The 57671-nt window shown below is 70.7% G+C and carries 51 protein-coding genes and 1 pseudogene (2 of these 52 cut by a window edge); 38 read left to right on the top strand and 14 right to left on the bottom strand.

The genetic code is table 11. The annotated features are described in order from the left end of the window. A protein-coding gene (locus EER30_RS28090) for a dipeptidase (RefSeq protein WP_127503627.1) crosses the window boundary here: on the bottom strand, positions 1 to 1056 show its 5' portion. It extends 123 nt beyond the left edge of the window; 1056 of the gene's 1179 nt are visible here — the first part of the coding sequence; its start codon is at positions 1054 to 1056; its stop codon lies off the left edge, out of view. Between the two features lie 161 nt (positions 1057 to 1217). Between EER30_RS28090 and EER30_RS28095 the strand changes: the two genes are divergently transcribed. From EER30_RS28095 to EER30_RS28135, 9 genes are all read left to right on the top strand, one after another. After that, on the top strand, positions 1218 to 2732 hold the full coding sequence (locus EER30_RS28095) for a CBM96 family carbohydrate-binding protein (RefSeq protein WP_240670344.1): 1515 nt from the start codon (positions 1218 to 1220) through the stop codon (positions 2730 to 2732). A gap of 89 nt (positions 2733 to 2821) precedes the next feature. Further along, positions 2822 to 5065, top strand: coding sequence for a putative bifunctional diguanylate cyclase/phosphodiesterase (locus EER30_RS28100; RefSeq protein WP_127503628.1), 2244 nt, complete (start codon positions 2822 to 2824; stop codon positions 5063 to 5065). Positions 5066 to 5316: 251 nt separating this feature from the next. Then, positions 5317 to 6954 carry a glucose-6-phosphate isomerase gene (gene pgi, locus EER30_RS28105; protein WP_127503629.1) on the top strand — a complete coding sequence of 546 codons (1638 nt, stop codon included), beginning with the start codon at positions 5317 to 5319 and terminating at the stop codon, positions 6952 to 6954. A 33-nt stretch (positions 6955 to 6987) separates the two neighbouring features. Then, on the top strand, positions 6988 to 8076 hold the full coding sequence (locus EER30_RS28110; RefSeq protein WP_127503630.1) for a winged helix DNA-binding domain-containing protein: 1089 nt from the start codon (positions 6988 to 6990) through the stop codon (positions 8074 to 8076). Between the two features lie 64 nt (positions 8077 to 8140). Further along, complete coding sequence (locus tag EER30_RS28115; protein ID WP_127503784.1) at positions 8141 to 9469, top strand: carbohydrate-binding protein; 1329 nt, start codon at positions 8141 to 8143, stop codon at positions 9467 to 9469. 487 nt (positions 9470 to 9956) lie between these two features. Further along, complete coding sequence (locus EER30_RS28120) at positions 9957 to 11051, top strand: LLM class flavin-dependent oxidoreductase (RefSeq protein ID WP_127503631.1); 1095 nt, start codon at positions 9957 to 9959, stop codon at positions 11049 to 11051. Next, entirely contained in the window at positions 11048 to 11653 is a 606-nt protein-coding gene (locus tag EER30_RS28125; protein WP_127503632.1) for an FMN reductase, read from the top strand. Before EER30_RS28120 ends, EER30_RS28125 begins: the two co-directional genes overlap by 4 nt. A 123-nt stretch (positions 11654 to 11776) precedes the next feature. Continuing rightward, positions 11777 to 12340, top strand: coding sequence for a histidine phosphatase family protein (locus EER30_RS28130; RefSeq protein WP_127503633.1), 564 nt, complete (start codon positions 11777 to 11779; stop codon positions 12338 to 12340). A 16-nt stretch (positions 12341 to 12356) separates the two neighbouring features. Beyond that, a complete protein-coding gene (locus EER30_RS28135; protein ID WP_205650448.1) occupies positions 12357 to 13739 on the top strand; it encodes an MFS transporter in 1383 nt (460 codons plus the stop codon). Positions 13740 to 13750: 11 nt separating this feature from the next. On the opposite strand, the gene EER30_RS28140 is transcribed toward EER30_RS28135, so the two are convergent. Further along, on the bottom strand, positions 13751 to 14437 hold the full coding sequence (locus EER30_RS28140; RefSeq protein ID WP_127503634.1) for a response regulator: 687 nt from the start codon (positions 14435 to 14437) through the stop codon (positions 13751 to 13753). Positions 14438 to 14565: 128 nt separating this feature from the next. After that, a complete protein-coding gene (locus EER30_RS28145) occupies positions 14566 to 15753 on the bottom strand; it encodes a sensor histidine kinase (RefSeq protein WP_240670368.1) in 1188 nt (395 codons plus the stop codon). Positions 15754 to 15919: 166 nt separating this feature from the next. Between EER30_RS28145 and EER30_RS28150 the strand changes: the two genes are divergently transcribed. Then, positions 15920 to 18073: an MMPL family transporter gene (locus EER30_RS28150; protein WP_127503635.1), complete on the top strand. Its 2154-nt coding sequence runs from the start codon at positions 15920 to 15922 to the stop codon at positions 18071 to 18073. Here the strand turns inward: EER30_RS28150 and EER30_RS28155 are convergent. Continuing rightward, the gene (locus EER30_RS28155; RefSeq protein ID WP_205650450.1) at positions 18024 to 18722 is read right to left on the bottom strand and encodes an FHA domain-containing protein; all 699 of its coding nucleotides are present in this window, start codon (positions 18720 to 18722) and stop codon (positions 18024 to 18026) included. The two genes, EER30_RS28150 and EER30_RS28155, sit on opposite strands and share 50 nt — an antisense overlap. 263 nt (positions 18723 to 18985) lie before the next feature. Between EER30_RS28155 and EER30_RS28160 the strand changes: the two genes are divergently transcribed. Together EER30_RS28160 and EER30_RS28165 are read left to right on the top strand one after the other, a co-directional pair. Further along, positions 18986 to 19981 (top strand): LacI family DNA-binding transcriptional regulator, encoded by a 996-nt coding sequence (locus EER30_RS28160; RefSeq protein WP_127503636.1) that lies wholly within the window; start codon positions 18986 to 18988, stop codon positions 19979 to 19981. A 114-nt stretch (positions 19982 to 20095) separates the two neighbouring features. Further along, positions 20096 to 20569, top strand: a complete 474-nt coding sequence (locus EER30_RS28165) for a hypothetical protein (RefSeq protein ID WP_127503637.1) — start codon at positions 20096 to 20098, stop codon at positions 20567 to 20569. 1 nt (position 20570) lies between these two features. On the opposite strand, the gene EER30_RS28170 is transcribed toward EER30_RS28165, so the two are convergent. After that, a complete protein-coding gene (locus tag EER30_RS28170; protein ID WP_240670345.1) occupies positions 20571 to 21227 on the bottom strand; it encodes a hypothetical protein in 657 nt (218 codons plus the stop codon). Positions 21228 to 21388: 161 nt separating this feature from the next. Between EER30_RS28170 and EER30_RS28175 the strand changes: the two genes are divergently transcribed. The 10 genes and pseudogenes from EER30_RS28175 to EER30_RS28220 all read left to right on the top strand — a co-directional run bounded on the left by EER30_RS28175 (position 21389) and on the right by EER30_RS28220 (position 31947). Further along, positions 21389 to 22558, top strand: coding sequence for an efflux RND transporter periplasmic adaptor subunit (locus EER30_RS28175; protein WP_127503638.1), 1170 nt, complete (start codon positions 21389 to 21391; stop codon positions 22556 to 22558). 66 nt (positions 22559 to 22624) lie between these two features. Continuing rightward, entirely contained in the window at positions 22625 to 23356 is a 732-nt protein-coding gene (locus EER30_RS28180) for a response regulator transcription factor (protein ID WP_127503789.1), read from the top strand. Positions 23357 to 23368: 12 nt separating this feature from the next. Next, positions 23369 to 24931: pseudogene (locus EER30_RS28185) on the top strand (sensor histidine kinase); the annotation flags it as partial. Then, positions 24912 to 26096 (top strand): efflux RND transporter periplasmic adaptor subunit, encoded by a 1185-nt coding sequence (locus tag EER30_RS28190; protein WP_127503639.1) that lies wholly within the window; start codon positions 24912 to 24914, stop codon positions 26094 to 26096. The pseudogene EER30_RS28185 and the gene EER30_RS28190, both read left to right, overlap by 20 nt. Beyond that, positions 26093 to 26794 carry an ABC transporter ATP-binding protein gene (locus EER30_RS28195; protein WP_127503640.1) on the top strand — a complete coding sequence of 234 codons (702 nt, stop codon included), beginning with the start codon at positions 26093 to 26095 and terminating at the stop codon, positions 26792 to 26794. The genes EER30_RS28190 and EER30_RS28195 overlap by 4 nt, the downstream gene beginning before the upstream one ends. Further along, complete coding sequence (locus EER30_RS28200; protein WP_127503641.1) at positions 26791 to 27966, top strand: ABC transporter permease; 1176 nt, start codon at positions 26791 to 26793, stop codon at positions 27964 to 27966. The genes EER30_RS28195 and EER30_RS28200 overlap by 4 nt, the downstream gene beginning before the upstream one ends. A gap of 8 nt (positions 27967 to 27974) precedes the next feature. Continuing rightward, positions 27975 to 28505 carry a hypothetical protein gene (locus EER30_RS28205; RefSeq protein ID WP_240670347.1) on the top strand — a complete coding sequence of 177 codons (531 nt, stop codon included), beginning with the start codon at positions 27975 to 27977 and terminating at the stop codon, positions 28503 to 28505. Positions 28506 to 28579: 74 nt separating this feature from the next. Continuing rightward, a complete protein-coding gene (locus EER30_RS28210; RefSeq protein WP_127503643.1) occupies positions 28580 to 28762 on the top strand; it encodes a hypothetical protein in 183 nt (60 codons plus the stop codon). 93 nt (positions 28763 to 28855) lie between these two features. Beyond that, on the top strand, positions 28856 to 31519 hold the full coding sequence (locus EER30_RS28215; protein WP_127503644.1) for a helix-turn-helix transcriptional regulator: 2664 nt from the start codon (positions 28856 to 28858) through the stop codon (positions 31517 to 31519). 170 nt (positions 31520 to 31689) lie between these two features. After that, a complete protein-coding gene (locus EER30_RS28220; protein ID WP_127503645.1) occupies positions 31690 to 31947 on the top strand; it encodes a hypothetical protein in 258 nt (85 codons plus the stop codon). A gap of 83 nt (positions 31948 to 32030) precedes the next feature. Here the strand turns inward: EER30_RS28220 and EER30_RS28225 are convergent, their stop codons facing one another. Next, positions 32031 to 33038 (bottom strand): TerC/Alx family metal homeostasis membrane protein, encoded by a 1008-nt coding sequence (locus EER30_RS28225; protein ID WP_127503646.1) that lies wholly within the window; start codon positions 33036 to 33038, stop codon positions 32031 to 32033. A gap of 538 nt (positions 33039 to 33576) precedes the next feature. Between EER30_RS28225 and EER30_RS28230 the strand changes: the two genes are divergently transcribed. Genes EER30_RS28230 through EER30_RS28240 form a run of 3 tightly spaced genes read left to right on the top strand, consistent with a single transcriptional unit; the run spans position 33577 to position 36393 of the window. Then, a complete protein-coding gene (locus EER30_RS28230; RefSeq protein ID WP_127503647.1) occupies positions 33577 to 34227 on the top strand; it encodes a GOLPH3/VPS74 family protein in 651 nt (216 codons plus the stop codon). A 46-nt stretch (positions 34228 to 34273) separates the two neighbouring features. Beyond that, entirely contained in the window at positions 34274 to 35791 is a 1518-nt protein-coding gene (locus tag EER30_RS28235) for an APC family permease (protein WP_240670348.1), read from the top strand. After that, the gene (locus tag EER30_RS28240; protein WP_127503649.1) at positions 35788 to 36393 is read left to right on the top strand and encodes a GNAT family N-acetyltransferase; all 606 of its coding nucleotides are present in this window, start codon (positions 35788 to 35790) and stop codon (positions 36391 to 36393) included. The genes EER30_RS28235 and EER30_RS28240 overlap by 4 nt, the downstream gene beginning before the upstream one ends. 40 nt (positions 36394 to 36433) lie before the next feature. Here EER30_RS28240 and EER30_RS28245 read toward each other — a convergent pair whose 3' ends face one another. Continuing rightward, positions 36434 to 38188, bottom strand: a complete 1755-nt coding sequence (locus tag EER30_RS28245) for a serine/threonine-protein kinase (RefSeq protein ID WP_240670349.1) — start codon at positions 38186 to 38188, stop codon at positions 36434 to 36436. A gap of 253 nt (positions 38189 to 38441) precedes the next feature. On the opposite strand from EER30_RS28245, the gene EER30_RS28250 reads away from it, so the two are divergent. Beyond that, positions 38442 to 38777 carry a MazG-like family protein gene (locus EER30_RS28250; RefSeq protein ID WP_127503650.1) on the top strand — a complete coding sequence of 112 codons (336 nt, stop codon included), beginning with the start codon at positions 38442 to 38444 and terminating at the stop codon, positions 38775 to 38777. Here the strand turns inward: EER30_RS28250 and EER30_RS28255 are convergent. From EER30_RS28255 to EER30_RS48915, 5 genes are all read right to left on the bottom strand, one after another. After that, the gene (locus tag EER30_RS28255) at positions 38738 to 38977 is read right to left on the bottom strand and encodes a DUF8691 family protein (protein WP_127503651.1); all 240 of its coding nucleotides are present in this window, start codon (positions 38975 to 38977) and stop codon (positions 38738 to 38740) included. The genes EER30_RS28250 and EER30_RS28255 overlap by 40 nt on opposite strands. After that, positions 38974 to 39648 carry a hypothetical protein gene (locus EER30_RS28260; protein ID WP_127503652.1) on the bottom strand — a complete coding sequence of 225 codons (675 nt, stop codon included), beginning with the start codon at positions 39646 to 39648 and terminating at the stop codon, positions 38974 to 38976. Before EER30_RS28260 ends, EER30_RS28255 begins: the two co-directional genes overlap by 4 nt. A gap of 91 nt (positions 39649 to 39739) precedes the next feature. Continuing rightward, a complete protein-coding gene (locus tag EER30_RS28265; protein ID WP_127503653.1) occupies positions 39740 to 42250 on the bottom strand; it encodes a winged helix-turn-helix domain-containing protein in 2511 nt (836 codons plus the stop codon). 7 nt (positions 42251 to 42257) lie between these two features. Further along, complete coding sequence (locus EER30_RS28270) at positions 42258 to 43022, bottom strand: GntR family transcriptional regulator (protein ID WP_127503654.1); 765 nt, start codon at positions 43020 to 43022, stop codon at positions 42258 to 42260. A gap of 111 nt (positions 43023 to 43133) precedes the next feature. Beyond that, positions 43134 to 43400: a hypothetical protein gene (locus EER30_RS48915; protein WP_240670373.1), complete on the bottom strand. Its 267-nt coding sequence runs from the start codon at positions 43398 to 43400 to the stop codon at positions 43134 to 43136. Between EER30_RS48915 and iolC the strand changes: the two genes are divergently transcribed. The 12 genes from iolC to EER30_RS28330 all read left to right on the top strand — a co-directional run bounded on the left by iolC (position 43285) and on the right by EER30_RS28330 (position 56055). Beyond that, the gene (iolC, locus tag EER30_RS28275) at positions 43285 to 44175 is read left to right on the top strand and encodes a 5-dehydro-2-deoxygluconokinase (RefSeq protein ID WP_489884461.1); all 891 of its coding nucleotides are present in this window, start codon (positions 43285 to 43287) and stop codon (positions 44173 to 44175) included. The genes EER30_RS48915 and iolC overlap by 116 nt on opposite strands. Further along, the gene (locus tag EER30_RS28280; RefSeq protein WP_127503656.1) at positions 44168 to 45025 is read left to right on the top strand and encodes a Cgl0159 family (beta/alpha)8-fold protein; all 858 of its coding nucleotides are present in this window, start codon (positions 44168 to 44170) and stop codon (positions 45023 to 45025) included. The genes iolC and EER30_RS28280 overlap by 8 nt, the downstream gene beginning before the upstream one ends. Next, complete coding sequence (iolB, locus tag EER30_RS28285; RefSeq protein WP_127503657.1) at positions 45025 to 45915, top strand: 5-deoxy-glucuronate isomerase; 891 nt, start codon at positions 45025 to 45027, stop codon at positions 45913 to 45915. The genes EER30_RS28280 and iolB overlap by 1 nt, the downstream gene beginning before the upstream one ends. Then, positions 45912 to 47765 (top strand): 3D-(3,5/4)-trihydroxycyclohexane-1,2-dione acylhydrolase (decyclizing), encoded by a 1854-nt coding sequence (gene iolD, locus EER30_RS28290; RefSeq protein ID WP_127503658.1) that lies wholly within the window; start codon positions 45912 to 45914, stop codon positions 47763 to 47765. Before iolB ends, iolD begins: the two co-directional genes overlap by 4 nt. Positions 47766 to 47775: 10 nt before the next feature. Continuing rightward, on the top strand, positions 47776 to 49272 hold the full coding sequence (locus EER30_RS28295; RefSeq protein ID WP_127503659.1) for a CoA-acylating methylmalonate-semialdehyde dehydrogenase: 1497 nt from the start codon (positions 47776 to 47778) through the stop codon (positions 49270 to 49272). Positions 49273 to 49314: 42 nt separating this feature from the next. Continuing rightward, positions 49315 to 50262, top strand: coding sequence for a TIM barrel protein (locus EER30_RS28300; protein WP_205650452.1), 948 nt, complete (start codon positions 49315 to 49317; stop codon positions 50260 to 50262). After that, positions 50259 to 51251 carry a substrate-binding domain-containing protein gene (locus EER30_RS28305; RefSeq protein ID WP_127503661.1) on the top strand — a complete coding sequence of 331 codons (993 nt, stop codon included), beginning with the start codon at positions 50259 to 50261 and terminating at the stop codon, positions 51249 to 51251. Before EER30_RS28300 ends, EER30_RS28305 begins: the two co-directional genes overlap by 4 nt. Positions 51252 to 51264: 13 nt before the next feature. Then, positions 51265 to 52329 (top strand): ABC transporter permease, encoded by a 1065-nt coding sequence (locus tag EER30_RS28310; protein ID WP_127503662.1) that lies wholly within the window; start codon positions 51265 to 51267, stop codon positions 52327 to 52329. Position 52330: 1 nt separating this feature from the next. Further along, entirely contained in the window at positions 52331 to 53146 is an 816-nt protein-coding gene (locus EER30_RS28315; protein WP_127503663.1) for an ATP-binding cassette domain-containing protein, read from the top strand. Next, the gene (locus EER30_RS28320) at positions 53143 to 54168 is read left to right on the top strand and encodes a Gfo/Idh/MocA family protein (RefSeq protein WP_240670350.1); all 1026 of its coding nucleotides are present in this window, start codon (positions 53143 to 53145) and stop codon (positions 54166 to 54168) included. Before EER30_RS28315 ends, EER30_RS28320 begins: the two co-directional genes overlap by 4 nt. Before the next feature lie 53 nt (positions 54169 to 54221). Continuing rightward, complete coding sequence (locus EER30_RS28325) at positions 54222 to 55085, top strand: sugar phosphate isomerase/epimerase family protein (RefSeq protein WP_127503664.1); 864 nt, start codon at positions 54222 to 54224, stop codon at positions 55083 to 55085. Positions 55086 to 55185: 100 nt separating this feature from the next. After that, on the top strand, positions 55186 to 56055 hold the full coding sequence (locus EER30_RS28330) for a hypothetical protein (protein WP_127503665.1): 870 nt from the start codon (positions 55186 to 55188) through the stop codon (positions 56053 to 56055). A gap of 21 nt (positions 56056 to 56076) precedes the next feature. On the opposite strand, the gene EER30_RS28335 is transcribed toward EER30_RS28330, so the two are convergent. Then, positions 56077 to 56583 carry a P-loop nucleotide/nucleoside kinase family protein gene (locus EER30_RS28335; RefSeq protein WP_205650453.1) on the bottom strand — a complete coding sequence of 169 codons (507 nt, stop codon included), beginning with the start codon at positions 56581 to 56583 and terminating at the stop codon, positions 56077 to 56079. Positions 56584 to 57214: 631 nt separating this feature from the next. Beyond that, a protein-coding gene (locus EER30_RS28340; RefSeq protein WP_127503666.1) for an SRPBCC family protein crosses the window boundary here: on the bottom strand, positions 57215 to 57671 show its 3' portion. The gene runs 26 nt beyond the window's last position; only the last 457 of its 483 coding nucleotides appear in the window; the start codon falls outside the window, past its right edge — the gene reads right to left on this strand; the stop codon is at positions 57215 to 57217.

The raw sequence follows: 57671 nt of genomic DNA on the forward strand, positions 1-57671 counted from the left end.
CAGTTCGGTGAGCAGCAGCGGGTAGCTCGCCACGTCGCCCATGCCGTCGGGGAGTTCCGTGGTGCCGTCGTAGTCGCCGCCCAGGCCTACGTGGTCGACGCCGGCCACGTCTCGGGCGTGTTCCACGTGGTCGGCCACCTGGGCCACGGTCACCGGAGGGCGGGGGTTGGCGGCCAGCCACGAGGCGTATTCGGGGACGACCAGGCGGTCGGGGCCGGGCCAGTCCGGCATCGTCGACAGGTCCTCGCCGGGGCGCGGGGCGCGCGGCCAGTCGGCGGGGCTCGGCGGCGGGCCCAGGCGCTGCCACTCGGCCTCGGCGGCCAGCGACCAGGCGCGAGCCTCGGCCGAGACGAACGGGGCCACGAAAGTCAGCATGATCACGCCGCCGTTGTCGCGCAGGCGGGTCAGCACGTCGTCGGGGACGTTGCGCGGGTGGTCGTGCACCGCGCGGGCACCCGAGTGGCTGAAGATGACCGGGGCGAAGGCCGTGTCGAGAGCGGCGTGCATCGTCACCGGGGCCACGTGCGAGAGGTCCACCAGGACGCCGATGCGCTGCATCTCCCGGACGATCGCCCGCCCCTCGTCGTTGAGGCCGTCGACCCGGGACTCGTGTACGGCGGAGTCGGCCCACGAGGTGTTCTCGTTGTGGGTCAGGGTGACGTAGCGCACGCCGAGCCGGGCGAAGGCTCGCAGCACGCCCAGCGAGGTTGCCAGGCTGTGCCCGCCCTCGATCCCGATCAGCGAGGCGATCTTCCCGTCGGCGACGGCCCGCTCGACGTCGTCGGCACCGCAGGCGATCGCGAAGTCGCCGGGATAGGCCGCGGCGAGCCGGTAGACGGCGTCGATCTGCTCCATCGTCGCCACGACCGCCTCGGGCTCGCCCAGGTCACCGGGCACGAAGACGGACCAGAACTGGCCGCCGACCCCGCCCGCGCGCAGCCGCGGGATGTCCGTCTGCAGCTCGGGGCGGGGCTCGTCCAGCCCGTCCACCCGGTATCCGTAGCGCCCGCGCAACTGCATGGGCAGGTCGTTGTGCCCGTCGATGATCGCCTTCATGCCCTCTGGCTACCTGCCCAGCCCCCGTAAGCGCAAGTTGAGGAAAACGACCCCCGCAACCTGACCGCACCGCGCCGGGCACGGAGAGTGCACCGAACTGGCTGGAATCTCTTCTCATGCCCGGCCGACAACGGCCGGACGACAGCGGGGGAGATTCGAAAGTGCGTCGATCGAAGCTGAAGAAGTACTCGGTTGTGACCGCGGTTCTCGCCGGCGCCGCCGGTGCCGCGACGATGGCTCCGGCCCAGGCTGCCCCGGGCGCGACCCTCAAGCTCACGGCCGGTGACGACGCCTACGTCTCGAGCACCCGCACCGCCTCCGTCTTCGGCGCCGAGACCAAGCTGGTCGCCGGCCTCGCGGGCAAGGAGTCGAAGACCTCCTTCCTCAAGTTCGCCGTCCCGGCCGGCACCAAGGTCGCCGGCGCCCGCCTCGTGCTCACCACGCAGGCCCGGACCATCAGCCCCGTCGCCGTGCGCCGCGTGCTGAACACCGCCTGGACCGAGGGCAAGCTGACCGCGGCCACCGCTCCCGCGCTCGGTGCCGTCATCGCGACGGCCGTGCCCGGCGGCAGCCTGACCGTCGACCTCGGCAAGGTCGTGACCGGCCCCGGCACGTACGCCTTCGCGCTGTCCTCGACCGGCGCGGCGGTGCGCTTCAACTCGGCCGAGTCGGGCGGCGGCGCCCCGGTTCTCGAGGTCACCACCGAGGGCGACGTGTCCCCGCCCGTGCCGTCGGCGACCAACTGCGTCACCGGCGCCAAGCTCGTGCCCACCTGTGGCGTGCTCTGGGGCGCGGCGGCCGGCGGCTTCACGACCGTGCCGCGCGACCAGGCCCTGCGCGACTGGGAGAAGCTGAGCGGCCGCACCTCGACGATCTTCCACACCTACCACAGGGGTGACGAGGTCTTCCCGACCAAGTCCGAGATCACGATGACCTCCGAGGCCGCGAACCCGCGCGTGCTGCTGACCAACTGGAAGATCGCGTACGGCTCGACGTGGGCCAAGGTCGCCAAGGGCGAGCAGAACAAGCGCATCGACGTGTTCGCCGCGCGCGCCAAGGCGTACGGCAAGAAGTTCTTCCTGGTTCTCAACCACGAGCCGGAGAACGACGTCGTGGCACGGGCCGGCTCGGGCTTCGAGGCCAAGGACTTCGCTGCCATGTACCGCCACACGATCCTGCGACTGCGCGCTCAGGGTGTCACGAACGTCGTCAACGTGATGGCGTACATGGGCAATGAGAAGTGGATGGCGCAGAGCTGGTGGAAGGACCTCTACCCGGGCGACGACGTTGTCGACTGGATGGGTCTCGACTCCTACGTGAGCGCCGAGCCGGGCTACTACCACTACGGCAAGTTCAACGACCTGCTCGACCGCGCGCCGACCGGCGGCGGCATGAACTTCTACGACTGGTCGACCACCAAGCACGCCGCCAAGCCGATCATGGTGGCCGAGTGGGGCGCCTACCACCGCGTGGGCAGGACCACCGACAAGTCGCCCGTGTTCAACAGCGTGCTGCCCGAGCTGGCCAAGCGTCCCGCGATCAAGGCGATCGTCTACTTCGACACCGCCAAGGACGACGAGGGCGACCGCGACATCAGCATCAACAGCACGCCCACGGCCCTGGCGGCCTTCAAGAAGCTCGCCGCCGCCCCGATCTTCAAGGTCAAGCTCGGCTGAACCGGAGGTCCCCGCGACGAGCCGTCGCGGGGACCTCTCAGGTTCCGGCTTCCGCTTCCGATGCCTGCTGGGCGAGGGGAGGCGATCCGATGTTGCTGTTCACGCTGGCGACCCTCTGCCTTTTTGCCTTTCCCGGCCGTACGGGCACCCGCCTCACCCGGCTGCGCGGTGTGATCGACGCGCTGCTGATGGGCTTCTCGCTCTTCGTTCCCGCGTGGAGTTACGTGATCCTGCCGGATCCGGCCGTGCTCGTTCCGACTCTTGTGAACGTCGTGGTCGCCACGGCCGCGCTGAGCGTGCTGGCCCGCTGGAGTCCCGGCTGCCCGCGTCTGTCGGCGTTCGCGCTCGCCTGCGCGGGACTGCTGGCGATGGCCGTCGCCGACAGCCTCGAGCTGCGACTCGTGTGGTTCGCGGGTCTCGCGCTGATCGTGGGGGCGCTCGTGTGGGCCACCCGGGCCCCGCTGACCACCGAGGACCGGCCGCCCGGCGTCGTCCTGCCGTACGTCGTGGTGCTCCTGACCCTGGTGGCCGGCGGTTTCTGGATGGCCTACGGTGAGCCGACCACGGTCGGGACCTGGTGCCGGTTCGTCACGATTCTGCTGATCGTGCTGCGGGGCGTGCTGCTGTACCGCGACAACCAGGCGCTCGCCCGCCGGCTCGAGGACCGGGTCGCCGCCCGCACCGCCGACCTCGTCAACCGTGAACAGCGCTTCCGGGCCCTGGTCGAGCAGAGCTCCGAGTCGCTCGCGATCCTCGGGCCCGACCTGACCGTGCGCTACCAGAGCGCGTCCGTCGAACGGATCTTCGGTTATCCCGCGTCGGCGGTCGTGGGGTTGCGCCTCGAGGAGATCGTCGGAGAGGACTACGCGCTGGTGATCCAGCGAGCCGTCGGCGACGTCCTCGGCCGTCCCGGCGCGGTGACGACCTTCGAGCTGCGCCTTCCTCACTTCGACGGCAGCGTCCGCCTCTCCGAGATGACCATCACCAATCTGCTCGACGACCCGTACGTCGGTGGTCTGGTCCTCAACACCCGGGATGTGAGCGAGGCCCAGCAGCTCCAGGACCAGTTGCGTCACGAGGCCCATCACGACGCGCTGACCGGGCTGGTCAATCGCGCCCAGTTCCGCGAGCGGCTCGCGGCGGCGGTCGCCCGGGAGGACGTCTCGGTGCTGTTCCTCGACCTCGACGGCTTCAAGGAGGTGAATGACGTCCTCGGTCACGCGGCCGGCGACCAGCTCCTCGTGCAAGTGGCTTCGCGCCTGCTGACCGCTGTTACGCCGCCGCACACGGTCGCCCGGCTGGGTGGCGACGAGTTCGCGGTGATCGTCGCATCGCCGGACGCCCGCTCGGACGCCGAGACGCTCGCCGCGCGGATCCTCGAGCACCTCGACGTGCCGTTCGTCGTCGACGACACGGAACTGCGCGTGGGCGCCGGGGTCGGCATCGCCTCGGCCGCCGACGCGACCGACGTCGAACAGCTGCAGCGCAACGCCGACCTGGCCATGTACAAGGCGAAGGAGGCGGGCGGCGGGGTGTACGCGGCGTACGACCCGTCCATGCACGACTCCCTCGTGCAGCGGCTCTCGCTCGCCGACGACCTGCGCCGGGCCCTCGACCGCGATCAGCTTGTGCTGCACTACCAGCCCACGGTCGACCTGCGTACGGGGGAGATCACCGGCTTCGAGGCGCTGGTGCGGTGGCGGCATCCGACCCGTGGGCTGGTGCCGCCGCTCGACTTCATCGCGATCGCCGAGTCGACCGGGCTGATCGTGCCGCTGGGGCGGTGGGTGCTGACCGAGGCGTGCCGGCGGGCGGTGGCCTGGGACCGGCCGCTGCGGATGGCCGTGAACGTGTCGGCGCGTCAGCTCGAGTCGGAGGACTTCCCGGCGACGGTGGCCTCGGTGCTGGCCTCGACGGGCATGCCGGCCGATCGTCTCTGCCTGGAGATGACCGAGAGCGTCATGCTCACGGACACCGACGAGAATCTCGCGCGGATCATCCGGCTGAAGGGGCTGGGGGTGCGGCTCGCGATGGATGATTTCGGTACGGGGTTTTCGTCGCTGGCCTATCTGCGCCGGTTCCCGATGGACGTGCTGAAGATCGACCGCTCGTTCGTGGACCGCCTGGGCATTTCGGCGCAGGACGAGACGCTGGTACGCACGATCGTGCGGCTCGGGCAGCAGTTCGGCATGGAGACCGTCGCCGAGGGCATCGAGAAGGCCGAACAGCTGGCCGCGTTGCGCGAGATGGGCTGCGACCTGGGGCAGGGTTACCTCCTGTCCCGGCCGGTGCCCGAGGCCGAGGCCGAGGCGTTGCTACCCGTCTCAGCCTAGCCTCCTAGGATGCCCTAGAGGCTGTGCTGGCCGCCGGTCAGCGCGATGCGGCGATTGGCGGTCGGCGGTCGGCGGTTTCCGCGCGATGCGGCGATCGGCGGTTTCCGCGCGATGCGGCGTTCGGCGGGGGAGGATCCGGGGGAAGTGATGCCCATCGCCGGCCTTGTGATCTCCACATCGTCGCCGACGCCTCAGGCCGTTTCGTGCCAGGATGAAGTCGAGAGTCCGGGTTCAAGGAAGAGACTAGGACAATGAGCGAACACGTTTCCGACAGCACCGAGTGGCAGGCGCTGCAGACTCACGCCGAGAAGTTCGCCGGTGTGCATCTGCGCGACCTCTTCGGCAGCGACCCGCGGCGCGGTGAGCGCTTCACCGTGCAGCTGGCCGACCTCACCGTCGACTACAGCAAGAACCTGGTGACCGACGAAGTGCTGAGCGCGCTGCTGGCGCTGGCCGAGCGGGCCCGGTTGCGGGAGCGGACCGCCGCGATGTTCGCCGGCGAGCACATCAACGTCACCGAGGACCGTGCCGTGCTGCACACCGCGCTGCGCCTGCCCCGCGACGCGACCCTGGTGGTCGACGGGCAAGACGTGGTGGCCGAGGTGCACGAGGTGCTCGACCGCATGGGCGCCTTCAGCGACAAGGTGCGCTCCGGCGAGTGGGTCGGCCACACCGGTCAGCGCATCAAGACGGTCGTGAACATCGGCATCGGCGGCTCCGATCTCGGCCCCGTGATGGCGTACGAGGCTCTGAAGGCCTTCAAGACCGACGAGATCGAGTGCCGGTTCATCTCGAACATCGACCCCACCGACCTGTACGAGAAGACGCACGACCTCGACCCGGCGACAACGCTGTTCGTCGTCGTCTCCAAGACGTTCGGCACGCAGGAGACGCTCACCAACGCCACTGAGGCGCGCAACTGGCTGTTGAAGGGTCTCGGCAGCGGGGCCGGCGCCGACGCGGTCGCCAAGCACTTCGTCGCGGTCAGCACGAACGCCAAGCGGGTGGCCGACTTCGGCATCGACACCGCGAACATGTTCGGCTTCTGGGACTGGGTTGGCGGCCGCTACTCGCTGCCCTCCGCGGTCGGCCTCTCCGTCATGATCGCGATCGGCAAGGAGCAGTTCGGCGACATGCTGGCCGGCTACCACACCGTCGATCAGCACTTCCTGAACGAGCCGCTCGAGTCGAACGTGCCGGCGCTGCTGGGCCTGCTCAACGTCTGGTACGACACGTTCCTCGGCGCCCAGTCGCACGCGGTGCTGCCCTACTCGCAATACCTGCACCGGTTCGCGGCCTACCTGCAGCAGCTCACGATGGAGAGCAACGGCAAGTCCGTACGGCTCGACGGTTCGCCGGCCTCCTACCAGACCGGCGAGGTGTTCTGGGGCGAGCCCGGCACCAACGGGCAGCACGCGTTCTACCAGCTCATCCACCAGGGCACCAAGATGATCCCGGCCGACTTCATCGGGTTCAGCACGCCCAACCACGACATCGGCGAGATGCACGACCTGTTCATGTCGAACTTCTTCGCCCAGACCGGCGCGCTCGCGTTCGGTCGCACGCTCGACCAGGTGCTGGCCGAGGGCACGTCGCCCGAGATCGCGCCGCACCGCGTGATGCAGGGCAACCACCCGACGACCACGATCATCGCGCCGTCGCTGACCCCGGGCGTGCTCGGGCAGCTCATCGCCCTCTACGAGCACATCACGTTCACCCAGGGCACGGTCTGGCAGATCAACTCGTTCGACCAGTGGGGTGTCGAGCTCGGCAAGGTCATGGCCAACCAGCTCGCGCCGAAGCTGACCTCGTCGTCGGCCCCGGCCACGGACGACGACTCGTCGACCAACAACCTGATCAAGCTTTACCGTACGCAGCGCGGCCGCTGAGAAACTGTCACACCCTGGCTCTAGGGTCGTCGTATGGAAGCAACGACGGCCCTGGGCCTGCGGATGACGAGCCTGCTGCTGCGCGGGGCCGGTCCCACGTCGGTCGCCGGTGTCGTCGAGTGGTTCGGCGCGATGCAGGCGCAAGACGTGAACAGCGGGTTGTGGTCGCTCGGCGCCCGTCTGCCCGGTGTCTCGCTGGCTTCCGTGAACGCCGCGCTCGAAGACCGGTCGGTGCTGCGCACCTGGCCGATGCGGGGCACTGTCCACTTCGTCCCGGCGGCCGACGCCCACTGGATGCTCGAGCTGATGGGCGTGCGCGCGCTCGGCGGCGCGAACAAACGCCGCGAGACGCTGGGCCTCGACGAGAAGACGGTCGACCGCGCCGTCGAGATCCTCGGTTCCTCGCTGGCCGGCGGGGGTCGCCTCACCCGCTCCGAGTGCCTGACCGCGATGGTCGAGGGCGGCGTCGAGGTCACCGGCCAGCGCGGTTACCACCTTCTCTGGTACGCCTCCCAGCGCGGGGTGACGGCCATCGCACCCCACGTCGGCAAGGAACAGACGTTCGTCCTGCTCGACGAGTGGGTTCCCGAGCCGCGCCGCCCGTCGCGTGAGGAAGCCCTCGGCCTGATCGCCCTGCGCTATTTCCGCGGTCACGGCCCCGCCACCCGCAAAGACTTCGCCGGCTGGACCGGCCTGCCCATGACCGACTGCCGCACCGGCATAGCCGTCACCGGCGACAGCCTGGCAGTGGTCGATGTCGACGGCGTCGAGATGTTCGCCGCGACAGACCTGCTCGACGCGGCCACGCCGTCCGCCCCCGACGAGTGGCTGGCGCTTCCAGGTTTCGACGAATATCTGCTGGGCTTCAAGGACCGGTCGTTGATGGCTTCCCCGGCCGACCTCGCGGCGATCATTCCCGGCGGCAACGGCGTGTTCCGGTCGACTCTTGTTCAGGCGGGCCGGGTGCGGGCGACGTGGACCCGCGCGCTGACCCGTAAAGGCGTCACTGTCACCGTCCAGCCATTGACGAGCTTCACCAAGCGAGATCAGGTCGCCACCACGAAAGCCCTGGAAAAGTATGCCGCCTACCTGGAGTTGCCGCTGACTGTTAACAACCCTTGATATTTACACCTGTGAACTTCATGATGTGCGTATCGCAGGACTCGTACGCATCGAGGGAGTCGCCATGGGTGTCCGTCGTCGATTGTTGGCGCTGGCCGCAGCGCTCGGACTGGCCGCCGGGACCTTCGCCGTCATCGCCACGGGCGGGGGTGTGGCGTCGGCCGCCGTGACCTGCTCGGGCACGGTCTGGTCCGAGGGCCCCACCTACACGGCCGGTCAGCAGGTCACCTACAACGCCCGCCTCTACCAGGCGCTGGTCACCCACACCGCGCACCCCGGCGCGGGCTGGAACCCGGCGTCCACCCCGTCGCTGTGGCGCGACCTCGGCGCCTGCACCGGCGGCCCGACGACCCCGCCGCCCACCACCCCACCGCCGACGACGCCTCCCCCGACGACCCCGCCGGCCACGACCCCGCCTCCGACGACGCCCCCGCCGACCGGTGACTGTGCCGTCAAGTCGCGCCCGGGCGGCAAGGTGCTGCAGGGTTACTGGGAGAACTGGGACGGCGCGTCGAACGGCGTACACCCGGGTCTGGGCTGGATCCCGATCAACGACAGCCGCATCGCGCAGCACGGCTACAACGTGATCAACGCGGCGTTCCCGGTGATCCGCTCCGACGGCACGGTGCTGTGGGAGAACGGCATGGACGCGGGCGTGAAGGTCTCGACCCCGGCCGAGATGTGCGCGGCCAAGGCGGCCGGGGCCACGATCCTGATGTCGATCGGCGGCGCGGCCGCGGGCATCGACCTCAGCTCGGCGACCGTCGCCGACCGGTTCGTGGCCACGATCGTGCCGATCCTGCGGACCTACAAGTTCGACGGCATCGACATCGACATCGAGACCGGCCTCACCGGCAGCGGCAACATCAACACGCTGTCCGCGTCGCAGGCCAACCTGATCCGCATCATCGACGGCGTGCTGGCCGCGATGCCGTCGAACTTCGGCCTGACCATGGCGCCCGAGACCGCGTACGTGACCGGCGGCAGTGTCACGTACGGCTCGATCTGGGGCTCCTACCTGCCGATCATCAAGAAGTACCTGGACAACGGACGCCTGTGGTGGCTGAACATGCAGTACTACAACGGCTCGATGTACGGGTGCTCGGGTGACTCGTACAACGCCGGCACCGTGCAGGGCTTCACCGTGCAGACCCAGTGCCTCAACAACGGGTTGACGATCCAGGGCACCACGATCCGCATCCCGTACGACAAGCAGGTCCCGGGCCTGCCCGCCCAGCAGGGCGCGGGCGGCGGCTACATGACGCCGTCGCTGGTGACCCAGGCCTACAACACCGTGCCCAACATCAAGGGCCTGATGACCTGGTCGATCAACTGGGACGGCTCGCGCGGCTGGACCTTCGGCGACAACGTGAAGGCCCGCCAGGGCCGCTGACCGCGCAGCTCCGAGTCGCCGGCCCGGCTCAGACCCGGGCCGGTGACTCGCGAGCGCGGAACGAACGAGCGCGGAACGAACGAGCGCGGAACGAACGAGCGCGGAACGCACCGGCTCGAGCATCCGGCCCAGCCAGTTGGCGCCGCCCGAGCTCCAGTACCGCGAGCCCCGATCGTCGTCGTAGAGCAGCCGGCCGCCGGATAGTCGATCGGCAGCACGTCGGGACCGCCGGGTCGGGCCCGCCGTTCGGATGGACATGACCGCCCACCCGTACGGGAGCCGCGGTTGCCGGCCCGTCGGCCGCTTTCCGTTCCCGTGACTCGGCGTCAGCGCGCTCGCCCCGTCGGAGCCGTCGGAGCCCCGTACGCCAGAAGTGTGACCCCCGCCGCAGCACAACTTCTTTGATTTTGAAATAGTTCTGCCGTCAGTGAGGTTGTGGGTGTCAGTCAACGGGATCGTGGAAGTCCCGGCGAAGAAGGAGCGGGTCATGCAGTTCGGAATCTTCAGCGTCAGCGACATCACGACCGATCCGACGACCGGGCACACCCCGAGTGAGAACGAGCGCATCAAGAACATCGTCACGATCGCCAAGCACGCCGAGGAGGTCGGTCTCGACGTCTTCGCGCTCGGCGAGCACCACAACGAGCCGTTCTTCTCCTCCTCGCCGACCACCACGCTCGGCTACATCGCCGCGCAGACCGAGACGCTGCAGCTCAGCACGGCCACCACGCTGATCACCACCAACGACCCGGTGAAGATCGCCGAGGACTACGCGATGCTGCAGCACCTCTCCGGCGGCCGCATCGACCTGATGATGGGCCGCGGCAACACCGGGCCGGTCTACCCCTGGTTCGGCAAGGACATCCGCGCCGGCATCCCACTCGCGATCGAGAACTACGCCCTGCTGCACCAGCTATGGCGTGAGCACGTCGTCGACTGGCAGGGCAAGTTCCGTACGCCGTTGCAGTCGTTCACCTCGACGCCGCGCCCGCTAGACGGCGTCCCGCCGTTCGTCTGGCACGGCTCGATCCGCAGCCCCGAGATCGCCGAGCAGGCCGCCTACTACGGTGACGGCTTCTTCGCCAACCACATCTTCTGGCCGAAGGAGCACACCCAGCGCATGATCGGCCTCTACCGCGAGCGCTTCGCCCACTACGGCCACGGCGACCCCGACCAGGCCATCGTCGGCCTCGGCGGCCAGGTGTTCATGCGCAAGAACAGCCAGGACGCGGTCAAGGAGTTCCGGCCCTACTTCGACAACGCCCCGGTCTACGGCCACGGCCCGACGATGGAGGACTTCACCCGCGAGACGCCGCTGACCGTCGGCAGCCCGCAGCAGGTCATCGACCGTACGCTCGGCTTCCGTGACTACGTCGGCGACTACCAGCGCCAGCTCTTCCTGATGGACCACGCCGGCCTGCCGCTCAAGACCGTCCTCGAGCAGCTCGACCTGCTCGGCGAGGAGGTCGTGCCGGTGCTGCGCAAGGAGTTCGCCGCCCTCAAGCCGGCCCACGTGCCGGACGCCCCCACCCACGCTTCCCTGCTGGCCGCCAAGACGGCCAAGGAGGAGGTCTCCGCATGAAGCAGCGCACCCTGGTCGTGGTCTCGTCCGGCCTGAGCCAGCCGTCGTCGACCCGTCTGCTCGCCGACCAGCTCGCCGCGGCGACGGTCGCTGACGCGGCGGAACGCGACATCGAGCTGCGCGTCGAGGTCATCGAACTGCGTGACCTCGCCCACGACATCATGAACAACCTGCTCACCGGTTTCCCGCCGGCGAACCTGCGGAAGGCCCTCGACGCGGTCATCGGCGCGGACGCCCTGATCGCCGTGTCGCCGATCTTCTCGGCCAGCTACGCCGGACTGTTCAAGTCCTTCTTCGACGTGGTCGACAAGGACGCGCTGGTCGACAAGCCGGTGCTGATCGCGGCGACGGCCGGCACCGCCCGGCATTCGCTGGCGCTCGAGCACTCGCTGCGGCCGTTGTTCGCCTACCTGCGGGCCGTGACCGTACCGACCTCGGTCTTCGCCGCCACCGACGACTGGGGTTCCGACTCGGCCGACGGCTTCCTGCAGTCGCGCGTCAGCCGCGCCGCCCAGGAACTGGTCACCGAGATCGACCGCCGCGAGCCGGTCGAGATCGTCGACCCGTTCGCGCTCAACCACAGCTTCCGCGACATGCTCTGACAATCGCTTTCACAAGGCGGCCTCCCGGGACGGGAGGTCGCCTTGTTGATCATGTGTCTGAAGGCACGCGCCGATCCTCGCTGGGCGGGGTAGAAAGAAGCCACCCGACAAAGGAGTCACATCATGGGCGAGATCGTGCTGATCCGGCACGGGCAGACCGAGTGGAGTGCGAACGGCAGACACACGTCGTACACCGATCTCGAACTGACCCCGGACGGTGAACGTCAGGCCCGAGCCGTGGCCGAACGCCTCAAGGACCGCAACTTCGTCGCCGTCATCTCCAGCCCTCGCCGTCGCGCGCTGCACACCGCCGAACTGGCCGGACTCAAGATCACCGAGACCACCGAAGACCTGGCCGAGTGGAACTACGGCGAATACGAAGGCATCACCACGGCCACGATCCACCAGACCGACCCGAACTGGTGGCTGTTCCGCGACGGCGCCCCCGGCGGCGAGTCGCCCGACCAGATCTCCGCCCGCGTCGACCGGGTGCTCGCCCACGCCCGCACCTTCCTCGACCGCGGTGACGTGGCCCTCATCGGTCACGGCCATGCCCTGCGCGTCGTCGGCGCCCGCTGGATCGAGCTTCCCGCCGAATACGCCGGCCGCCTCAGACTGGGCACGGCCACCCTGTCGCTGCTCGCCTACGAACACGGGCGCCCCGCCATCGACTCCTGGAACGCCTGACCCCCGCCGTCCTCGTATGGACAAAACCGCCCGCGGCCTGGCGCTGCTGGTCGCCGGCGCGTACTTCATGGAGATCCTCGACGCGACGGTGATCGCGCCGGCCGCGCCGCACATCGCCGCCGACCTCGGGGTGCAGCCGGTCACGGTCAACGTGGCGATCACCGCCTACCTGCTCACCCTGGCCGTCCTCATCCCGATCAGCGGCTGGCTGACCGAACGCTATGGCGCCCGCCGCGTCTTCGCCGTCGCGATCATCGTGTTCACCCTGGCCTCAGCCGGGTGCGCCGCCGCCGTCAACCTGCCCATGCTGGTCGGCACGCGAGTGCTGCAGGGCGTCGGCGGCGCGCTGATGGTCCCCGTGGGCCGCCTCGTGGTGATCAGGACAACGGCCAAGACCGATCTCGTACGGGCCATCGCCTACCTGACCTGGCCGGCGCTCGCCGCACCGCTGCTCGCGCCGGCACTCGGGGGCATCCTGAGCACGTACGCGTCGTGGCGTCTGATCTTCCTGATCAACGTGCCCCTCGGCGTGGTCGCGCTGCTGCTGGCCCGCCGCCTGATCCCCGACGTGCGCGCCGACGCCCCCGGCCGGCTCGACTGGCGCGGGTTCCTGATGGTCGCCGCGGGCATGGCTGCCCTGGTGGCGGGCCTGGAAGCGGTGGCCTCCCAGCACCCGCGCCGGCTGCTCACGCTCGCCCTGCTGATCTTCGCGGCGACGACGCTGACCATCACGGTCCGCTACCTGCTCAGGGTCTCGAAACCGCTGGTCGATCTGCGCGTTCTGCGGGTACGGACCTATCGCGTGACCGCCCTGGGCGGCTCGATCTTCCGGGCGGCGATCAACGCGATCCCGTTCCTGCTGCCGCTCCTGTTCCAGCTCGGCTTCGGGTGGACGGCGGCCCAGGCCGGGCTGGTCGTGATCGCCCTGTTCGCCGGCAACATCGGCATCAAACCGGTCACGACCCCGCTGATGCGCCGCTTCGGCATGCGTCCGGTGATGCTCGGTGCGGTGCTGGCCTCGGCGTTGTGCCTGCTCGGGATCGCCGCTCTGAGCGCCACGACACCCCTGATCGTCACGCTGGCGGTGCTGGCGCTCAGCGGCGTCTTCCGCTCGATCGGCTTCACCACGTACAACACGGTCGCCTTCGCCGACGTCCCACCGGCCCGCCTGACCAGCGCCAACTCCCTGATGTCGACGATCCAGGAATTGGGTGCGGGCCTGGGCGTCGCCTTAGGAGCCCTTCTCGTACGCCTCGGCGCCTCCTTCACCGAAGGCGTGGTCCCCTCGTTCCGCGTGGCGTTCGTCGCCCTCGCCATCCTGCTGATCATCCCCGCCGTGGAAGCGTTCCGCCTGCCCGGCACAGCCGGCAACGTCGTAGCCGGCCGATCGTCCCCCTAAGACCGCCGACGTCAGCTTCGCCGGTCGGCGGCGCCCGGGCGGATCAGGCCGGTCTCGTAGGCGACGATCACCGCCTGGACACGGTCGCGCAGGTCGAGCTTGGCCAGGATCCGCTTCACGTGGGTCTTGATCGTCGATTCCTCGACGAACAACTCGACGGCGATCTCGGCGTTCGTCAGCCCACGTGCGACCAGCGCGAGCACGTCACGCTCGCGGACGGTCAGTTCCCGCAACCGGCGCACGATCGCCGGGTCGGGCGGCATCGCCGTGGCCATCCTTTCGATCACCGTGCGGGTCACCGACGGCGACAACAGCGACTCACCGGCGGCGACGGTGTGGATGCCCTCGATCAGCCGCTCGGCCCGGGTGCGTTTGAGCAGGAACCCGGCTGCGCCCGCACTGAGCGAGCCGAAGATGTAGTCCTGGTCCTCGAACGTCGTGAGGATCAGCACCCGCGCGTCCGGAGCGGCGCCGGCCAGCTCGCGGGTGGCGGCAATGCCGTCGCGATGCGGCATCCGCACATCCATCAGGATGACTTCGGGCCGCAGGGTCGTGGCCAGGGTCACCGCCTCGTTCCCGTCGGCCGCCTCCCCGACGACGTCGATCGTGTCGTCACTGGACAGCACCGCCCGCAGCCCGACCCGCATGAGATCGTCGTCATCGACGATCAGCACCCGCACGCGGGGCCCCGCACTCACGTGCGCTCTCCGATCGGCCCGCGCACGGGCGGCCGCGCGGTCACGTGCGCTCTCCGATCGGCCCGCGCACGGGCGGCCGCGCGGTCACGTGCGCTCTCTGATCAGCCCGCGCACGGGCGGCCACGCGGTCACGCGAGCGAGCCGATCGGCGCGACGTAGGGCAGCCGTGCACGCAGCCGGAACTCGCCGTCGGCATCGGGACCGGCCTCCAGGACGCCGTCGAGCAGGGCGGCGCGTTCGCGCATGCCGATGATGCCGAGACCGCCACCGGGACGTTGCCGGACGCCGACCGGGTTGCTGACCTCGATGTCCACAGCGTCCGGCCCGTACGACATCCGCACGTCGGCCGACCCGGAACCGTGCCGGGCGGCGTTGGTCAGCGCCTCCTGCAGGATCCGGTAGGCCGCCCAGGCCACCCCGCTGGACAACCCCCGTGGGGCGCCGTCGACGTCGGCCCGCACGTCGAGCCCGCCGGCCCGGTGCTGGCTGACGAGATCTTCGAGGTCGCCGGTGTCGTTCGGGGCGGGCCCGCCCGTGTCGGAACCCTGGCGCAGCCCGCGCACCAGCCGGTCGATGTCGGCGATGGTCGCGTAGGCCACCTGCTCGACCGTCGCGATCGCCCGCATCGACCGCTCGGGGTCCTGCTTGTGCAGCAGCCGGGCCGCGCCCGCCTGCACCAGGATGACGTTGATCGCGTGACCGGCCGAGTCGTGCAGCTCGCGGGCGATGCGGGTGCGGACCTCGGCGATCGCCAGCCGCCGCTGACCCTGCAGGTCGAGCTCTCTGAGCCGGGCGCTCACCTCGAGCTGGCTGATGCGGTCGCGGCGCAACCGGCTGCGGTCCCCGGCCGTCCAGACCAGCGCGAACATGGCCGCCCAGGCGAACAGGCCGGACCACATCTCGAGCCCGGCCTCACGTTGAACGATCATCAGGCCGATCGCGACCGGCAGGAACGCCGCCACCCCCGCGGCCGCTGCCGGGCGCCGCCGTGGTGGGTCGTCGTCGCCGCCGACCGAGTCGGCGAGCACATAGGTGGCGATCAGCGCGCCGGGCGGCACGTCGAGCCCGTAGTCGAGGCCGAGTATCACCAGCGTCGCGATCGCGGAGACCGCCCACGCCCAGCCGGGGAAGCGGCGCGCGAACGGCAGCGGGGCGACCGTCAGGGCGGCCAGTGCCACCCCGGCCGCGTCGAGGGTGTGATAGCCCGGCTCGGCGGCGCCCAGGCCACCCTGACGCAACATTCCGACCGTGAAGACGCCGGCGGCCAGCGCGACCGCGACATCGATCGCGACCCGTCCACGAGCACCCATCCGCATCAGCACTCGACCAGCCTACGGTCGTCCACCCGTTCGCCGGATCCCTCGGCGGGAGCATCCGGCATCCCCCCACGGGGGTACAAGCGATGACCACCTCGGAGCGTTTCGCCGCAGCATCGGCCGGCCCTAGCGTCCCTGCCGTCCGATGAGGCGAGCGGAGGAACCGATGACGAGAACAGCGGAGCGGGTCGAGACCCGACGTCGGCGCAGCGTGTTCGAGCGACTGGCGGGGTGGTCCGACCGACATCGCTGGTGGGCGTTGCTGCTGTGGGTGTTCTTGCTGGCCGGGGTGACAGCCGGATCGCAGGTGGCCGGCGACGATTACCACAACGACTTCACCCTGCCCGGCGCCGAGTCGCAGCAGGCGCGAGACCTGCTGGCCGAGCGCGCCCCGAACCGGGCCGGTGCCACCCTCGACATAGTCGTGCGCGACCCGGCCGGCATCGAACGGCCCGCGACCCGCACGGCGGTCGAGGCCATGTTGGCCGACGTGCGAACGCTGCCGCACGTCGCCGAGGTGGTCAGCCCCTATCCAGCGGGCCCGGCGATCTCCGGGAACGGCACGATCGCGTACGCCACGGTGGCGCTCGACGTCCCCGCCGAGTCGATGCCGGCCGACGACACCCGCCGCATCATCGACACCGCGCGGGCGGCCGAGGGACCGGGCCTGACCGTCGAGGTGGGCGGAGAGGCGGCCCGCGCGGCCGAGGAGGCCGAGGGTGGCGCCGCCGAGGGGGCCGGGCTGCTCGCGGCCCTGGTGGTGCTGGTCCTGCTCTTCGGGTCGCTGCTCGCGGCCAGCCTGCCGATCATCATCGCCGTCTTCGCCGTCGGCACCGCGATCGGCCTGGTCACGCTCGCCTCGCACGTCGCCACCGTCGCCGACTTCACCGCCCCGCTGATCATCCTGGTCGGCCTCGGCGTGGGCATCGACTACGCCCTGCTCGTCTTCTCCCGGTTCCGCGGTGAGCTCGCTGCCGGAGCCGACCGGGCTACGGCCGCGCGCACGGCGCTCGACACGGCCGGGCGCACCGTCTTCTTCGCCGGCACCACAGTGATCATCGCCCTGCTCGGACTGGTGCTGCTCGGTCTCGGCGCGCTGCAGGGCGTCGCGGTGGCTCTCGCGGTGACCGTCCTGGTCACCATGCTGGCCGCGCTGGTGCTGCTCCCGGCGCTGCTCGGCCTGTTCGGCGCCCGGCTGGAACGCACCATGACGCGGCGCCGCGAGAAGAGGACACGCGAGGAGGGCCGGCTCTGGCGTCGCTGGAGCGACGCGGTCGCGCGCCGGCCCTGGCCCGCCGTCCTGCTGCCGATGGCCGCCCTGCTCGCGCTGTCCGCGCCGGTGCTCGACATGCGCCTCGGCTTCGCCGACGCCGGCAACGACGCGGCCTCCAAGACCAGCACCCGGGCCTACGACCTGCTCGCCGAGGGCTTCGGGCCGGGGGTCAACGGCCCGCTCGTGGTCGTCGTCGACGCCGGCGACAAGCCGGTCGAGGCAGCGGCCGGCCGCATCCAGCAGGCCCTCGCCGCGACGCCCGGCGTCGCCTCGGCCACACCACCGATCCCGGTCGAGGGCGGCACCGTCGCGACCGTGATCGCCTTCCCCGCCTCCGCGCCCCAGGACGAGGCGACCGAGCAGCTCGTGGCCCGGCTGCGCACCGACGTGCTGCCACCGCTGGCCCGCGCCGACGACGTGACCGCCCTGGTCGGCGGCCCGACCGCGGCCGTCATCGACGTGTCCGCCGCGCTCGGCGCCCGGCTGCCGCTGTTCGTGGCCGTCGTGGTCGGGTTGTCCGCGTTGTTGCTGCTCCTGCTCTTCCGTTCGCTGCTGATCCCGCTCAAGGCGGCCGTGCTCAACCTACTCAGCGTGGGCGCGGCCATGGGTGTCGTCGTCCTGGTGTTCCAGCGGGGCGCGTTCGGGGTGGCGCCGGGGCCGATCGAGGCGTACGTGCCGGTCATGATCTTCGCCATCGTGTTCGGGCTGTCGATGGACTACGAGGTGTTCCTGCTTGCCCGCATGCACGAGGAGTGGGAGCGCGGTCGTGACGCGCTCGGTGCGATCCGGGAGGGGCTCGCCACGACCGGGCGGGTGGTCACCGCGGCGGCCGCGATCATGGTCGTGGTGTTCGGGGCGTTCGTGCTCTCACCCGACCGCATGCTGCAGCAGTTCGGACTCGGCCTGGCCGTCGCCGTGCTGGTCGACGCGGTCGTCATCCGGTGCCTGCTGCTGCCGGCCGTCATGCGGCTCTTCGGCGACCGGGCGTGGTGGTTGCCTAGTTCGCTGGCTCGCCGGCTGCCCCGGCTGGCCCTGGAGCATCGGTGAGCCGCAGGGTCAGGTGGGTGCCGCCCACCTCGACCGTGTCGCCGGGACGCAGGTCGACCGTGGCGACGGGGTGACCGTTGACCCGGGTGCCGTTGTGGGAGCCGAGGTCGGTCAGGGTGACGCGATCGGGGGTGCGTTCGATGATCAGGTGACGGCGGGAGACGCCCGGGTCGCGCAGGCGCAGGCCGGCCTGGCGGTCGCGGCCCAGCACGGTCAGGCCCGCCGGTAGGGCCCACACCTGGCCCTCGCTGCTGACCAGGGCGGCGCCGGTGAGCTCGGGGGAGGGGCGCGGCGGCGGCGGGTCGGGCTCCAGCAGCGCCGCCACCCGGAACGTGCCGGTGTCGAGGTCGTCGCCCTCGAAGACCTCGACCGACACGTCGCCGTAGACGATCCAGGCGTTCTCGGCGATGAGCGCCGCCTGCCGGATCGCCAGCCCCTGGGCGAGCTGGGCGGCGTGCGGCGCCCACTGACGGTGGTCGAAGGCGGACAGTCCGACGGTGTAGCGGTTCGGGACCAGCGTGCGGCCGCCGGCGAGCAGGGCCTTGTGCTGGTCGGCCTCGGTGGCCATCGCGTCCAGAATGTCCGCCGGACGCACCGCGTCGTGGGGCTCGAGCTCCTCGAGTCCCACGCTTTCGGGCGCAGCGGTCACGGCTTCATCCAGGGCAGTTCGAACGTCACGGAAGGTGCCGAGTATGCCAGGCCACGCCCTCACCGTCCGGACACTGTCGCGCTGACGTCACCCTCACCACGCAAACGGCGGTGAGGTGCGGGCCGTTTCCGGCGTGCTGCTACCGGCAACGCGTCCTGTCGGCGGCGAATCGTCGCCGCGATCGTGCTCCTCTTCCCCGGTTCGCCACCTTCGAATCACACGGTTACACGTGTAAGTTCGAGGGCGGCGGGAGGGAGCGAAGCATGACCGAGCCGGCGACCAAGCGGGTCACCAGTGCGGATGTCGCCCGGCTGGCGGGGGTGTCTCGCGCGACGGTCAGCTACGTGCTGAACGACACGCCGCGGCAGACGATCTCGGCCGGCACGCGTGATCGGGTGCGGGAAGCCGCGGCGCAGCTCGGGTATGCGCCCTCGGCCGCGGCTCGCACGCTGCGCACCGGGCGCTCCGACGTGGTGCTCTACCTGCTGCCCGACTGGCCGATCGGGCCCGAGGTCGGCCTGGCGCTCGAGGCGTTGTCCAGCGCGCTGGCTCGGCACGGGCTCACGCTCGTCGTGCATCCGGGCAACCGCGAGGACCGGCCGATGACCGAGCTGTGGAAGGCGATCACCCCGGCCGCCGTGATCGCGTACGCCGAGTTCTCCGACGCCGAGATCGCCGCCATGCGTTCGGCCGGGGTCGCGCTGGTGGTGGCGCTGTCCCGCAAGCGCGGCCACGGGCGTGAGCTGGCCGTGCCGCAGGAACTGCTCGGGCGCCGGCAGGCCGAGCATCTCGTGCGGGCCGGGCACAGCCGCCTCGGCTACGCCTATCCGGACGATCATCGGGTGCGGTTCTTCGCCGAGCCGCGCCTGGCCGGGGTACGGGCGGCCTGCGCGGCCCGGCGGCTCCCCACCCCGGTCGGCCTGACCGTTCCGCTCGATCCCGCCGCAGCCGCTGATGCCGTACGTCGATGGCGCGCGACCGGTGTCACGGCGGTGTGCGCTTACAACGACGAGGTCGCGCTGGCGGTCCTGGCCGGCGTACGGCTGGTGGGGTTGTCGGCCCCGGATGATCTCGCCGTGATCGGGGTGGACGACATCCCGCCGGCCCGGCTGGCCGAGCCCGCGCTGACGACCGTGGCCACCGATCAGAGCGTCCTCGGCGCGCATCTCGCCGCCACCGTGGTCGCCGCGATGAGCGGCCGGGTCGCCCCCACGCTGCCCACCGGCGTCGTCAGGGTTGTGACCAGGGCTTCCGCATGATCAGCGTACGTCGATGAAGCTGCCATCAAACGCACAGGTGGAGCACAACGCGGGCTCAGGCGGCTGGCGAAAAGTAGGGGTGCACAACCCGCCTGCCGAAGGGGGATGAGCGCCATGCTCGTTTCACTGAACCGCAACACCGGTCGCCACGACTTCGCCGCCACCGCGACCGACCTCCCGATCAACCCGGCAGGCCTGCCCACAGCGTCAGGGCCCCTGCCCGTGGTGGCCGTGGTCGGTCGCATGGGCCGTGTCACCGGCCTGTCCCGGCATCTGCCACCCGGCTGGTCGGTGCGCCACGCCACCGGCCTGGCCGACCTGCGCCCCGACGAGATCGTGCTGCTGGCCGGCGCCACCGTGGGCGACGTCGAGGCGGCCCGCCAGGCACTTCCGGCCCGCACGATGATCATCGCCCTGGTCGACGAGGAGGCGCCGGGCGAGTCCGTGGCCGGCGTCCTGACCGCCGGCGCCGACGCGTGCGTGCGCGGCGGCCAGCCCGCCATCCTCGCCGGCCACCTGCTGGCCTGCCGCCGCCGCGACCGCGCCGACCGCTGGTCCCGCCTCGACGCCCAGGGCCGCCGCCGCTGATTCAGGCGGTCGGGCTGGGGCTCGGCCCGGCCGAGGGCCGCAGCACCTTGCAGGTCTCGGTGGCCTTCTTGAGCGTCGCGTCGGAGGGGTCCAGTTTCGCCGGGTCGGGCACGCCGTTCTCCTTGAGGCAGTTCAGGTAGGCGGCGTTTCGGCCGTCGCCACGGTTGCCGTCCCGGGTGCCCGGCCGGCCTGACGGGCGCAGTGATGAGCAGGCCTCCTGCGCCTTCTGCCAGGTCGCGTCGTCGACGCCTTCGGGCTTGCCGCCGAAAGCGCCGGGGAAGCCGCCGCCGTCGCGGAAGCCCGCGCTGCCCGACGGGCGCGGCACGCCGCCCTCGCCTCCGGGGCCGCCCGAAGGCCAAGACCGGCTGCCGGGGCCGCCCGACGGCCAAGACCTGCTGCCAGGGTTGCCCGACGGCCAGGGCATGCCGCCCTCGCGACCGGTACCGTCCGACGGGCGGGTGCGAGGGCCGCCGGACGGGACGGTGATGGTGACGCCGTTCTGTTTGAGGCAGTCGGCGTAGGCGGCGAAGGCGCTGTTCTGCCCGTCACCGCCGGTTGTCTCGGGATCGTCCGACGCTGCGCCGCAGGCCGCGGTCAGCACGATCGCGGCGGATGCCACCAGCAGTGCCGCCCCACGGCGGTAACCGGCTCTGGTCACGATGCTCACTCTCCTCGGCCACGGATGTCGCATCACCCAAGCCGCCGCACCTCGTCATCACGTCGGCACCGGCTCGGAATTGCCTAGGAAACGCGCGTTCCGAGGCAACTCCTAGGCAGGATCGAGGCGGCGGCGAGGACCGGCGGGAACACTTCCGGGCCATGGGTGAAGCACGGGCCGGTCGCCGGCGCTGGATCGGGGCTGCCGCGGCCGTCGTCGTGCTCGCGCTCGTCGCCTTCGGAACCGTGAAGGCGGTCACCGCCGGTGCCACGGAGAAGCCACGCGCGGCCGAGACCGTGACCGTCGATCGTGGACCGGTGATCGCCGAGGTGGCCACGACCGGCACGGTTCAGCCGGCGCAGACCCGCAACCTGTCGTTCGCCGTGGCCGCCGCCGTCGAGAGCGTCGCCGTGCGCCCCGGCACGACCGTCACCCCCGGCCAGGTGCTCGCCCGGGTCGACGACAGCGACGCCGCCGCGGCCGTCGACGACGCGCGGGAGGCCCTCGACGACGCGCAGGACGCTCTGTCCAAGGCGAAAGAGGCCGAGAGGAACTCCTGCCACGCCGATGTAGCCGCCGCGTACACATCAGAAAGCCCGCGACCGAGCGAAAGCCCGCGACCGAGCGAAAGCCCGCGACCGAGCCAAAGCCCGCGACCGAGCCAAAGCCCGCAACCGAGCATGACCACATCCCCAGGTCGTACTTGTACTCCGCAGAACCAGCAGCGAGGGGATGCCATCCTCAGCGCCGAGCAACGCGTCACCCAGGCCACCACGCAGCTCGAGCGGGCCGAGGACGCGCTCGACGGCGCCACCATCACGGCCCCGATCGCCGGCCGGGTGCTGAGCGTGGCCGGCAAGGTCGGCAGCCAGGTCGGCGCCGGTAACACGTTCATAACCCTGGCCGGCGTCGACGACATGCAGGTCAGCGCCGCCTTCCCCGAGGCTGACGCCGACCGTCTCGCCGAGCGGCAGAAGGCCGTCGTCACCCTGGCCGACCGCGCGGGCACCGAGTTCAAGGCCACCGTCGTGCAGGTCGACCCGGTCGGCACGAACGACGGGACGATGGTCCGCTACGGCGTGCTGCTCTCGTTCGACAAAGCCCCGAAGGACCTGCTGGTCGGTCAGAGCGCCGCGGTACGCGTCACCACCGGCGCCAAGGACGACGTGCTGCGCGTGCCGAGCACGGCCGTGCACGACGTGGCTGGTCAGACCGGCTTCGTGCTGCGCGGCGGAACCCGTACCCGGATCGGGGTGGGTCTTCGGGGCGACCTGTTCACCGAGGTCACCGACGGCCTGGGGGAGGGCGCGGCGATCGTACGGTCGTGGTGAGGCACAGCGGACTCGTGCGGAGTTCATAGCGAATTCCTAGGTGGCGTTGATACTTCTTCGCACGTGTTGACTCATGCTCCAGATAAAGCCCCGGCCCGCACCGCCCGGGTCCTCGTCGTCGACGACGAGCCGAACATCTCCGCCCTGCTCGGCGCGACCCTGCGCCTGGTCGAGTTCGACGTGCGGGTGGCCGAGACCGGTCACGCGGCGCTGCGGGCGGCGGAGGAGTTCGATCCCGACCTCGTGGTTCTCGACGTGATGCTGCCCGACCTGGACGGATTCGAGGTCGCCACACGGCTGCGTGCGGCCGGTTCGCGGGTGCCGGTGCTGTTCCTGACCGCTCGCGACGCCCTCGAGGATCGCATCTCCGGCCTGTCCACCGGCGCCGACGACTATGTGACCAAGCCGTTCAGCCTCGAGGAGGTCGTGCTGCGCATCCGCGCGATCCTGCGGCGTGCCCGGCCCGAACTGGCCGCGCCGGGCGCCCGTGGCCTGCTGCGCTACGCCGACCTCGAGATGGACGAGGACGCCCACGAGGTGCGCCGCGCGGGCCGGGTCGTCGACCTGTCCCCGACCGAGTTCAACCTGCTGAAATACCTGCTGGTCAACGCCGGCCGGGTGGTCAGCAAGGCGCAGATCCTCGACCGCGTGTGGAAGTACGACTTCGGCGGCGACGGGCGCATCGTCGAGTCGTACGTCTACTACCTGCGCCGCAAGATCGACAAAGCCGAGCCGCCGTTGATCCACACCGTGCGCGGCGTCGGTTACGCGTTGAGGCTTCCGCGCGGCGATGAGTGAGAGACGATCGAGATGACCCGACGCTGGAGCCACTGGACGCTGCGGTCGCGGCTGGTCCTGGTGGTCGGCGTGCTCGCCGCGCTCGCCCTGGTGCTGGCCAACGCGGCCGGCCTGCTGCTGATCCGCGGCTATCTGCTCGACCGCACCGACGATCAGCTCCGCGCGATGACCCGTCCGTTCGCCAAGCCCGCCCAGGGGCAGACAGCCCGGCGGTACGACCTGGGAATGCCCCCGCGCGGGCCGATGGCCCGGCTCGGCCCCGACCAGGTGGCGTACCTCTATCAGCCGGACGGAACCCTGAGCGTGGACAGCTCCGCCGCCGACGCCGCCCGACCCGCCGTCGCCCCGCTGGCCGAGGTCACCGCCCTGGCCGGCACGGGCGAGCCGTACACGGTCGTGGCCGAGGACGGCAGCGCCTCCTGGCGGATGATCGCCGTGCACCGGGAGCAGACCGGGGAGACGGCCGTGATCGGCCTGTCGCTGTCCGAGGTGGACCAGACCACCGAGCGGCTGCTGCTCATCGACGCCGCGGTCAGTCTGCTCGTGCTCGCTCTGCTCGGCGTGGGCGCGGCTTTCGTCGTACGGCTGGGTCTGCGGCCCTTGACCGACATGGAACGACTGGCCACCGACATCTCGGCCGGCAACCTGAGCGGCCGGGTCGCCGACACCGACCCGCACACCGAGCCCGGCCGCCTCGGACTGGCCCTGAACTCGATGCTGGGCCGCATCGAGGCCGAGGTCGGCGCCCGCACCGCCTCCGAGCGGCGCATGCGTCAGTTCCTCGCGGATGCCTCGCACGAGCTGCGCACGCCGCTCACCTCGATCCGCGGCTTCGCCGAACTGCATCGCGGCGGCGGCGTGCGGTCCGGTGCGGCGCTCGACCGCATCGAGCGGGAGGCCGCCCGGATGAGCGTGCTCGTCGAGGACATGCTGATGCTGGCCCGGCTCGACCAGCGACGGCCCCTGGCCCGCAAGCCGGTCGACCTGCTCGAGGTGGCCGCCGACACGCTCCGCGACGCGCACGCCCGCTCACCCGACCGGCCGGTGGCGCTGGCCGGGCTGACCGACGAGGACGACACGTTCGAGCCGGCCACCGTTCTCGGCGACGAGCACGCGCTGCGCCAGGTCGCCGTCAACCTGGTCGCCAACGCCCTGCAGCACACGTCGGCGGGCACGCGGGTGACCGTGCGGGTCGGTGTCGTCGACGCCCGGCCGCCCGGGAAGGACAGCGTCGTCAGCGGCCCGGTGCCGGCGGGCGACGCCCGGCTCGCCGTGCTGGCGGTCAGCGACGACGGGCCGGGCATTCCGGCCGAGCACGCGTCGCGGGTCTTCGAGCGGCTCTACCGGGCCGATCCCAGCCGGTTCCGCGGCAAGGGCGGCGGTTCGGGGCTGGGCCTGTCGATCGTCGCCGCGATCGTCCACAGTCACGGAGGGTGGGTCGAGCTCGACTCCCCGCCGGGCGGCGGCGCGACGTTTCGGGTGCTGCTGCCGATTAGGAGCTGACTCCGAGGTTGCGCCCAAGCTCCTCCGAGGCCCGGCCGCCACAGTGTCCGGCATGCCAGCGCGCCTCACCCTGCGACGTCCCGCGGTGGCGGTCAACGCCGCCATCGTCGTCGCCCTCGCTGCCGGGGGCTTCTGGGCCTACCGGACCCTCGCCGGGCCCGGTTCCACCCCGGCCGCGAACGCCGCGACCCGCACGGTCGCCGTCCAGCGGGGCACGGTCACCAAGACGGTGACGGCCGACGGGACGGTCGGGAGCGCGAGCACGGCGACGGCCGGGTTCGTCACCGCCGGCACCGTCACTTCGATCACCGTACGGGTGGGGCAGCGGGTCACCAAGGGGCAGGTGCTGGCCAAGGTCGACCCGGCCGCGGCGCAGCGCTCGCTGGACGCGGCCGAGGCTGACCTCGACGCCGCCCGCGACTCGCTCGGCCGGGCCGAGGACGCCGGGGAGAGCACCGACTCGGCCGAGAGCGCGGTCACGCAGGCGGAACTGGCCGTCGACGACGCCGAGGCCGCGGTGGCCGGCACGGTGCTGAAGGCGCCGATGGCGGGCACGGTGACCGCGGTCAACGGCGCGGTCGGCAGCACCTCCTCGGGATCCGGAGCGAGCCAGGGCGGCGGCAACCAGAGCAGTGCCGGCACCCAGAGCAGCAGCACCTCCGAGGGCTTCGTCGAGCTTCAGGATCTGACGAAGATGCAGGTCACGGCGGCCTTCCCCGAGGCCGACACGACCAAGATCAAGGAGAGGCAGGCGGCCACGGTCACGTGGAACGCACTGAGCGGCACCTCGGCCGCGGCCCGGGTCACGGCCGTCGACCCGTCGGCCACGACCGAGAACAACGTCGTCACGTACGGCGTCACGCTGTCGCTCGACAAGGTGCCGAGCGGGGTCAGGGCGGGCCAGACGGTGAGTGTCGCCGTGACGACCGGCCGGGCCGAGAACGCCCTGATGGTCAGCTCGGCGGCGATCACGACGGTCGGCAACCGGCACTCGGTGACCGTGGTGGACGGCGGGACGCCGCAGGTGCGGCCGGTCGAGATCGGATTGCAGGGCGACAGTGCCACCCAGATCACCTCCGGGCTCGAGGCGGGGGAGCGGGTCGTGCTGCGGGTGACGACCCCGGCCACCTCGGGCGCCGGCACCCAGGGCGGCTTCCCGGCCGGTGGTGCGGGCTTCCCCGGTGGCGGACCGGGCGGCGGCAACTTCGGCGGCGGCGGGGGCAGGGGCGGACGATGAGCGGGCCGGTTCTGGACGTACGGGATCTGTGGAAGATCTACGGCGAGGGCGAGGCGACCGTCCACGCGCTGCGCGGTGTCACCCTGACCGTCGAGCGCGGCGACTACGTGGCGATCATGGGCTCGTCCGGTTCGGGCAAGTCGACCTTGATGAACATCCTGGGCGCGCTCGACGTCCCCACCAGCGGCGCCTACCTGCTCGACGGCGTCGACGTGAGCAAGCTGGCCGACCGCCAGCTCGCCCTGGCCCGAAACCGCCTCATCGGGTTCATCTTCCAGGCGTTCAACCTGATCCCGAGGACCAGCGCCGTCGCGAACGTCGAGCTTCCCCTCGCGTACGCCGGGGTGCGGCCGAAGGAACGACGGCGCCGGGCCCTCGAAGCCCTGGAGACCGTCGGGCTGGCCGACCGGGCCCGGCACGAGCCGAACCAGCTCTCCGGCGGCCAGCAGCAGCGCGTCGCCGTGGCCCGCGCGCTGGTCACCGAGCCCGCCCTGCTGCTGGCCGATGAGCCGACCGGCAACCTGGACACGCGCTCGACCGAGGACGTGCTGCAGGTCTTCGACCGGCTCAGCGCGGCCGGCCGCACGATCGTGCTGATCACCCACGAGCCCGAGGTCGGCGCCCGCACCAAGCGACTCATTCGCCTGGTGGATGGGCGCATTGTTCACGACGTTCGACAGGCGGCGCTGACGCGATGAGCTTCTCTGAAGTGGTCCGGTTCGCGTTGCGGGGGCTGGCGGCGAACAAGCTTCGTTCCTCACTGACCATGCTCGGCATCCTGATCGGTGTCGCGGCCGTGATCCTGCTGGTCGCCGTCGGCAACGGTTCGGCCCGGGCGATCAGCGACCGGATCGAGGCGCTGGGCACCAACACGATCACGGTCATGAGCACGAGCCGCGGCGGATCCGCGCTGACCAAGGACATGGCCGACTCGCTCGTCGACCCGGTCCTCGCGCCCGACGTGAAGTCGGTGTCGCCGGTGGTCAGCGCGTCGGCGACGGTCACCTACGAGGGGGCCGACCACGACGTCAACTCGTTCGTCGGCACGACACCCGGCTGGTTCGCGGCGTCGAACACTCCGGTGGCCCGTGGTGCGGCGTTCACCCAGGATGACGAGGCCCAGGGCCGCCGAGTCGTGGTGATCGGGCCGACCGTGGCCGAAGAGCTCTTCCCCGGAATCGATCCGATCGGCGCACAGGTCACCGTCGGCGGAGCGTTGTTCACCGTGATCGGAGTGCTCGACCAGAAGGCGTCGACCGGCTTCCAGGACGCGAACGACACGGCCGTCGCCCCGCTGACCGCCGTACGCCAGGTGCTGACCGGATACGGGTCGCTCAACTCGATCGTGGTCGAGGCGGCGGCGCCGGGCAAAGTGGACGCCGTGCAGTCCCAGGTGTCGGCGATCCTGGAGCAGAAGCTCGGAAACAGCACGTCCTATCGCCTGCAGAACGCGTCGCAGCTCCTGCAGACGCAGACCGCGACCGCCGACACGTTCACCACCCTGCTGGGCGCCGTCGCCGCGATCAGCCTGCTGGTCGGCGGCATCGGCATCACGAACATCATGCTGGTGACGGTCACCGAGCGGACCCGCGAGATCGGCATCCGCAAGGCGCTCGGCGCTCCCCGCCGCACGATCCTGACCCAGTTCCTGATCGAGGCCACCCTACTCAGCGTGATCGGTGGCGCCCTCGGGGTGGTGGCCGCGCTGGTCGGCAGCAGCTTCGAGATCGTCGGCGTACGACCGGTGATCGTGCCCAGCTCGGTCGGCCTGGCGCTGGGCGTGTCCATCGCGATCGGCCTGTTCTTCGGCGGCCTGCCCGCAGCCCGTGCCGCCCGGCTGCGCCCCATCGACGCGCTGCGCTACGAGTGAGGACCTCTGTGAACGACGACACCGCTGTGATCGAACCCGTGCGCGACGACGGCCTCGCCGCCGAGCTGGCCAAGGCCGCGCCCCGCCGCTGGTGGAACCGGGGCACCGTGGTGCTCGGCGCGCTGCTTCTGCTGGTCGGCGGCTTCGTCACGGGCCTTCAGGTCCAGAGCCGATGGGGTACGACCGATGCGCCGGCCGTTCGAGGCGGCGGCTTCGGCGGCGGGCAGAACCGCGCGGCGTACGGTGGCGGGTTCCCGCAAGGCGCGCCCCAGGGTGGCGCGCCGCAGGGCGGTCCGGCCGCGAGCACGCCCACGGCCGCGGGCGCGACCACCGGCAAGGTGAAACTCGTGAACGGCACGACGATCTACGTGGAGACCGCCGACGGTTCCGTCGTGACCGTCAAGACCGACGGCGGGACCACTGTCGCGACAGCCGGCAAACTCGCCGACGTCAAGGCCGGCCAGTCGATCACCGTCCAGGGCAGTGCCGCGGCGGACGGCACGGTGACCGCGACGGCGGTGACCGCCCGGAAGGGGTGACACCGGCACAGGTCTTCCGGTGGAGGACGGGCCGATTCTCCCCACGACCGCCCCCGCGCTGCCAGAATGCGGGCATGGACGAAGCGACGGTTGAGCGCGACGATTCCCCACCCCACGAGACCGGCCTGAACCGGCGGGCCTTCTTCGGCCGGGCCCTGCTGCTGGCCGGCGGCACCGCCACGGTGCTGACCCTGTCGGGCTGCCCCGGCGGCGGCGACGGAGACGACGACGATGACGACGGAGACGACGACGACTGAGCATTACCGCGGTAATAGGTACCGACTGGTATGCACATGTTCATGAGTGCATCTGTCACTTTCTAGGCGGAGACGTTTCTAGGGGGTGGCGGCGTGCGGTCCACCCTGTACGGCCGGGGCGAGCTCCTCGCGACGATCGAGGACCGCCTCGGCACGGGCGGTGGCGTCGCCCTGAGCGGACCGGCGGGCATCGGCCGCACGGCCCTGCTCGACGCGATCGCCTCCGCCGCCGAAGCGCGCGGCGAACTCGTGGTGCGGGTGCGCCCGGCTCGGAGCGAGCGTCTGGTCCCGTACGCGGGAATCGGCTCCTTGCTCGCCCAACTGCCGGCCCCGCCCATGCCACCGGCCCAGCGCGCCGCTCTCGCCGCTCTGCGGCAGGGCCTGCCCCCGCGCGCCGGCGCCCGCCGCCTGGTGCTGCCGCTGCTGCTGGAACGTAGCGCGCGAACCCGCCCGGTCCTGATCGTGCTCGACGACTGTCAATGGCTCGACGCCGCCTCGGCCGAGCTGATCGCCTTCGCCATGCGCCGCCGGCCCGGCCGCCGGGTGCGGATGATCGCCGCCGAACGGGGCCGCCACCGGGCCGTGCGGCTCTGCCCGGCCCCCGCCACCGAGATCGAGGTGCCGCCGCTGGAGCCCGGCGATCTGACCGAGCTGCTCGAGGCGCGTGGCCTGCCCTGTCGTGCGGCGAGCCGCCTGCACGAGGCCAGCGCCGGCAACCCGCGGCTTGCCCTCACGCTGGGCGCGGCTCTGCCGCCCGGCCCGGCGTGGCGCCGGCCCCCGCTGCCCGAGGCCGCCCGTGAGCTGCTGCGCGACCGCCTCGACGGTCTGCCCGCCGAGACCGTCCGCACCCTGCTGGTCGCCGCGCTGGCCACCGAGCCGACCGTGCCGGTGCTGCTGCGTGCCGGCCGTGAGGACGCCGTCCGTGACCTGCGCCCGGCCGCCGCGGCCGCGGTGGTGACCCTCGACGGCGACGCGATCCGGTTCACTCCGCCCCTGCTGGCCGACGTGATCGCCGAGGACGCCACCGCCGGTTCCCGCATCGAGGCGCACACGGCCCTGGCCGCGGGGGCCACCGACCCGGTCCAGGCCCTGCGTCACCGCGCGCTGCGCAGCTCGGTCCCCGACGCCGCCGTGGCCCGCTCGCTGGCCGAAGCCGCCGGGCGCAGCCGCGGACACCTCGCCGCCGAGCTCTACCTGCTGGCCGCCGACCGCTGCCCGCACACGCTGGCCGCCGAGCGTCTCGACTGGCTCCTCGAGGCGGCCCGGGGCGGCAGATGGGGCCACGCCGCCGAGGCCGTCCTGGCCGCCGAAGCCACGCCCGCCCACCGGGTGCACGCCCGGCTCGTGCTGATCGACCTGGCCGGGCAGGGGGTCGCCGGGATGGGCGAGACGGTCGCCGCCGCCCTCGCCGACGCCGGTGACGACCCCGCCCTGCTCGCTCCCGTGCTGCTGCGGATCACCTGGGCCTCGCTGCTGACCGGTCGCCCCGGCCGGGCCGCCGACGAGGCCACCCGTACGGCGTCGGCCGCGCGCCGGGCCGGTGACCCGGCCACCGAGGCGATGGCGCTCAGCGTGCTGGCCCAGATCGAGCGGCTGCGCGGCGATCCAGGCTGGCCCGGCACGCTCGCCCGCGCGCTGGCGCTGCCCGCCGACCCCGCCCCGGACCGGCTGCACCACGGCCCCCGCTATGTGGCGGCCGGGTTCGCGATGATGGACGACCGCCTCGACGAGGCCCACGCCGCGCTGCTGAGCCTGCTCGTGATCGCCGAGCAGAACCGCACCGGCGAGGCCCGGGTGGCCGTGCTGCGCAGCCTGTCCGAGGTGGCCACCCGCGCGGGCCGCTGCCGCGAGGCGCTCGGCTATGCCCACCGGGCCGTTCGGGCGGCTCGCCGCGCGGGGCTGAGCCCGGGGCCGACCTGGTACACGGCGGCGGTCGCCGAACTGGCCGGCGGCAGCCTGAGCGCCGCGGCCGGGTTCGCGCGCCGGGGCGTGCGCGCCTCCGAACAGGAGGGCGACCGGCTCCATCTGCGGCGCAACCTGCACGCGCTGGGCCAGGCCGAGCTGCGGGCGGGCGAGACCCGGGCCGGGGTGGCGACCCTGCGACGGTTGCGCGACCTGGAGGCCTCGTTCGGCGGCGTCGACCCCGTCGTGCGCTGGCACGGCGACCTGGCCGGCGGACTGGCCGCGCTGGGCGAGCACGTCGAGGCGGCGGCCACGCTCGCGGCGGCGCGAGTGGGCGCCCATCCGGCGGAGACCGGCTATCTCGACCGGGCCGCCGCCGTGCTGCTCTCCGAAAGCGGCCAGGCCGACTCGGCCGTGCTGCTGTCGGCGGCCGCGGCCCAGCACTTCGAGCAGCTGCGCCGACCGATCGAGCAGGGGCACGCGCTGCTCGTGCAGGGCAGCGCCGAGCGTCGCCGCCGCCGGTACGCCGCCGCCCGCCTGGCCATCGGCGCCGCGCTCGCCATCTTCCTGGCCGCCGACGCCAAACCGTGGGCCGAGCAGACCGCGCGGGCGCTGGCCGGCGCCGCCGCCGCGGGCACGCCGATCGAGAACGGTCTGACCTCGACCGAGTTACGCATAGCGGTGCTGGTCCGCGACGGTGCGAGCAACCGGGAGATCGCCGTCCGGCTCTATCTGAGCGTCAAAACCGTCGAGGCGACGCTGACCCGCATCTACCGCAAGCTGGGGGTGCGCTCGCGCACGCAACTCTCGTCCCGGCTGCCGGACGTGGTGTCCGAAGTCACCCGGAGTGCCTGACCAGCCACTACGCCACGGAGAGTGACCCCGGCTACAGGATTTCGGTGGCCACCATCACGTCCGTCTTCCACCTTTTACCTGCTTGATTTGGGGATGAAGCAGAGGGTGCGGATCGTTGTAAGGGAAGGCGACGAGGCCTATCGCCATCACGATCCGTAAGGGAGACGGCCATGCAGTTCACGACCAAGCTTCGCGACGTGCGTACGGCACTGGCGAACCGGCGCACCACGCGCACGGCTCACCGCCGGCTCGCCGACGAGCTCGCGTCGTTCCGCACCACCGCCGAGCGCGCCGAGATCGACCAGCTCCTCAGCCGGCACAGCAACGAGGAGGCCGAGGTCATCCGCGCGATCCTTTACCGCCAGGACGTGGAGCGTCAGCACCGCGCCGGGCGCCAGACCGCCGGACTCGGTGGTTACCTGGGCTGATCAAGCCCCACCGGCCGGGGAACCGACCCCGGCCGGCCCCTGACTTAGACAGAAAAGCCCCGCGCGAGCGGGGCTTTTCTTTTTCAGCGTTTCTGGCGGTCGCTGTCGCGGGACTTGGCCCGCAGGCTGCCGGCGTGGGCCTTGGCGGCGGGATCCTGACGCGACTTGCGCAGGCTCAGGACCGTGGTCAGGGTCAGGACCACCAGGATGACGATCAGCGAGACCGCCGTCGAGATCTCGGGCACCGACTTGCTGATGTCCTCGTGGGCCCAGTGCAGAACCAGCTTGGCCCCGATGAAGGCCAGGATGATCGCCAGGCCGGCCGAGAGGTAGACCAGGCGGTCGAGCAGGCCCTTCACGAGGAAGAAGAGGGCGCGCAGGCCGAGCAGCGCGAACGCGTTGGCCACGAAGACGATGTACGCCTCGTCGGTCACGCCGAACACGGCCGGGATCGAGTCGAGCGCGAACAGCAGATCGGAGCTGCCGATCGCGATCAGCACGATGAACATCGGGGTGACCACGCGGCGGCCGTCCACCTTGGTGATCATCTTGCCGCCGATGTAGTCGTCGGAGACCGGCAGGATGCGCCGGCTCACCTTGACCAGGGCGTTGTCCTCGACGTCGGGGTCTTCGTCGCGGTGCCGGAAGAGCTGGACCGCGGTGAAGATCAGCAGCAGGCCGAAGACCAGGAACATGAAGCTGAACAGGCTCAGCAGCGTCGCGCCGAGGGCGATGAAGATGACTCGCAGGATCAGCGCGATGATGATGCCGAAGGTCAGGACCTCCTGCTGGTATTTCTCGGGGACCGCGAACGTGCTCATGATGATCACGAACACGAAGAGGTTGTCGACCGACAGGCTCTTCTCGACGATGTAGCCCGCGAAATATTCGGCCCCGAAGTTCCAGCCGGCTATCTGGCCGAAGACGACGCCGAAGGCGACCGCGATCCCGATGTAGAAGACGGACCAGGCCGTCGCCTCCCGGAAGCCGACCGCGTGCGGCCGCAGCACGCCGAGGGTCAGATCGAGGGCGAGCAGGGCGACGATGACCCCGATGGTCAACGTCCAGCCGAGCGCGGTGACCTCAAGCATCGCTAAGAAACCTCCGGGCGTAAGCGGGGTGGCAACTGATCAATCGTCCCCGTTTACCCTGGGAGATTGCTGAACGAGGCCCCGCCTACCAGGGAGTTTACGCGCGTTCCCGGCCTTCGCGACCGGAACGGGTGTTTCGCGATGGTCGTCGTCACCTTCTGTGCAGGTGCGAACGGGCGGGCACTTTCCGTCATCGCAATCCATATCATCGGCGCCCCTCGATCAGGCTACGCCAAATGCATAGATACAGATCCATCAAAACGTTAACTCTGTTTTACGGCTCTGTCATGGCTTTCGCGAATCCGCAGCTCAGCGCCGTGTGTACAGAATGCATCAATCCGGCGAGCACATCGGACGGAAAACTTGTCTGATGAGGACATTGCGCTCAGATGACCGCGCTGGCATGCTACGCGATGTCGTTCTGGGGGACGCAGACCGTAACTCTGGCGTCAAGCCATACGCATAACTCTCGGTAATCATCTGGCGGGATAGCCCGAGGTAACCCCATGTGAACACCGAGATGGAGAGGAGACGTGCCGTGACGGCATCGGCACAGCTACCCCTGGCCGACGACCTCTTTCTGACCGCGCACGACTCGGTCAAGGGCAAATGCCTGTTGTCCCCGGCCACCCTGGGCCTGGGCATGGCGGCCGCGCTGCTCGGCGAGCTGGTGCTCTGGCGCCGCCTCGACGTGGTGGACGGCAAGATACAGATCATCGACGACCGCCCGACCGGCGACCCCGCCGCTACGGCCGTCCTCGACCAGTTGCTGCGCGAGGGCCACCACCGGGCCGTACGGGACTGGATCTCGTTCCTGGCCACGGGCGTCGCCACCGACCTGGTCGAGCGTCGCCTGGCCCGCTCCGCGCTCGTGCAGCGTCAGGAGAAGCGCGGCCTGATGGGCACCAAGGTCTCCTTCGTGCCGTCCGACTCGATGATCGCGGGCTGGCCCGCCACCCGCATCCGCACCTTCATCGGCCGCGGCGAGCTGCTCGACATCCCCGACCTGGTCCTGGCCGGCCTGATCCTCGCGACCGGCCTCGACCAGCACGTCTTCATGACCCTCGAGCAGCGCGGCCGTACGCAGCTCTTCGACCAGCTCAAGCGCAGGCTCCCGGCCATGTTGCTCGAACTGGTCGGCCAGGCCGAGGCCGCCGTCGGCGACGCCGTCATGGCCCGCCGCGCCTGACCTTCCTCTTTCACCACCCCCACTCAACCCCTTCATGGAGATCCGCGTGTCCTCGACCGCAACAAAACCCCCGCAAAGCCAGTTGTCGACGGCGCTCGCCAAAGATCGGCTCGGCGTCGCCGCGGTGGTCTTCTTCGTCATGTCCGCCGCCGCGCCGCTCACCGTGGTCGCCGGCGTCGTCCCCACCGGCATCGCCGTCACCGAGCTGACCGGCATCTCGATCGCCTTCATCGCCTGCGCCGTCGTCCTCGCGCTCTTCGCGGTCGGCTACGTCGCCATGTCCCGGCACATCGAGAACGCGGGCGCCTTCTACGCGTACATCGCCCAGGGGCTCGGCCGCCCGGTCGGGGTCGGTGCCTCGTGGGTGGCGCTGCTGGCCTACAACATGTTCCAGATCGCCGCGTACGGCGGCTTCGGCTTCATCGCCAACCTGCAGTTCCAGGAGTGGTTCGGCGTCGACATCCCGTGGTGGGGGCTGGCGCTGGCCGTCTGGGCGCTGACCGCGATCCTCGGCGTGCGCGACGTGGCCGTCAACGGCAAGGTCCTGGCCACCCTGCTGGTCGCCGAGATCGTCGTGGTCGTCGCGTTCAGCTTCGCCGACATGTTCTCGCCCAACTTCACCGCGTCGTCGGCCCCGCTCGACCCGGGCACCCTGGTCGGCGCCGGCTCGGGCGCGCTGCTGGTCATGGCCGTCACCGGCTTCGTCGGCTTCGAGCAGTCGGTGGTGTTCAGCGAGGAGTCCCGCGACCCGCGCCGCACGGTGGCCCGCGCGACCTACATCTCCATCGCGCTGATCGCCGTCCTCTACGGCTTCGCCGCCTGGGCGATGATCTCGGGCGCCGGTGACGACGTGGTCGGGCGCGCCCGCGAGGAAAGCTCCGCCCTGTTCTTCAACGTCGCCTCCGACCAGCTCGGCAGCACCGCCGTGCACCTGGGCAACGCGCTGTTCCTGACCTCGCTGATCGCCGCGATGATCTCGTTCCACAACATCATCGCCCGGTACGCCTTCTCGCTCGGTCGCGAAGGTGTCATCGCCCGCGCATTCGGCCGTACGGTGCCCGGCACCGGCGCGCCCAAGAACGGCTCGCTCGCCCAGAGCGCGTTCGCCCTGGTCGTCATCGTGGTCTACGCCGTCGCCGGCTGGGACCCGCTGGTCAACCTGTTCTTCTGGGGCGGCACCGGTGGCGGCATCGGCGTGCTGCTGCTGATCACGCTGGCCGCGTTCGCGGTCATCGGCTACTTCATGAAGAACCCCCACGGCGAGGACTTCTGGCACCGCCTGGGCGCGCCCGTGCTCAGCGCGATCCTGCTGGTGATCATGTCGTACCTGGCGATCAGCAACATCGCCACGCTCTTCGGCGTCGAACCCGGCAGCAGGCCGACCTGGGTCGTGCCGCTGGCCTTCGGCGTGCTGCTGGTCGGCGGCATCATCTGGGCCCAGATCCTGCGGTCCAGCCGTCCGCAGGTCTACGCCGGCATCGGCCTCGGTGCTCGCAGCGCCTCCTCCGTGGGCGGCTTCTCGGCCGCTCTCGCCTCCACCGACGAACCCAAGGACCACCTGTGACGACGTACCCCCCGATCCGCCCTGCCCGTGACGAGGAGATCCCTGCTGTCGGGCAGCTCATCAGCCACTCCTTCTTCGAGCTGGACGCGAACCGCTACCTGGTGCCGCAGCTCGACGACCGCCTCAAGGTGATGGCCGACTTCTTCACGCTGCTCACCGAGCACGCCCAGAAGTACGGCCGGGTCGACGTCGTCGACCTGCCCGGCGGCGACGGACTGGCCGCCTGCGGCGTGTGGTTCGACTACACCAAGGAGTCCCCCGAGCAGGAGGACTACGAGGAGCGGATGAACGCCCTCGCCGGGCCGTACATCGAGCGCTTCAACGCCCTCGACCAGCTCTTCGAGAAGCACCACCCGCACGACGCGCACTGGCACCTCGCGTTCCTGGCCGTGCACCCCGACCACCAGGACCACGGTCTGGGCGGCAAGCTGATGACGCTGGTGCACGACGAGCTCGAGGCGGCGGGCGTCCCGGCCTACCTGGAGGCGACGAACCAGAACAACGTGCGCCTCTACCACCGGTCCGGCTACGCCGACATGGACCCGTTCGAGATGCTGCTCCCCGACGGCACCGCGTTCTACCGGATGTGGCGGGCCGTCTGATTTTCCGGGGGCGCGGTCACCGTCCGGCCGCGCCCCCACCTCACCAACTGAACTCGGGCCCTCGCGCCTCGCCGCCCGGCAGCAGGGGGCGTTGCGTGTATTCCCACTTCTGCACCAGCACCAGGTTGCGGCCGTGCGGCGGCTGCAGGTCGACCGGCCCGCAACTGTGCTTCAGCGCGAAGTCCGTGAACATCAGCGCCTTGCAGGTGTACGGCCCGGCCAGGACCTCGTCGCCCGCGGCGTCGCGCACCGTCAGCGAGACGTCCAGCTGAATGCCCGGCATCGCTTCGATCTGGCCCACCACCCGCACCGAGGCGCCCAGCGCGTGGCACGGGCGCCCCAGCACGGGGTGGCCGAGGTCCCATTCGTACTGGTCGCCGCACCGCCACTCGCCGAAGCCGGCCTCCACCCGCGCGCCACCCGCGCCCGCCGACGCGCCCACCCCGGCCGGACCGGCCGAGACACGGGCGCCGGGCTCGCGCTGCTGCTGCTGCCGCTGCGGCCGCGGCGGTGTCGGCAGGCCGCCCCCGCTCGGCAGCGCGCCGAGGCTGCCGCCGCCCGGCAACGCGACGGCGCCCGTCGGGAGGCCACCGCTCGGGGCAACCGCGCTCGGCTGAACCAGGCGCGGACCGCCGATCCCGGCCGCACCCGACGCCTGCGGAGCCGCGGCGGCGGAGGAATCGCCGGAGTCGAGAAGCTGCCACGCGTTGAAGCCGCCCACGCCGGACAGGGCGACCGCCGAGGCCATCAGCGCGACCATCGCCCACGGCCGGCGCCACATCCACGAGCGGGGACCGTTGCGGGGCCGCTTGCGCGACGGGGCGCGGCGCACGGACGGGTGCGAGACGGCGCGCAGACCCAGGTCAGGCGAGGCGCCCGTGCCGGGGAGGTCGTCGGCGGCGGCCGGGGCGGGCAGGGCGGGCACCCCGGCCGTCTCGCGCGAGAGCTCCCGCAGCGCCCGGCCCAGATCGGCCGCGGAGGGACGGCCCGCCGGGTCCTTCGTGAGGCACCACATGATCAGGTCCCACACCGGCGGCGGCATGCCCTCGGGGCGCTCGGGCGTCTCGTCGAGATGACCGCGCAGCACCGCGAGGGGTTCCCCGGCGTACGGGGGTGCGCCTGTGAGAAGTTCGAAGAGGACGATGCCCACGGAGTACACATCGGACGCGAAGACGGCCTCGCCCTGGATCGCCTCGGGCGCCATGTAGTGCGGGGTGCCGACGATCGCGTGCGGGGTCGTGAGACCGGCGGCGTCGAGCACCCGCGCGATGCCGAAGTCGGTGAGCCGCACGTCGAGCCGGCCGTCGTTCTCCTGCAGCAGGATGTTGTCGGGCTTCACGTCGCGGTGCACCACGCCCAGCTCGTGCGCCTGGGTGAGGGCGGCGGCGACCTGGGCCAGCAGATCGGCGGCGGCCGACGGGGCCAGCGTGCCCTCGACGCGCAGATGGTTGCGCAGGCTGCCGCCGGCCACGTAGTCCATGACCAGCGCGAGCGAGCCGCCGACGCTGAACAGGTCACGGACGCCGACGATGTTCTCGTGCCGCATCATCATCAGGATCGTGCGCTCCTGCACGAACCGGATGACCAGCTTCGGCTGACGCAGCAGACCTTCGTGCAGCAGCTTGACGGCCACGTCGGCGCCGGAGGACCGGTCGATGCCGCGCCACACCGTGCCGGTGGCACCGTGCCCGACCGGGCAGACCAGGACGTACGAATTGCCGACGCAGCGTCCACTGAGATCGGCGGTGGCAGCCTCGCCGGGAGCACTGCCGGTCAATGAGGGGAATGACTGCACGTGATGTGGAATCCTTCCGAACGGGTGTCAATATGCTTCACGGCGTGCACGATCGTCCCGATCGATCCCCATAACGGCAAGGTGTGGGCGCCCGTTCTCTCATACACGGTGAGTCACGTCGTCGCGCCGTCACCGGACCCGCGGTGACTCGTTCGTTCCTGACGTTCTCTGCGTTCTTGTGCGCGGCGGCCACCACGCGAAGGGGGCCGGAACTGGTGCTGCGGTGCCTATCGCCGCCCGCTACGTTGACCGGATGTCCGAGAACGATCCGATCTGGCCGGCCGTGGCGGCCGCGCGGCAGTGGCTCGACCTGTCGAACGGCACCCTGCCCCTGGAGATGACCTGCCGCATCCTTAAGGTCACCGAGGAGGCGGGGGAGGCGGCCCAGGCCTGGATCGGTTTCCTGGGCCAGAATCCGCGAAAGGGCGTCACCCACTCGCGTGAGGAGGTCGCGGCCGAGCTGGCCGACGTGGCGTTCACCGCGCTGGTGGCGATCGCCAGCCTCGGCCTCGACCCGCGCGACGCCCTGACCGGCTGCGCCACCAAGGTTCAGGACCGCTTCGAACGCCCCTGGCCGCCGCTGCCCTGATCCACACTGTGCAGTTCGAGCAGGGTGGCGCCGACGTCGCGCAGCCCGGCCAGAATGCCGTGGAGCTGGGCCTGGTCGGTGACGGCGGCGGTCAGGGTGGTCGTTCCGTCGGAGTTGCGAACGAGGGCCAGGCCGCCGAGCCACCCCGACCAATGGTCGTCGAGGTGGCCCGCGACCCGGATCGCGTAGGTGGTCTTCACACCCGTGCTTCCACAGCCGGCGTACGCAGCGGCGTGGGCTCGGCGGCGCGGTGGTTGCGCCACAGCGAGACACCCAGGCCGATCAGGGCCACGCCGACCGGCACGGCGAGCGGCCGGTTGAACGACTCGGGCAGCACGGCCAGCGCGACGGTCCCCGCGGTGCCCACGGCGAGCAGGGCCGACGCCCAGCGTGACACCACGCGGGCCCGGAAGAGGGCGATGCCGAACAGCAGACCGCCGCCCATGTAGCCGAGGCCGGACAGGGCGAGCAGGGGCTGCAGTGCGCCGATGTCCCCGGTCGCGCCCGTCCCGGCGGCGGTCGCGAGAACGTCGTTGACATAGCCCGGCTGGGTCGCGGCCAGACCCGGCAGCACGGCGGCCGCGATGACCTCGACGCTGAACATGGTGAGGTATCCGGCCATGAAGAGCAGGTAGCCGGCCAGGCCCAGCAGCCCGGTGCGGCGGAACTGGCGCAGGTAGAGGCCGGTCACCCCGGCGAGGGCGAGCGCCGACATGGCGGTCTTGGCCCAGCCGCGCACCGCCCACTCGGTGGTCTCGACCGAGGCGACCTCGAGAGGCGGGTGGTTGATCTGGACGGCGACGAAGATGGCTCCGGCGCCCACGGCGGCAGCGGCGGCGGCGCGGGTCAGGCCGGCGGCGGTGATGTTCATGGCGGGCTCCTCAGGTTCGGCTTGCCACGAACGTTAGGAATCCGCGTGGTGACCGCACATCACCACACGATGTGATCGGCCGGGTGATTGCTCAGGCCAGCAGGCCGAGCTCGGTCGCGCGGCGCACCGCGGCCGGGCGGGTGTTCACGTCGAGCTTGGTGAAGATGTGCTTCGTGTGGGTGCGCAGCGTGTTGACCGAGACGAACAGCCGGCGGGCGATCTCGGGCCCGGTCAGCTCGGTCGCCAGCAGCCGCAGCACCTCGACCTCCCGCGAACTCAGCCCCTCGGTGGCGGCGGCCCGGGCCACTGGTTGACGCAGGAGCCCGGCGGCGTGACTCGAACCGGTCAGCCGGCCGAGCAGCTCGGTCATCGGCGGGCCCTCGTCGAGGAAGATGCGGGCGTACCCGGCCGGGACGCCGAGGTCAAGGGCTTCGTCGAGGTCGTCGGGCGAACGGCGGGCGAGCGCCCGCACGATCAGGGCGTCCACGACGCTGCCGCCGCGGCCCGCGGCCACGATGCCGTCCAGCAGCTTCAGGAGATCGTCGTCGGCCCGGTGCTCGGCGACCGCCAGGCGGCCGAGGGTGAGATGGTCGAACTCGGTCAGCTGGGCCGGGTCGCCGCGCTCGCGGGCCCACTCCCGCGCGTCGTCCAGCCGGCCCCGCGCGATGTCCACCCGAGCCTTGAGAGCCGGGATCGGGCGTACGTCGGGAAAGTAACCGGGCAGGTAGAGCGCCTGGGCCCGGTCGAGCATCTCGGCGGCCGCGTCCAGGTCACCCCGGGCCCGCAGCACCCCGGACATGACGATCCACCAACGGTGCCGGTTCTCCATCAGGGACGCCGCGTCGCCAAGCTCTCTGGCCGTGCGCAGGTGCTCCTCGGCCGCGTCGAGCTCGCCGTGTTCGCGCAGCACGTCGGCCAGCCCGACGTGCAGGTCACCGGTCGTGGACCGCACCGGACCGGCGCTGCGGGCGAGGGCCTTCTCGTAGAGCCGCCGCGCCTCGTCGGGCCGGCCGCAGCTCAGCCACATGCCGCCCAGCACGACGGTGGCGCCGAGCTCGTCGGTGATGTTGCCGGCCCGGTGCAGGCTGGTGACCGCCTCGCCGAACGTGACGACGGCCGTCGGCAGATCACCGTCGGCCCACGCGGCCAGCCCCAGGAACCCGGCTGCGGCGCCGCGCGAGAAGTGGTCGTCGGGTCCGGCGAGGTCGAGTGCGCGCCGAGCGTGCTCGGCCGTCCCGGACCGGTCGTCGCGGGCCTGGGCGACCGACGCGCGATAGACCTCGATCATCGCCCGGTCCTCGTCGCCGGAGACGACCGAGTCCGCCGTGTCGAGCCACTCCCGCACCCCGTCGAGGTCGCCCACGGACAGCCGGGTCCAGGCCAGCGCGGTCGACAGCCGGGCACTGCGCCGTACGACGTCGGCCGGCAGCGCCTGCAGCAGGGTTCGCAGGAGGTGGTCGTGGCGCTGCCGTTGCAGACCGGGCAGGGCCAGCACGACGAGGTCGGCCGCCCGTCCGGCGTCGCCTCCGGTCAGAGCATGGGGTACGGCCTCGGCCGTCATGCCGTGGTCGGCGTACCAGCTCGCGGCCGCCCGGTGCAGTCTCGCCTTCCTGTCCGGCTGCCCGGCCGCGAGCTGGGCCCGCAGCGCGTCGGCGAACAGGTGGTGATAGCGGAACCACTGGCCGCGCTCGTCCAGCGGGACGACGAACAGGTTGGCGCGCTCCAGGGTGCCGAGCATCAGGCGGCTGTCCGTGCGGCCGGTGACCGCGTCGCACAGCTCGGCGGTGAACTCGTCGAGCACCGCCGTGTCGAGCAGGAACTCGCGGACGTCGCCGGGCTGGGATCGCAGCACGTCCTCGAGCAGGTAGTCGAGGACGAAACGATGGCTTCCGGCGAAAGCGTCGACGAATTCACCGAGGTCGTCGCGGCCGCGGGCGGCGAGGGCGGCGAGCTGCAATCCGGCGGCCCATCCCTCCGTACGGGCGTCGAGCGCGGCGACGTGCGCCGGTTCGAGGCGCACGCCCATCACGTCGTTGAGCAGTTCACCGGCCTCGGCGGGGGAGAAGCGCAGGTCGGCCGCGCGCAGCTCGGCCAGTTCGCCGCGGGCGCGCAGCCGGGCCAGGGGCAGCGGCGGGTCGGCGCGGGTGGCGAGGGCCAGGGTGACCTGCGGCGGCAGGTTGCCGAGCAGGAACGTCACGACGTCGTGCACCTCGGCGGTGTCGATGACGTGATAGTCGTCGAGGGCGATCACGGTGGGCCCGGCGGTGACGTCGAGATCGTTGACCAGGCCGACCAGAACGGCTTCGCTCGGGGCCGGTCCGTCGTGATCGGCCAGCCCGGGGCAGGCCGTTCGCAGGGCGGCGACCAGGTGCGACAGGAATCGGCGGGGGTCGGCGTCGCCCTCGTCGAGCGACAGCCACGCGACCGCGCGCTGTTGCGTCGTGAGCCACTGGGTCAGGACCGTGGTCTTGCCGAAGCCCGCCGGCGCCGAGACGAGCACGAGGCGGGGCACGTCGTCGCGGAACCGGTCGGTGAGCCGGGCGCGGGGCACCAGCCGTCGCCGTGGCGCCGGTGGGTGCAGTTTCGTGCGGAGCACGGGCACCGGCGTCCTACCCCGCGCTGAGGTTGAGCTCGAAGCTGTAGCGGCTGGCGCGGTAGACGTGGCTGCCGTACTCGAGCGCGCGCCCGCCCACGTCCCAGGCCGTACGCACCATGGTCAGCAGGGACGCGCCGCGCTTCTCGTCGAGGATCTTCGCCTCGGACGTGGTGGCCGAACGGGCGCCGATGATCTGGGTGGCGATGCGCGGGGTCAGGCCGTTGCGGCGCAGCAGCTCGTAGAGGCCGTGAGTGGCCAGGTCGTCGGCGGTCAGCGGCAGCACGTCGACCGGGATGGCGTTGTGCATCAGCGCCAGGGGTTCACCGCCCGCGTAGCGCAATCGCTCGATCCACGTCACCGGCGTGCCCGGGGCGATCTCGAGGGCGGCGGCGATCGTGTCGGGGGCGGGCATGACCTCGAGGCTCAGCACCTCGGTGCGCGGGGCCCGGTCGCCGGCCACCAGGTCGTCGTAGAGGCTGGACAGCTCGACCGGGCGGCGGACCTTGGGGTGCACGACCTGGGTGCCCACACCCCTTTTGCGGACGAGCATGCCGCGTTCGACCAGATATTGGATGGCCCGGCGGGTCGTGGGGCGCGAGACGCCCAGGCGCTCGGCCAGGTCGACCTCGTTCTCGATGCGGGCGCCGACCCCGATCTCGCCCTTCTCGATCAGCTCCTGCAGGCGGGTCGCCACCTGGAAATACAGCGGTACGGGGCTGGTCCGGTCGACATCGACCGGCCTTACCCCCGCCTGTGGGACGGACACATCGGAACTCACCGCTAACCCTCGCTCCCCGAGTTTGTCAGGACAAAGTATTGACGTGGACGGCTCCAAGTTATTACATCGAAGGCAGCAAACCTAGGGTTGTCATCCGGTTACAGATGGCGATCATGCGCCGTAACGGCACGGCACTTCGGTGCGCTTCCGCGCGCCCTCATCCCCGCGATCTTCAGCGAAGACATCGACCGGAGGCCCGCGCATGCCCGCCGACGAGGTATTGACGATGGGACGCATAGGCGTCGACCTGTATCCGCAGCAGATCGGCGTCTCGCTGCGCGAGGTGAGCACCTTCGCGAAGTTTCTCGGGGGCAGCGCGACGAACGTGGCGGTCGCCGCGGCGCGATACGGGCGGCGGTCCGCGGTGATCACCCGCACCGGCGACGATCCGTTCGGTGAGTTCTTGCACGATGCGCTGCGCGGCTTCGGGGTGGACGACCGCTTCGTGACGCCGGTGGCCTCGCTGCCGACGCCGGTGACCTTCTGCGAGATCTTCCCGCCCGACGATTTCCCCCTTTACTTCTACCGCTTCCCGAAAGCACCCGACCTCGAGATCCGTCCGTCCGAGCTCGACTACGACGCGATCCGCGACGCCGACATCTTCTGGGTCACCGGCACCGGCCTGTCCCAGGAGCCCTCCCGTACGGCGACGCTGACCGCACTGAAACATCGCGATAAATCGGGCATAACCGTTTTCGATCTGGATTACCGGCCGATGTTCTGGCAGTCCCGCCAGGAGGCGCGGCACTGGTACCAGCAGGCGCTGCGCTACGCGACGGTGGCGGTGGGCAATGTGGACGAAGCCGACACGGCCGTGGGTGTACGTAAACCGGACGAAGCCGCGGCGGCCTTGCACGAGGCGGGCATCGATCTCGCCGTGATCAAACAGGGCCCGGCCGGTGTCCTGGCGACGACGAAGAACGAGACGACCGAGGTGCCGCCCGTCCCCGTCGAGGTGGTCAACGGCCTCGGCGCCGGCGACGCGTTCGGCGGTGCCCTCTGCCACGGCCTGCTCGCCGGCTGGGAGCTGGAGGCGACCATGCGCTTCGCCAACGCGGCCGGGGCCATCGTCGCCTCCCGGCTGTCGTGCGCCGACGCGATGCCGACCGAGACCGAAGTCCGCGAAAAGCTGGGGGAAGCGACGCATGCCTGACCTTGACGACCTCCTCGACATTCGCACCCGCCGTCCCGCCGCGATCGCGGCCGCCGCGTCCGCGCGGCGCAGACCCACCACCCTGTTCGGCCCGCACGGCAAGCTGATGATCATCGCGGCCGACCATCCGGCCCGCGGGGCGCTGCGAGCCGGCGACGACCCCCTGGCCATGGCCAACCGCACCGACCTGCTCGACCGCATCCGCACCGCGCTGTCCCGGCCCGGGGTCAACGGCGTGCTCGGCACCCCCGACATCCTCGAAGACCTGCTGCTGCTCGGCGTGCTCGACGACAAGGTCGTGATCGGGTCGATGAACCGCGGCGGGCTGGCCGGCACAGCGTTCGAGATCGACGACCGGTTCACCGCCTACGACGCCGAGAGCATCGCCTCGGCCGGGTTCGAGGGCGGCAAGATGCTGCTGCGCATCGACCCCGACGACGCCGGCACCGTGACGACGCTGGAGTCGTGCGGCGCGGCGATCGGTGAACTGGCCGCGCGCCGGCGCATGGCGATGGTCGAACCGTTCATCTCGCACCGGGTCGACGGCCGGGTGCGCAACGAACTGACGGCCGAGGCGATGATCCGCGCGATGACGGTCGCGGCCGGGCTCGGCACGACGTCGGCCTACACGTGGCTCAAGGTCCCGGTGGTCCACGACATGGAACGCGTCATGGCCTCGACGACGCTGCCGGCGCTGATCCTCGGCGGCGAGGGCGAGGCGGCGTACGGGGAATGGCGTAAGGCTCTTGACCTGCCGACCGTGCAGGGGCTGGTGATCGGGCGCTCGCTGCTCTACCCGGCGGGCGGCAGCGTCGGCGACGCGGTCGATCGGGCGGTGAGCTTGTTGTGATGGCTCGAGTGAACCCCGTGATGCCGCGGGGGAGCACGGCCGAGAAGCCGTTCGACGTCGTCGTGACGCCCGAGAAAGCGGCGTGGAGCTACAGCGGGCTGCGCATCCTCGACCTGGCGGTTGGGTCGCGGGCCCGGTTCATGACCGGCGACGACGAGATGCTGGTGCTGCCGCTGGCCGGCGGGTGCGACGTGACCTGCGACGACGAGCGGCTGACGCTGACCGGGCGACGCTCGGTGTTCTCCCGCGTGACCGATTTCGCCTACCTGCCGCGCGACTCGACCGTGACCGTGCGGGCGGCCAACGGCGGACGGTTCGCGCTGCCCTCGGCGCGGGCCTCGCGGCGGCTGCCGTTCCGCTACGGCGCCGCCGAAGACGTGGCCGTCGAGCTGCGCGGCGCGGGCCAGGCGAGCCGGCAGGTCAACAACTTCTGCACGCCGGAACGGTTCGAGGCCGACCGGCTGATCGCCTGCGAGGTGCTCACCCCGGGCGGCAACTGGTCGTCCTACCCGCCGCACAAGCACGACGAGCAGGTCGACGGCGAGTCGTCGCTCGAGGAGATCTACTACTTCGAGGTCGCTCCGTCGCCCAGCGGTACGGCGGGCAGCGCCTATCAGAGGGTGTACGGCCACCCCGACCGGCCGATTGAGGTCTGCGCCGAGGTGAGGAGCGGCGACGTCGTGCTGATCCCGTACGGCTGGCACGGCCCGTCGATGGCCGCGCCCGGTTATGACCTCTACTACCTCAACGTGATGGCCGGCCCGGGCGAGCGGGAGTGGCTCGTGCGCGACGACCCGGCGCACGGCTGGGTGCGGGCCTCCTGGGCCGGCGTACCGGTCGATTCCCGCCTGCCTTTGACCTCCTGCAACGAAAGGACGCGTTCGTCGTGAGACTCACCGTCGGTCAGGCCGTCGTGCGGTTCCTGGCCAACCAGTGGACCGAGCGCGACGGCGTCGAGCATCGGGCGATCGCCGGCTGCCTCGGCATCTTCGGGCACGGCAACGTCGCCGGGCTCGGTCAGGCCCTGTTGCAGGCGCAGCGCACCGGGGAGGCCGACCTGCCCTATCGCCTCGCGCGTAACGAGCAGGCGATGGTGCACACGGCGGCCGGCTTCGCTCGCATGACCAACCGCCTCTCGGCGTACGCCTGCACGGCCTCCATCGGCCCGGGATCGACGAACATGCTCACCGGCGCCGCGCTCGCGACGGTCAACCGGCTGCCCGTGCTGCTGTTCCCGTCCGACGTCTTCGCCACCCGCGCCGCCTCGCCGGTGCTGCAGGAACTCGAGGACCCGCGCGGCTACGACGTCTCGGTCAACGACGCCTTCCGGCCGCTGTCGCGCTTCTTCGACCGCGTGTGGCGTCCCGAGCAACTCCTGCAGGCCCTGCTCGGCGCGATGCGGGTGCTGACCGACCCGGCCGAGACGGGCGCGGTCACCGTCTGCCTTCCCCAAGACCTTCAAGCCGAGGCGTACGAGTTCCCCGACGCGTTGTTCACCAAGCGCGTCTGGCACGTCGCCCGCCCGGTCGCCGAACCGTCCTTCGTCGCCCGCGCGGCCGCCGTGCTCAGAACCGCCGAGCGCCCGTTGCTCATCGCCGGCGGCGGCGCCATCTACTCCGAGGCGTCCGCCGAACTCGACCGGTTCGCGCGCGAGACCGGCATCCCGGTCGCCGACACCCAGGCCGGCAAGGGCGCGCTGAGCTGGGATCACCCCAACTCGGTCGGCGGCGTCGGCTCGACCGGCACCCCGGTGGCCAACCGGCTCGCCCGCGAGGCCGACGTCGTGGTCGGCGTCGGCACCCGTTACAGCGACTTCACGACCGCGTCGCGCACGGCCTTCCAGCACCCGGACGTCAAGTTCATCAACATCAACGTGGCGGCGTTCGACGCGGCGAAGGAGTCGGCGTTCCCGATCGTCGCCGACGCCCGGGACGGCCTGAACGAGCTGCTGGGCGCACTCGACGGGCGGCACTTCGACACCGGCTACCGCGCGGACGTCGTCACCTGGCAGGCCGAGGTCGACCACGCGTACCACCTGGGTCATGGGCCGCTGCCCGCGCAGAGCGAGGTGATCGGGGCCGTGAACGAGGCGTGCGGGGAACGCGACGTGGTGGTGCAGGCGGCCGGCAGCATGCCCGGCGACCTTCAGTTGCTGTGGCGCTCGCGCGACCCGAAGCAGTACCACGTGGAGTACGGCTTCTCGTGCATGGGCTTCGAGATCGCCGGGGCGCTCGGCATCAAGCTGGCCGACCCCTCGCGCGAGGTGTTCGCGCTGGTCGGCGACGGTTCGTACCTGATGATGGCTCAGGAGATCGTCACCGCCGTGGCCGAGGGCATCAAGCTGGTCGTCGTCCTGGTGCAGAACCACGGGTTCGCCTCGATCGGCGCGCTCTCGGAGTCGCTCGGCTCGCAGCGTTTCGGCACGAGTTACCGCTATCGCGGGTCGAACGGCGACTACAACGGCGGCTACCTGCCCGTCGACCTGGCCGCCAACGCGGAGAGCCTGGGCGCCCACGTCATCCGCTGCCGCACGATCGCCGAGCTGGCCGACGGACTGAAACGCGCGCGGGAGGCCGACCGGCTCACCGTCGTGCACATCGAGACCGACCCGCTCTCCCCGGTGCCGTCCTCCGACTCGTGGTGGGACGTGCCGGTCCCGGAAGTGGCTGAGCTGGAGAGCACCCGCACGGCCCGAATCGCTTACGAAGCCGCGAAAAGCTCCCAGCGGCTCTATCTCTAAGGACTCACTGATGGCAACCATCGAGCACTGGATCGACGGCGAGTTCACCGCCGGGTCCGGCGGCCGGCGCGCTCCGGTCTTCAACCCGGCCACCGGGCGGCAGCAGCATGAGGTCGTGCTGGCCACCGAGGCCGACGTCGACGCGGCGGTGACCGCGGCCCGCGTCGCGTTCGAGTCGTGGAGCCAGGCCTCGCTCAGCAAGCGTACGAAGGTCATGTTCAACTTCCGTGAGCTGGTCAACGCCCGCGTGAAGGAGATCGCCGAGATCGTCTCGGACGAGCACGGCAAGGTGCTCTCGGACGCGGCCGGCGAGGTGCAGCGCGGCCTCGAGGTGATCGAGTTCGCCTGCGGCATCCCGCAGCTGCTCAAGGGCGAGTACAGCGATCAGGCCTCGACCGGGGTCGACGTGTTCAGCTTCCGCGAGCCGCTCGGCGTCTGCGTCGGCATCACGCCGTTCAACTTCCCGGCGATGGTGCCGATGTGGATGTACCCGGTGGCGATCGCCTGTGGCAACACGTTCGTGCTGAAACCGAGCGAGCGCGACCCGTCGGCGTCGAACTACGTGGCCGGGCTTCTGCAGGAGGCGGGGCTGCCGGACGGCGTCTTCAACATCGTGCACGGCGACAAGACGGCGGTCGACGGGCTGCTGCACCACCCGGACGTCGCAGCGGTGTCGTTCGTGGGGTCGACGCCGATCGCGCGCTACATCCACGAGCAGGCCAACGCGCACGGCAAGCGGGTGCAGGCGCTCGGCGGGGCCAAGAACCACGCGATCATCCTGCCCGACGCCGACCTCGAGTACGCGGCCGGTCACCTCACGGCGGCGGCGTTCGGGTCGGCCGGCGAGCGGTGCATGGCGATCTCGGCGGCGGTGGCCGTCGGGGGCGCGGGGGACACGCTGGTCGACCTGGTGAACCGTAAGGCGGGCGAGGTCGTGGTGGGCAGCGGGCGTGACCCGGCCAGCGAGATGGGGCCGGTGGTCACGGCGGCGGCCAAGCAGCGGATCGAAGGGCTGATCGACAGCGGCGAGCGGGCCGGGGCCAAGGTGACCGTGGACGGACGCGGGCTCACCGTGCCCGGCTATGAGGAGGGCTTCTTCGTCGGGCCGACCGTGATCGACCAGGTGGATCCGTCGATGGAGGTCTACACCGAGGAGATCTTCGGGCCGGTGCTGTCGGTCGTGCGGGCTGACACCGTCGACGCCGCCATCGACCTGATCAACAGCAATCCGTACGGGAACGGGACCGCGATCTTCACGAGCAGCGGCGAGGCGGCACGCCGGTTCCAGCGGGGTGTACGGGTCGGCATGATCGGCATCAACGTCCCCATCCCGGTGCCGATGGCCTACTACTCCTTCGGCGGGTGGAAGGACTCGCTCTTCGGCGACAAACACGTGCACGGTCCCGAGGGCGTCTCCTTCTACACCCGCGCCAAGGTCGTCACCTCCCGATGGCCGCACGTCTCCCACGCGTACGACGCCTCCCTGCAGTTCCCCACGGCGAGCTAGAGCCCGGCCGCCACCCCTCGACTCGACCGAAGGCTGAGCCACATGGAAATTCGTCACCTGCAACTCGGCAGCTGCCCTGACTCCTGGGGCGTCTGGTATGCCGACGACCCCCGGCAGACGCCGTGGAACCGCTTCCTCGACGAGATGGTCGCGTCCGGCTACAAGTGGCTGGAGCTCGGGCCGTACGGCTATCTGCCCACCGACCCCGCCCAGCTCGCCGACGAGCTCGCCGCGCGCGGCCTGAGCGTCGCCGGCGGAACGGTCGCCGGCGCCGGTGGGCCGCACAAAGACTTCGACACTGTCGTCGCCGAGACCCGCAAGGTCGCCGCTCTGGCCTCCGCGGTCGGCGCGGAAAATGTTGTTTTCGTGCCCGTGCCCGGTTACCGCGACGACGTCACGAACGCCTATCTCGCGCCGGCCGAGCTCGACCCCGACGGCTGGCTGGCGCTGACCCGCAACAGCAACACCCTCGGCAAGATCCTGCTGGAGGAGTACGGCGTCCACATGCGGTTCCACCCGCACGCGGACTATCACGTCGAGACCCAGGCGCAGACCGAGCGCTTCCTGGAGGAAACCGACCCCCGATACGTCTCGCTGTGCCTCGACACCGGGCACCTGGCGTACCGGAAGGCCGACGTGCCGGGGATCATCCGCAAGTACCCGGAGCGGATCGGCTACGTCCACATCAAACAGATGGATCCGGTGATCGCCGAACGGGCCGTCACCGAGGATCTGGCCTTCGGCAAAGCGGTCGCGCAGGGCGCCAGCGTCGAGCCCCCGGCCGGCGAGCCGAACATCCCCGACGTGCTCGACGCCCTCCGCGAGCTCGACGCCGAACTGTTCGTCGTCGTCGAACAGGACATGTACCCGGTCGAGTTCGACGTGCCGCTGCCGATCGCGCAGCGCACCCGCACCTATCTCAACTCCGTCGGTCTCCACTCCCGGGCCCCGGCCGACATATCCCGTCCAGTCACAGGAGAAGCGATATGACCCCTCGCAACCGCACCTTCCGGATCGTCGCCGCCGGCGCGGCGGTGATGCTCGCCGCCGCCGCGTGCAGCGGCGGTGGGCGTGAGAAGGAGACCGACGCCAGCGTCTCCGGCGGTAACGCGGCCGGCAGTTCGGGCTACACGATCGCCTTCATCACCCATGAGACACCCGGCGACACGTTCTGGGACAAGATCAGGAACGGCGCCGAACAGGCGGCCAAGGACACCGGTGTCACGCTGAAGTACTCGAACGACCCCGAGGCGACCAAGCAGGCCGTGCTGATCCAGAACGCGGTCGACTCCAAGGTCAACGGCATCGCCACCACGCTGGTCACCCCGGACGCGCTGGCCGGCTCGGTGAAGGCGGCGAGCGAGGCGGGCATCCCGGTGGTCGGCTTCAACTCCGGCATCGACGACTACAAGCGGCTCGGGGCGCTCATGTACTTCGGCTCGGACGAGACCCTGGCCGGCACCACGGCCGGCAAACGCATCGCCGACGCCGGGGCCAAGAAGCCGCTGTGCGTGATCCAGGCGACCGGCTCGGTGGCGCTCGAGGCGCGTTGCGCGGGCGTCAAGAAGTCGGCCCCGGCCACCGAGAACATCCAGGTCAACGGCGCGGACGACGCGGCCGTGGTGTCGACCCTGCAGGCCAAGCTGGCGCAGGACAAGTCGATCGACTACATCGTCACGCTCGGTGCCCCGATCGCCATCGACGCGCTCAAGGCCATCGACGCGGCCGGCAGCAGCGCCAAGCTGATCACCTTCGACCTCAACGCCGAAGCGGCCCAGAACATCAAGGACAAGAAGATCGAGTTCTCTATCGACCAGCAGCCGTACGTGCAGGGCTACCTGGCCGTCACGTCGCTCTACCTGAACATCAAGAACGGTAACGACATCGGCGGTGGACAGGCCGTGCTGACCGGCCCGTCCTTCGTGGACGCGAGCAACATCGACAAGATCGTCCCGTTCACCAAGAACAACACACGGTAGGCGAGGTGGCGACATGTCTACGACCCTCGAAAGGCCCGCTCCGGCGCCGTCCGAACCGACCAATCGCGTACGCCTGAGCCTGACCCAGCGTCTGCTCAGCCGGCCCGAGATCGGCGCGCTCGTGGCCGCGATCATCATCTTCATCTTCTTCTTCGCGGCCGCGCCGTCGTTCCGCTCGGCCGAGTCGTTCTTCACGGTGCTCTACCAGTCGTCGATCATCGGCATCGTCGCCGTCGGCGTCGGTCTGCTGATGATCGGCGGCGAGTTCGACCTGTCGGCCGGCGTAATGGTGTACACGGCCGGCCTGGTCGCCTCCATGTTCTGCTGGTATTTCGGCGTGAATCTGTGGGTCGGCGCGATCCTGTCGCTGATCTTCTGTCTGGCGCTGGGCTTTCTCAACGGCTATCTGGTGATGAAAACCGGAATTCCGAGCTTCCTCATCACCCTGGGCACGTTCTTCGTTCTTCAGGGAGCCAATCTCGGCGTCACGAAGCTCGTCACCGGCACCGTCTCGAGCCCCGACATCAGCCAGATCGCCGGCTTCGACTCGCTGCGGGCGATCTTCTCGTCCAGCTTCAAGATCGGGTCGGTGACCGTATGGGGCTCGGTGATCTGGTGGATCGCCTTCGTCGCGCTGGCGGCGTGGACGCTGCACCGAACCCGTACCGGGAACTGGATCTTCGCGGTGGGCGGCAACCTCGACAGCGCCCGTGCCGTCGGCGTGCCCGTGGTACGTACGAAGATCGGCCTGTTCATGACGGTCGCGTTCCTGGCCTGGTTCGTCGGCATGCACCAGCTGTTCCGCTTCAACACGCTGCAGGCCGGCAGCGGCGTCGGCAACGAGTTCCTCTACATCATCGCGGCGGTCGTGGGCGGCACCCTGCTGACCGGCGGCTTCGGCAACGCGATCGGCGTCGCGATCGGCGCGTTCATCTTCGGCATGACCAGCCTCGGCATCATCTACGCGGGCTGGGACCCGAACTGGTTCAAGGCCTTCCTCGGCGTCATGCTCCTGCTCGCCGTGCTGGTCAACCTCTACGTCAAGCGCATGGCCACCAGCGTCAGGAGGGCGAGCTGACATGACCGACACCTTGGCCTCGCACGCCGACCGCGAGCTCAACCGCGGCGAGCCGCTCATCGAGATGGATGAGGTCGGCAAGTCGTACGGGCCGATCCGGGCCCTGCGCGGCATCAACCTGCGCGTCAACGCCGGCGAGGTGACCTGCGTCCTCGGGGACAACGGCGCCGGCAAATCCACCCTGATCAAGATCATGTCGGGGCTGCACCCGCACAACGACGGCAGCCTGAAAGTCGACGGCCAGGAGGTCAGCTTCTCGTCGCCGCGCGAGGCCCTGGCCCACGGCATCGCCACCGTCTATCAGGACCTGGCGGTCGTCGGCCTGATGGAGGTCTGGCGCAACTTCTTCCTCGGCTCCGAGATGACCACGGGCAAATACCCCCTGGCCGGGCTGAAGATCAAGCAGATGCGCGCGATCGCCGACGCCGAACTGCGCAAAATGGGCATCGTCGTCAAAGACATCAACCAGCCCATCGGTACGCTCTCCGGCGGTCAGCGCCAGTGCGTGGCGATCGCCCGAGCCGTGTACTTCGGTGCGCGCGTGCTGATCCTCGACGAGCCGACCGCCGCCCTCGGCGTGAAACAGTCAGGCGTCGTACTGAAATATGTGGCCGCGGCCCGCGACGCCGGCCTGGGCGTCGTCTTCATCACCCACAACCCCCACCACGCCTACATGGTCGGCGACCACTTCGTCATCCTGAAGCTGGGCACGACCACGCTCGACAAGAACCGCAAGGACGTCGAACTCGACGAGCTGACCGCCCAGATGGCCGGGGCCGACGAACTCGCCGAACTGTCCCACGAGCTGAAACGATGACATCGATGCTGCAGGTCGGGGTCATCGGCACCGGCATGATCGGCCAGGACCACATCCGCCGCATGACATCGGTGCTGGCCGGGGTGCGCGTGTCCGCGGTGGCCGACGTCGACACGGCGGTCGCCGCGGCGGTCGGCGCCCGCGTGGGGGCGCCGGCCTTCGAATCGGGCGAGGCGCTGATCGCCGACCCGTCCGTCGACGCGGTGGTGGTCTGCTCGTGGGGGCCGACCCACGAGCAGTACGTGCTGGCCGCCATCGCCGCGGGCAAACCCGTGTTCTGCGAGAAACCGCTCGCGACGACACAGGAGGCCTGCCTGCGCATCATCGAGGCCGAGGCGGCGTACGGGTCGCGGCTGGTGCAGGTGGGCTACATGCGGCGCTACGACGACGCGTACCGGGCTCTGAAAGCGGTCGTGGGTTCGGGGCAGATCGGCGCGCCGTTGATGATGCACTGCGCCCATCGCAACGCTTCGGTGCCCGGCTTCTACGAGAAGGAAATGGCGATCACGGACACCGCCGTCCACGAGATCGACATGGTGCGCTGGATGTTCGGCGCGGAGATCACGGGCGTACGCGTCCTGGTGCCGCGCCGCAGCGCCAACGGGGGTGAACTGCAGGACCCGTTGTTCATGCTGCTCGAGATGGCGAACGGGGTGCTGGTCGACGTCGAGATCTCGGTGAACATCCGCTACGGCTACGACATCCGCGGCGAGATCGTGGGGGAGGACGGCACGGCTTCGCTGGGCTCCCTCAGCCCCGTGCACGTGCGGCGGGCCGGGCTGGCGTCCGACCCGGTCCCGGGCGACTGGCGCGAGCGTTTCCTGCGCGCCTACGACGTCGAGTTCCAGGAGTGGATCGACGCGCTGCGCGCGGGCGGCCAGCCGGTGGGCCCGAGCGCCTGGGACGGCTACGCCGCCGCCGTGGTCTCGGACGCCGGCGTGGCCGCCCTGCGCAGCGGTTCACACGTCCCCGTCACGCTGGCCGACCGCCCCAAGCTCTACACCACCGAGGTCGCCGCATGACAGACGCCTTCGTACCCCTCCGCCGCTACCCGTCCCGAGCGAGGTGACCCGGCATGAAGATCGCGCTTGATCCGTACATGCTGCGCCGTGTGCCGCTCCTGGAACTCCCGCGCATGGTGGCCGACCTGGGCTATCACCACATCGAGCTTTCCCCCCGCGACGACTTCCTCCCGTTCTTTCTCCACCCCCGCGTGGACAAATCGGGTGTCACGGCCTTCCGTAAGGCTCTGGCCTCCGCGCAAGTCGAGGTCGCCTCGGTGCTGCCGCTCTACAAGTGGTCAGGCCCCGACGAGGACGAGCGGCAGGCAGCCGTCCGCTACTGGAAGCGCGCCATCGAGATCACCGTCGATCTCGGCGTGAACGTCATGAACTCCGAGTTCAACGGCCGACCCGAACGCGCCGCCGAGAGCGAGGCCCAGTTCTGGCGCTCGATGGAGGAGTTGCTGCCCGTTTTCGAGCGGGAAGGCGTACGCCTGGTCCTGGAACCTCACCCCGACGACTTCCTCGAGGACGGCATCGGCGCCGTCAACCTGATCCGCGGCATCAACAGCGACCTGGTCTCGTTCCTCTACTGCTGCCCCCACACGTTCCATCAGGGCGGCAACATGGCCGAGATCATCCGGTACGCCGGTCCGCTGCTGACCCAGCTCCACATAGCCGACTCGTTCGACTTCCGCGCCTCGTCGGGGCTGCGCTACATCGTCAACCCGCCCGGCTCGGCGGCCCGCATCCACCAGCACCTCGACATCGGCCAGGGCGAGTTCGACTGGGACCTGTTCTTCCAGACCCTGACCGAGGTCGGCTTCGACGGCATCGCCACGGTGTGCGTCTTCGCGTGGGAGGAGCGGGCCGAGGACAGCGCCCGCTACAACCTCAGCCAGATCAACCAGTACACCGCGAAGCATTCCGCGCCCTGACCGCCGCGCCCGGGGCCGCCCCTTGCGCGGGGCGGCCTCGCTTCGGGGGGCGGGCTCGCCTTTGGGGGCGGGCTCGCTTCGAGGGTGTGAAGATGGGGGCATGGATCTCGACGCCGCGATCACCTTCGTGACCACTCACGCCCGCGTCCTGGAGAGGCGTCGCCTCGCATTTCTCCTGGGCGACGGCTCGTCGGCCTCGGTAATCGCGGCCCTCGACGCCTATCGCAACCCCGACGGCGGCTACGGCTGGGGCCTCGAACCCGACCTGCGCTCGGCGACGAGCCAGCCCGTCGGCGCGATGCACGCCCTCGAAGTGCTGGCCGAGGTGGGCGACACCTCGTCGCGCGGCCGGGAGCTGTGCGAGTGGCTGGCCGCCAACAGCCGCCCCGACGGTGGCGTGCCGTTCGCCCTGCCCTACGCGGACACGCCCGGCAGCGCCCCGCACTGGTCCGGCGCCGACCCGGTCACGTCGTCACTCCAGATGACCACGCAGCTCGCTGCCCAGGCGCACCGCCTGGCCCGGCACAACGACGACGTCGCCGCCCATCCGTGGCTGGCCGCGGCCACCACCTACTGCCTGACCGCCATCGAACAGACCGACACAGACCTTCAGCCGTACGAGTTGATGTTCGCAGTGCATTTTCTCGATGCCGCCGAGTCGAACACGCTGCTGGAAACGGTGACCCCACTCGTGCGGGCCGACGGTCCCACCCCGGTCGCCGGCGGCGCGGACGGCGAAGTCCTCTACCCGCTCGACTTCACCCCGCACCCCGGCGCGGCGTCTCGCGCCTTCTTCGACCCGAAAGCCATCGCCGCGGACGTGATCCGCCTGACCGACGCCCAGCAGCCCGACGGCGGATGGACCGTCTCGTTCAACGCTTTCAGCCCCGCAGCCGCCCTCGAATGGCGCGGCTACGCCACCATCCAGGCAATCACCGTCCTGCGCGAAAACACCGATCGCCCCGAATGATCAAGACACGGCTGCGGCTGGTCACGCCACCCCTGCGGCCAGAACGCGGATGTCCACCGGGCAGTCGGTGCGCACCCGGATGACCGGTCCGACCGCCAGGGGCGCGGCTTCGAGGCTCCACCGGGGCCAGGCGTCGGCGAGACGGCGATCGTCCTCGTAGTGGGCGGGCCGGGAACGCGCCACGTATCTCTGCCGGGCGACCTCGGCCGGGACCTCGCACCAGATCTCCACCGACGTGCGCGCCCCGGTCCGCGAAAGACCAGCCCGGGCGTACGCGAGGTCGCGCGGCCGGAACCACCACGACTCCAGGATTACCGCGCCGGTGGTGGCAGCGGCCAGCGTCCACATCGTCTCTGAAGCAGCGCGCCCGAGGGCGGCGGCCGGCACCCGTGGGGCGGCCGCCGCCATCGCGTCCTTGAGCGCGTCCTTCGAGATCAACGGCAGGTCGAGCGCCTCCGCGAGCGCGCCCGCGAGGGTCGTCTTCCCCGACCCGGGCAGCCCGTTGACGAGCACGACGTGTTCGGCCATGCCCCCAGACTGTCCGGTGGCAGGCTCCAGCGCACGTGACCCGCGCCCACCCGCTGGAGAGTCTCTGGGGCCGAGGTCTGCCCTGGAGGCCCGGTGCAGGCGTCTCGTCTGGTTGGCGCAGCCGTTCCCCGAGACCCAGACCGCCTCACCCATGACGACCGGTCGCGGTGACCGGTCGGTTTCGCAGGCTGTCCAAGGCCGGCCACCGTCGTGGGTGCCGCGCTGGTGCGGCCGGTCGCGGTGGCCGGTTGGCTCGCCGCCGTGCCTACAACCAGGAAACAGGGCCCTCCCCGGCTTGATCGTTGAGCTGACCCTTGATGTAGGGGCCTCAACCGCGTTCCAGGGGCCTAAATCGAGGATCTCGGAACGATCATGGAAGGGGAGAGGCCTGTATTCCTGAACTCGGGAACTGTCATCCGGCTCGACTGCTTGTCAGCGCAACCGGGCGGCACCGCGCGGCACCACGACGCCGGCCCGGCTGGGAAGCCTCAGTGACCACCCCGCCGCCGCGACCGGCCACGGGAAGCGGATGCCCGACCCGGGCCGAATCCCCGACCCGGGCCGAATGCTCGAACTGGGGCGGATGCCCGACCCGGGATAGCTGAGGGCAGACCTCCGCGGCAAAAGCTCTCTAGGCGGTCCCGTCGATCAGGGCGGCGAAGCGGCCCAGGTAGAGCGGCCATCCCTGGTCGTCGGCGACACCGTCGCGCAGGGACTCCCAGCCGGGGCCGTGGCGGTCGAGGTTGCGGTGTTCGAGCTCGACCCGCGTACGGTCGGGTGTCTCGGGGATGAAGCGGACCTCGACCTCGCTCGTGTTCTCGAGGTCGGACTCGATCGTCCACTGCACGCCGATGTCCCAACTGAAGACGACCCGGTTCGGTGGCTCGTAGACCAGGACCCTGGCCCAGGCACACTCGCCGCCGTCCTCGGCCCGGTCGTAGATGCGCCCGCCCACCCGCCGCTCGAACACCGTCTCAGCGATCGGTGACGTCATCAGGTTGTGCTCGCGCGGCTTGATGTCCGCGAACCGCGTCGTGAAAACCTCGAACGCCTTCTCGACCGGCGCCACTACGACGACCTGCCGCAGA

It is taken from the genome of Actinoplanes solisilvae, assembly GCF_003999975.1.
Lineage (GTDB): Bacteria > Actinomycetota > Actinomycetes > Mycobacteriales > Micromonosporaceae > Actinoplanes > Actinoplanes solisilvae.

What these genes read in the sequence shown, in the direction of transcription:
- EER30_RS28220 (WP_127503645.1), top strand. Translation starts at nt 31,690, where the DNA reads ATGCAGTTCACGACCAAGCTTCGCGACGTGCGTACGGCACTGGCGAAC.
- iolB (WP_127503657.1), top strand. Translation starts at nt 45,025, where the DNA reads ATGGCTCGAGTGAACCCCGTGATGCCGCGGGGGAGCACGGCCGAGAAG.
- EER30_RS28335 (WP_205650453.1), bottom strand. Translation starts at nt 56,583, where the DNA reads ATGGCCGAACACGTCGTGCTCGTCAACGGGCTGCCCGGGTCGGGGAAG.
- EER30_RS28310 (WP_127503662.1), top strand. Translation starts at nt 51,265, where the DNA reads ATGTCTACGACCCTCGAAAGGCCCGCTCCGGCGCCGTCCGAACCGACC.
- EER30_RS28300 (WP_205650452.1), top strand. Translation starts at nt 49,315, where the DNA reads ATGGAAATTCGTCACCTGCAACTCGGCAGCTGCCCTGACTCCTGGGGC.
- EER30_RS28200 (WP_127503641.1), top strand. Translation starts at nt 26,791, where the DNA reads ATGAGCTTCTCTGAAGTGGTCCGGTTCGCGTTGCGGGGGCTGGCGGCG.
- EER30_RS28175 (WP_127503638.1), top strand. Translation starts at nt 21,389, where the DNA reads ATGGGTGAAGCACGGGCCGGTCGCCGGCGCTGGATCGGGGCTGCCGCG.
- EER30_RS28145 (WP_240670368.1), bottom strand. Translation starts at nt 15,753, where the DNA reads ATGCGGATGGGTGCTCGTGGACGGGTCGCGATCGATGTCGCGGTCGCG.
- EER30_RS28330 (WP_127503665.1), top strand. Translation starts at nt 55,186, where the DNA reads ATGGATCTCGACGCCGCGATCACCTTCGTGACCACTCACGCCCGCGTC.
- EER30_RS28135 (WP_205650448.1), top strand. Translation starts at nt 12,357, where the DNA reads ATGGACAAAACCGCCCGCGGCCTGGCGCTGCTGGTCGCCGGCGCGTAC.
- EER30_RS28115 (WP_127503784.1), top strand. Translation starts at nt 8,141, where the DNA reads ATGGGTGTCCGTCGTCGATTGTTGGCGCTGGCCGCAGCGCTCGGACTG.
- EER30_RS28125 (WP_127503632.1), top strand. Translation starts at nt 11,048, where the DNA reads ATGAAGCAGCGCACCCTGGTCGTGGTCTCGTCCGGCCTGAGCCAGCCG.
- EER30_RS28210 (WP_127503643.1), top strand. Translation starts at nt 28,580, where the DNA reads ATGGACGAAGCGACGGTTGAGCGCGACGATTCCCCACCCCACGAGACC.
- EER30_RS28305 (WP_127503661.1), top strand. Translation starts at nt 50,259, where the DNA reads ATGACCCCTCGCAACCGCACCTTCCGGATCGTCGCCGCCGGCGCGGCG.
- EER30_RS28120 (WP_127503631.1), top strand. Translation starts at nt 9,957, where the DNA reads ATGCAGTTCGGAATCTTCAGCGTCAGCGACATCACGACCGATCCGACG.
- EER30_RS28195 (WP_127503640.1), top strand. Translation starts at nt 26,093, where the DNA reads ATGAGCGGGCCGGTTCTGGACGTACGGGATCTGTGGAAGATCTACGGC.
- EER30_RS28130 (WP_127503633.1), top strand. Translation starts at nt 11,777, where the DNA reads ATGGGCGAGATCGTGCTGATCCGGCACGGGCAGACCGAGTGGAGTGCG.
- EER30_RS28250 (WP_127503650.1), top strand. Translation starts at nt 38,442, where the DNA reads ATGTCCGAGAACGATCCGATCTGGCCGGCCGTGGCGGCCGCGCGGCAG.
- EER30_RS28165 (WP_127503637.1), top strand. Translation starts at nt 20,096, where the DNA reads ATGCTCGTTTCACTGAACCGCAACACCGGTCGCCACGACTTCGCCGCC.
- EER30_RS28295 (WP_127503659.1), top strand. Translation starts at nt 47,776, where the DNA reads ATGGCAACCATCGAGCACTGGATCGACGGCGAGTTCACCGCCGGGTCC.
- EER30_RS28190 (WP_127503639.1), top strand. Translation starts at nt 24,912, where the DNA reads ATGCCAGCGCGCCTCACCCTGCGACGTCCCGCGGTGGCGGTCAACGCC.
- EER30_RS28150 (WP_127503635.1), top strand. Translation starts at nt 15,920, where the DNA reads ATGACGAGAACAGCGGAGCGGGTCGAGACCCGACGTCGGCGCAGCGTG.
- pgi (WP_127503629.1), top strand. Translation starts at nt 5,317, where the DNA reads ATGAGCGAACACGTTTCCGACAGCACCGAGTGGCAGGCGCTGCAGACT.
- EER30_RS28320 (WP_240670350.1), top strand. Translation starts at nt 53,143, where the DNA reads ATGACATCGATGCTGCAGGTCGGGGTCATCGGCACCGGCATGATCGGC.
- EER30_RS28100 (WP_127503628.1), top strand. Translation starts at nt 2,822, where the DNA reads ATGTTGCTGTTCACGCTGGCGACCCTCTGCCTTTTTGCCTTTCCCGGC.
- EER30_RS28225 (WP_127503646.1), bottom strand. Translation starts at nt 33,038, where the DNA reads ATGCTTGAGGTCACCGCGCTCGGCTGGACGTTGACCATCGGGGTCATC.
- EER30_RS28260 (WP_127503652.1), bottom strand. Translation starts at nt 39,648, where the DNA reads ATGAACATCACCGCCGCCGGCCTGACCCGCGCCGCCGCCGCTGCCGCC.
- EER30_RS28325 (WP_127503664.1), top strand. Translation starts at nt 54,222, where the DNA reads ATGAAGATCGCGCTTGATCCGTACATGCTGCGCCGTGTGCCGCTCCTG.
- EER30_RS28110 (WP_127503630.1), top strand. Translation starts at nt 6,988, where the DNA reads ATGGAAGCAACGACGGCCCTGGGCCTGCGGATGACGAGCCTGCTGCTG.
- EER30_RS28315 (WP_127503663.1), top strand. Translation starts at nt 52,331, where the DNA reads ATGACCGACACCTTGGCCTCGCACGCCGACCGCGAGCTCAACCGCGGC.
- EER30_RS28160 (WP_127503636.1), top strand. Translation starts at nt 18,986, where the DNA reads ATGACCGAGCCGGCGACCAAGCGGGTCACCAGTGCGGATGTCGCCCGG.
- EER30_RS28280 (WP_127503656.1), top strand. Translation starts at nt 44,168, where the DNA reads ATGCCTGACCTTGACGACCTCCTCGACATTCGCACCCGCCGTCCCGCC.